The organism is Rhodococcus sp. 05-2254-6, assembly GCF_002258565.1.
GTDB lineage: Bacteria > Actinomycetota > Actinomycetes > Mycobacteriales > Mycobacteriaceae > Rhodococcoides.
In genome coordinates this window covers 1-57,302 of record NZ_NOZF01000094.1, presented here as the reverse complement: position 1 = coordinate 57,302, position 57,302 = coordinate 1, and the positions used below count along the sequence as shown (strand labels likewise).

Sequence of the window (57,302 nt, the reverse complement as noted above, 5' to 3'; positions counted from 1 at the left end):
CGTCCACCAACGACGTTGGAGGCATTGCACTCGATGAGTAGCACGACGGAAGTCGCTCCGGTCAAGGAGCGCAAGCGGTCTCTGTACCGCGGGGACCCGGGCATGTGGTCCTGGGTTCTGCACCGCATCACAGGCGTTCTGGTCTTTTTCTTTCTGTTCGTCCACGTTCTCGACACGGCGATGGTTCGGGTCAACCCCGAGACGTACGACGCCATCATCGAGACCTACAAGACCCCGCTCGTCGGCCTGATGGAAATCGGCCTCGTCGCGGCAGTGCTGTACCACGCGTTGAACGGCATCCGCGTGATGCTGATCGACTTCTGGTCCAAGGGACCGCAGTACCAGAAGCCGATGCTGTGGGCGATCGCAGTCATCTGGCTCGTCGTCATGATCCCCGGCGCGGGACGAATCTTCTACAACATGTTCACGGCGGGTGGTCACTGATGTCGACGCAGGGTCCCGAGGCCAAGGTCCTCGGCACGAACTACGACCGTCCGGCCAGCTTGGCCAACCCGCGTTCGCCGCGGCGGCAGAGCAAGGGCAACTTCGAGCTCTACGCATGGCTGTTCATGCGCTTCTCCGGCCTGGCACTCGTCGTACTCGTCTTGGGCCACATGTTCATCATGCTGATGCTCGACGACGGTGTGCACCGCATCAACTTCGCTTTCGTCGCCGGTCGTTGGGCCAGCCCGTTCTGGCAGTTCTGGGACCTGACGATGCTGTGGCTGGCGCAGCTGCACGGCGGCAACGGCCTGCGCACGATCATCGCGGACTACTCCCGCAAGGATTCGACGCGATTCTGGCTGACCACGCTGCTGGTGCTGTCGATGATCCTCATCATGGGCGTCGGCACGTACGTCATCTTCACGTTCGATCCCAACATCACGGCGAGCTAAGGACACTGACGCTTACATGCAGGAACATCGTTACGACGTACTGATCGTCGGCGCAGGCGGTGCCGGTATGCGTGCTGCGATCGAGGCCGGACCCCGTGCTCGCACAGCCGTACTGACCAAGCTCTACCCCACGCGCTCGCACACCGGCGCAGCCCAGGGTGGCATGTGTGCCGCCCTGGCCAATGTCGAGGAAGACAACTGGGAGTGGCACACGTTCGACACCGTCAAGGGCGGCGACTACCTCGCCGACCAGGACGCGGTGGAGATCATGGCCAAGGAAGCCATCGACGCGGTTCTCGACCTCGAGAAGATGGGCCTTCCTTTCAACCGGACACCCGAGGGCAAGATCGATCAGCGGCGCTTCGGTGGCCACACCCGCGATCACGGCAAAGCTCCCGTGCGTCGTGCGTGCTACGCGGCCGACCGCACCGGCCACATGATCCTGCAGACGCTCTACCAGAACTGCGTCAAGCACGACGTCGAGTTCTACAACGAGTTCTACGCACTGGATCTGTGTCTGACCGAGACCGACGACGGTCCCGTCGCGACCGGAATCATCGCCTACGAGCTGTCCACCGGTGAGCTGCATATCTTCCATGCGAAGTCGATCATCTTCGCCACCGGAGGCTCGGGCCGGATCTACAAGACCACCTCCAATGCCCACACCCTCACCGGTGACGGCATGAGCATCGTCTTCCGCAAGGGCCTTCCCTTGGAGGACATGGAATTCCACCAGTTCCACCCGACAGGTCTCGCAGGCCTGGGCATCCTCATCTCCGAGGCCGTGCGCGGTGAGGGCGGAATCCTGCGCAACGAGTCGGGTGAACGCTTCATGGAGCGCTACGCACCGACCATCAAGGACCTCGCGCCCCGCGACATCGTCGCGCGCTCGATGGTGCTCGAGGTGCTCGAAGGACGCGGTGGCGGCCCGAACAAGGACTACGTCTACATCGACGTCACGCACATCCCCGAGGAAGTTCTGGACGAGAAGCTCCCGGACATCATGGAGTTCTCTCGCACGTACCTCGGTGTCGACCCCGTCAAGGAGCCGGTGCCCGTCTACCCGACGTGCCACTACGTCATGGGCGGCATCCCCACGAAGATCCGCGGCGAGGTTCTGCGCAACAACGAGGACATCGTCCCCGGCCTCTACGCGGCCGGCGAATGTGCCTGCGTCTCCGTGCACGGAGCCAACCGTCTCGGCACCAACTCGCTGCTCGACATCAACGTCTTCGGACGTCGTGCCGGCATCGCGGCGGCCGAGTACGCGAACTCGGTCGACTTCACCCCGCTCCCCGAGGAGCCGGCGAAGATGGTGCAGGACTGGCTGGAGCTGATCCTCTCCGACCACGGACACGAGCGCGCAGCCGACATCCGTACCGAGATGCAGCAGTCGATGGACAACAACGCCTCGGTGTTCCGTACCGAGGAGCGCCTCGAGACGGCACTCAAGGACGTCCGCGCCCTAAAAGAGCGATACAACAAGATCACCGTCGAGGACAAGGGCAAGCGCTACAACAGCGACCTGCTCGAGGCCATCGAACTCGGCTTCCTGCTCGAAATGGCGGAGGTCACGGTCGTCGGTGCACTCAACCGGAAGGAATCGCGCGGCGGACACGCTCGCGAGGACTACCCCGAGCGCAACGACGCCGAGTACATGAAGCACACCATGGCCTACAAAGAGGGCGAAGGTCTGCTCACCGAGATCCGCTTGGATTACAAGCCGGTAATCCAAACCCGCTACGAGCCGATGGAGCGGAAGTACTGACATGAGCGCACCCACCCTGGACAAGAAGTCCAACGAGTCCGATCTGCCACCCGTCCCCGAGGGCGCGGTGATGGTCAACCTCAAGATCGCGCGCTTCAATCCCGAGAGCGGTGACGGTCAGCGCTGGGACACCTTCCAGGTCCCCACACTGGCCACGGACCGTCTGCTCAACCTGCTGCTGTACGTGAAGGGCTACCTGGACGGCACCCTGACGTTCCGTCGTTCGTGCGCACACGGTGTCTGCGGCAGCGACGCGATGCGGATCAACGGTGTCAACCGTCTCGCCTGCAAGGTGCTCATGCGCGACATGCTCCCCAAGGACTCGTCGAAGACGCTGAACATCACCATCGAGCCCATCAAGGGTCTGCCGGTGGAGAAGGACCTCATCGTCGACATGGAACCCTTCTTCGACGCGTTCCGCGCCGTGAAGCCGTTCTTGATGACGACCGGCAACGAGCCGACCCGAGAGCGGATCCAGTCCGCTGCGGACCGCGCCCGATTCGACGACACCACCAAGTGCATCCTGTGCGCGTGCTGCACCACCTCGTGCCCCGTGTTCTGGAGCGACGGCAGCTACTTCGGTCCGGCCGCCATCGTCAACGCACACCGGTTCATCTTCGACAGCCGTGACGAGGGTGCAACCGAGCGTCTGGATATCCTCAACGACGTCGAGGGTGTGTGGCGTTGCCGCACCACCTTCAACTGCACCGACGCATGCCCTCGCGGCATCCAGGTGACCAAGGCGATCCAGGAAGTCAAGCGAGCGTTGCTCTTCGCACGCTGACAACTCCCCCCGCAGTCGAAAGGCCCCTTCGCACACGCGAAGGGGCCTTTCGACGTTCTACGTCAGACGAACGCGCCGAAGCCGGTCACTCCGCGGCCAACGATCAGATTGTTGATCTGCGCGGTTCCCTCGTAGGAGTACAGGGCCTCGGCATCGGCGAAGAATCTGATGACGTCGTGCTCGATCAGAATTCCGTTGCCGCCCAGGATCTCTCGGGCCCAACCCACCGTCTCGCGCAGCCGCGTCGTACAGAACGTCTTCGCGAGCGCCGCATGCTCGTCTTGGTGGACGCCGTTGTCCTGCAACTGAGCGACACGAATCGCCATCCCGAGCGCGGCGGTGATGTTCGCCGTCATGCGGGCGATCAGGTCGGAGATCAGCTGGAACGAGGCGATCGGAGATCCGAACTGTTCGCGTTCGCGCGCATACGCCACGGCCCGCTCGTACGCGCCCATCATCACGCCCACGGCTTGAAACGCCACTCCCCCGCGCGTCAGCCGAAGCACCTTCGCAGTGTCGGCGAACGAGTTGGCCTCGGCAAGCTTGTTGCCGACCGGGACTCGGCAGTTCTCCAGATGGATGTCGGCGTTCTCCACCGCGCGGAGCGAGTACTTGCCCTCGATCTTCTCGGCCCGGAACCCCTCGAATCCTTGCTCCACGACGAAGCCCTTGACCTCGCCGTCGGCCTCGTCCTTGGCGAACACGATGGTTAGATCGGCGAAGGTGGCGTTGCCGATCCACCGCTTGCTGCCGTTGAGGATCCAGTGATCACCGTCGAGGCGGGCAGTGGTCTCCAGCCCGCCTGCGACATCGGAGCCACCGTGCGGTTCGGACAGGCCGAACGCGCCGATCTTCTCCATTCGACGCATGGCAGGCAACCACCGTTCGCGCTGCTCCTCGGAGCCGAGAATCGAGATACTGCTCATCGCCAGCGAACTGTGCACGCTGAACATCGTTCCCGTCGACGGATCGACCCGCGCGAACTCCATTTCGAGCCAGCCGGTGAGCAGTTTGCGTGAGGCCTTGCGGTCCTCGAATGCGTAACCGAGACCGGCGATTTCGAGTTCGGCGATCTTCGGCATCAGGTGCACCGGAGAGGTGGCCTTCTCCCAGAATTCGTTCGCCCTCGGCGCGACCTCGTCCTGCAGGAACCGACGGGTACGCAGGACCACCTCGATCTCGGCGTCGTCGAGCATGCTCTGATATCCGAAGAAATCGGATTCGAGATAGTCCGGCGACAGTGGTCCGAGGGGCTCGTGCTCGCTCATGTTCGGCTCCTTCGTCTGGCACCTCCATCGGGCACCGCTATCGATCTTCTACCCGCCACGCGCGATTCTCACGCATGGGCCCGCGGTCGCCGACCGGTCAGCGACGCAGTTCGTCGGAGAGGGTCTCCAGTTCGTCGCCGCCCGCCATTTCCTTGGTGAGATCGTCGAGGGAGATGTCGTCGTGCGCGCAGTCCAGCGTCTGACGTCCGCGATCGAGGAGGACGAAGTGGTCTCCGACCATGTACGCGTGGTGAGGATTGTGGGTGATGAACACGACGCCGAAGCCCTTCTCCCTGGCCGCGGAGATGTATCGGAGAACCATGCCGGATTGCTTGACGCCGAGAGCGGCGGTCGGCTCATCGAGAATGAGCACTCGCGCACCGAAGAAGATGGCGCGAGCGATGGCCACGCACTGACGTTGACCGCCGGACAGTGAGCCGATGGGGGCATCGACGTCGGGCAGATCGATACCCATCTTGCGCAGTTCGTCGATGGTTCTCGCGCGCATGGCGTGGGTGTCCAGGGTCTTGAAAATCTTGCCCCTGCGCAGCTCCTGGCCGAGAAAGAAGTTGCGCCACACCGGCATCAAGGAAACGACCGCGAGGTCCTGATAGACCGTCGATATGCCCTGTTCCACGGCCTGCTTCGGCGAGCCGAACGTTGTCGCCTTGCCGTCGACGAGCAGTTCCCCCTCCGACTGGCCATGCAGACCGGACATGATCTTGATCAGAGTGGACTTGCCTGCGCCGTTGTCACCGAGCACGCAGGTGACCTCACCGGCACCGACACGCAGGTCTATCCCGTGCAGCGCGATGATGTTGCCGTAGCTCTTACCGACGCCTTTGAGCTCGATCAGGGGCGTGTTCGCGGAAGACGTCATGGTCACCTTTTCGCCGCGTAGTTGCGGAAGGAGCTGTTCGCGATCACTGCGAACAGCAGCATCGCGCCGAGGAAGAACTTGAACCAGTCCGGGTTCCAGCCTGCGTACACGATGCCCTGATTGGTCATGCCGAAGATGAACGCACCGATGAACGCACCGACAGCCGTACCGTATCCACCGGTGAGCAGGCAGCCGCCGATGACGGCGGCGATGATGTAGAGGAATTCGTTGCCCACGCCTTGGCCGGACTGCACGGTGTCGAAGGCGAACAGCAGGTGCATGCCGACGAACCAGGCGCAGAAGCCGACGAACATGAACAGGCCGATCTTGACCCTCGTGACCGGGACGCCGACGGCACGCGCCGATTCCTGGTTGCCGCCGACGGCGAAGATCCAGTTGCCGACCCGGGTCTTCATCAGCACCCAGGTTGCGGCGAGCGTGAACACGATCCACCACACGACGGTGATGCGGACCGAGACCCCCAGCAGCGAGAACGAGGACGAGAAGAAGGCCTTGGCCGAGTCGAATCCCTCCATGTCCGAGATGGACGGAGTGGCGACCTGGCCGGTGACGAGTTTGGTGACGGCGAGATTGACGCCGGTGAGCATCAGAAACGACGCCAACGTGATCAGAAACGACGGAATCTTGGTCGTCATCACCAGGTATCCGTTGAGGAAACCGACCGCCAGTGCCAGTACCAGCGCCAGCGCCGAGCCTGTCCACACGTTGAGGTGCAGGTTGTAGGCCAGCATGGAGGCCATGATCGACGAGAACGTCACCGCGACTCCGGTGGAGAGGTCGAATTCTCCGCCGATCATCAACAGCGAGACCCCGATCGCCATGATGCCGATGGTCGAGGATGCGTACAGCACGGTCGCGAGAGCCTCGGGTGATCGAAACGGTGGTGCCACGATGCAGAAGAAGACGAAGATGGCGACCGCACCGAACAGGGCACCGATCTCCGGGCGAATCAGCAACCGCTGCAACGGTTTCTGCTTCTTGATCCGCTCATCGGTGATCACGGTGTGTTCGGACAGAGCCGGATCGGCCTGTGTGGACATGCTCTTCCTTCCGCGCCGAAGCGACGCACTCAGCGTGTGCCGTTGCGGGCGTACTCGGCGACCGCGTCGATGTTGGTCGAGTCGATGAACGCGGGCCCGGTCAGCACCGGGGTTCCGCCGCCGATCGTGTTGCCGTTGTTGAGGTAGAGCCACAGCGAGTCGACGGCCAGGTAACCCTGCAGGTAGGGCTGCTGATCGATGGCCCACGCCACGTCGCCCGACTCGATCGCGTCGACGAGTGCGGCGTTGGTGTCGAACGTGACGATCGTGGCGTCGCTGCCCGCGTTGTTCTTCGACTGCACCGCAGTCAGCGCGATCGGAGCGGCGAGGGCAATGACGTGGTCGATGGTCGGATCCTGCTGCAGCTTGGCGGTGATGGTCGACTCGACGGACGGCATGTCCTTGCTGTTGACGTTCAGGATCTCGGTGGTACCTCCGAAGCCCTGCGTCACGCCGGCACAGCGAGCCTCGAGGGCAACCGCCCCCTGCTCCTGGATGATGCACAGAGTCTTGCGGGCACCGTCATCGGTGAGCCGCGCACCCGCGGCCTCGCCGGCGATGGTCTCGTCCTGGCCGAAGTACTGCTGGACTCCCATGTCCTTCCAGGACTCGTAACCGGAATTGAACGCGACGACCGGTATGCCCGCGGCGGTCGCTACCTCGACGGCGGGGGCCATCGCGTCGGGTTTGGCCAACGTGACCGCGATACCGTCGACCTTCGAGTCGATCGCACTCTGGACGAGGTTGGCCTGGTTGGGCGCTTCGGGATCTGCGGAGTAGCGCAGTTCGATGTTGTCCTTGGCCGCGGCGGCCTCGGCACCCTTTCGAACCAGATCCCAGAAGGTGTCGCCGGGAACCTCGTGCGTGATCATCGCGATCGTCGCCGACGGAGTGTTTGCCACTCCCGCGTTGCTTCCGTCGTCGGACGATCGAGGAGCACCACCGGTGCTCGAACAGGCAGCGACCGTCAGTGCTGCGACCGCACAGATCGCGCCGACCGCGATCGGTCCGCGCCTTTGCCGAACCCTCATTGCATTTCCTCTCGAACAGCCGACAAGTATTCGGAGCAGCACGGGACCTCGGACGACATGAGAGAACTCTCATCTCCGATTCACGTAGCCACAATCCGCCGTCGTCAGACTCGACCGTGTGCGAACCATCATCGTCTCGGCCCTGGGTCTGCTCACGCTCGGCGTGCTCGTCGTGGCATTGCTGACGACTCGATCGACGGGCGAGCAGACCCCGTTGCCCGCACCCATAGTCGCACCCGCCGCACCCGTGCAATCCGCCCCGGGTACTCCGCAACCCGTTCCCGGTGCACCACAGCCGGGCGAGCCCGCGCCCAGCACCGCGCCGACCGCCGCGCCACAGCCGGTGGCACCGGACGGATTCGTGCCCCCGCCGCCGCTGCCGCCTGCCGACTGGGACGATGACTTCGACGACGACTGGGATGACGATGACGACGACTGATCCTGCTGCAAGACCGACCACGTGATGCGGACGCGACTGCTTGCCCTACGCCCGACGAGCGCCAGGAGCCGCATCTTCTCGTGGGTCCTGTTGCTGGTGTTGGCGTCTCTGGCGGCCGTCACCGTCACCACCTGGCTGCTCATGATCCGCGCCACCGACAACCGCATGCGCGAATCGCTGCGCACCGAGATCGCCGAGTTCACCACCCTCACCGACGCAGGCGTCGATCCCGGAACCGGCGCACCGTTCGACGACATCAACGACGTGCTCCGCGTGGTGATCACCTACAACCTCGCCCGCCCCAACGAGAAGTTCCTGGGCTACGTGGACGGCGTGTTCGCCGTGCAGAGCAGGCAGCAGGCACCGGTGCGACTGTCCGACGACAACGGCTTCACCGCCGAAGTCGGGACCGTCACCGCGCCCGTTGAGGGTTCGTACTCGAGCGCCGCAGGTGAAGTGGTGTACCTCGCGGTGCCGGTCTCGCTGGCGGGCGACCCGGTGACCGGGGTCGTGGTCGCCGCGTACTTCGCAGATCAGGAACGCGCCTCCGCCGACGAGACCGCGACCTTGATGCTCGTCGTCGGCGGCGTCACCTCGGTGCTGGCGGCAGTGGGGGCGTGGTTGGTCGCGGGCCGCATCATGTCGCCGATCAGACACATCACCGCAACCGCCAGAACGATCACCGAGACCGACCTGTCCGGCCGAATCACCGACGCCAGAACAACGGGTCGAGGCGACGACATCGGAGCCCTGATCGACACACTGAACTCGATGCTCGATCGGATCGAGTCCGGCGCGGCCAGTCAACGCCGATTTCTCGACGACGCGGGCCACGAACTCCGCACTCCCATCACCATCGTCCGCGGCCATCTCGACGTGCTCGACCACGACGACCCCGTCGACGTGCGCGATACCGTCGCGCTCGTCGACGACGAACTCGATCGGATGAACCGGCTCGTCGCGGACCTGTTGCTGCTCACCCGAGCCGACCAGACGAGCTTCGTCAACCCCGTCGTCACCGATGTCGACGCGCTCACCCGAAGCGTGTTCGACAAGGTGACCTCCCTCGCCGACCGGGAATGGGTGCTCGAGGCCAGCGCGACCGTCCACGCGCCGCTCGACGCACAACGGCTGACCCAGGCGCTGCTGGCGTTGGCGGACAACGCAACCCACCACACGATGCCCGGCAGTCGTGTCGGCATCGGATCCCAACTGTCCGACGGTGACATCCGGTTCTGGGTCACCGACTCGGGCCCGGGAATCGCGCGCGACGAGCAGGAACGAATCTTCGAGCGCTTCGCCCGCGGTCGCAACGGAACCAGACGCACCGAGGGCGCGGGGCTCGGGTTGTCCATCGTCACCGCCATCGCACAGGCCCACCGCGGACGGGTGAGTGTCGGCAGCGCACCGGGGCACGGTGCCACGTTCACCATCACGATCCCACTGACCGATTCCGTTCCCTCGCAGAAAGATCGACCATGGCCCGCATCCTGATCGCCGAAGACGAACCCCGCATCGCCTCGTTCGTCCAGAAGGGGCTCCGAGCGAGCGGCTTCAGCACGACCACCGTCTCCGACGGTAGATCCGCTTACGAACACGCCCGCAGCGGTGACTTCGATCTGGTGGTACTCGACATCGGTCTGCCGAACATGGACGGCTTCGAGGTACTGCAGCGACTGCGCGGAGAGCAATGCGAGATACCGGTGATCGTGTTGACTGCCCGCGACAGCGTCCACGACGTGGTGTCCGGTCTCGAGACCGGCGCCGACGACTACATGGCCAAACCGTTCCGGTTCGAGGAACTGCTGGCGCGCATCCGAGTTCGCCTGGGCACCAAGAGAACCGTCGACACCACTCAGCTCACCGTCGCCGACCTCACCCTGGACCTGCGTACTCGACGAGCTGTGGCGGGAGACCGCACTGTCGACCTGTCGGCCCGTGAGTTCGCCCTCGCCGAGACCTTCATGCGCCACCCGGGCCAGGTCCTCTCGCGAGAGCAACTCCTGTCGCAGGTGTGGGGCTACGACTTCGACCCGGGCTCCAACGTCGTCGACGTCTACGTCCGCTACCTCCGGGCGAAATTCGGTGCCACACGAATCGAGACCGTCCGCGGAATGGGGTACCGACTGTCCGAGACATGAATGGCGTCGGCCGGTGCCGACGCCACTGCTCGAGTCTCAGTCGTCCCGGTCGTTGTCGTCGTCCTGATCGTCGTCGTTGTCGTCGTTGCGATCGTCCAGATCGTCCCGGTCATCGTCGCGGTCGTCCCAGTCGTCGTTGCGATCGTCCAGGTCATCGTTGCGATCGTCCCAGTCGTCGTTATAACGGTCGTCCAGGTCGTCGTTGCGATCGTCCCAGTCGTCCCAGTCGTCGTCGTAACGGTCGTCCGAGATTCGGGTCGTTGCGGGCTGCTGGGGCGCTGCCGGCGGGTTCGAGGCCGAATCTGCCTCCGACAGAGGCTGTTCCACCGAGATCGACGACGGCCGCTGCTGGGCGGGGCCGTCGTCGGCGATCGCGAGTGCGCCGACGCTTCCGAGGGTGACGACAACGGCTGCTGCACCGACGATCATGAACTTTGCCGGCATTCTCATGACTGCTCCTTCGATTCGAGTTCTGTGGGCCACCGTTTCGGTGATGACCTAACGATCGCTGTCGAACGTGAGAACCGAAGGAAGACAACATGAGCGAGTTCTCATTCTGGTGGCGGGTGCGGGCCGCTGCGCGAGGGCCTGCATTCGGTCGTCGCCGCTGGCGATGTCGGGACGAGGATCGGAGTGGTCGTTCGGGCGACGCGCGCCGGTGGGTCGCCACGTCGACCGACCCCCGAGCGCCTATGGTGATTCGCGATGAAAAGGATTCGAGTGTGGTTGGCCGCGTCGGCAGTGTCGATGATTCTCGTCGGCTTCGGCTGTGGACCGGCTCTGGCACAACCTGCCGCCGAGCCACCGGTGGTGACGACGACACCGCCGTTCACGACGCCCGACACCGACAGCTGCCCCTTCGCCGCATCACCGCCCCCTGCGATCGACCTGTCCGAGGTACCGGCCCCTGGAAGCACTGCCCCGCAACCACTCCCGATTCCCGCCGAGGCCGTCGGCGGGGATCGGCTCGCCGAGTGTGGAGCGGTACTGCCGGACGGGGCTCCCCCGTTGCCCGCGGACATCTCGGCCACCGGGTTCGTGGTGGCCGACATGGACTCGGGCTCCGTTCTGGTCGCCAAGGATCCGCACGGGCGGCATCGGCCGGCGAGCACGATCAAGGTGCTGCTCGCACTCGTTGCCCTCGACGAGCTGAACCTGGATACCCAGATCACCGCGACCGCGGAGGACGCCGATGCAGAGGGCAGTGCCGTCGGCATCGGCGAGAACGGTGTGTACACCAATCTCCAATTGATGCAGGGACTGGTGATGGCATCGGGAAACGATGCGGCGCATGCGTTGTCCAGGCAGCTGGGCGGTGACTCCGCCACCGTGGACAAGATGAATGCCAAGGCCGCAGAACTGGGTGCGCTCGATACGCGCACCGCCACGCCGTCGGGTCTCGACGGTCCCGGCATGGCGAGCTCTGCCTACGATCTGGCGTTGATCTACCGCGCGGCCATGCGTGATCCGACTTTTGCGCAACTGATTTCGACCGAGACGGTTCAGTTCCCCGGCTACCCGAAGGATCCCACGATCCCGGACGACCAGGACCGGCCCGGGTTCACCCTCTCCAACGACAATCAGTTGCTCTACAACTACGAGGGCGCACTCGGCGGCAAGACCGGGTACACCGACGATGCGCGCCAGACGTTCGTCGCAGGAGCAGAGCGGGGCGGTCGACGCCTCGTCGTGACGATCATGAAGGGAGACGTGCTGCCGATCCGGCCGTGGGAGCAAGCGGCCCGCCTGTTGGACTACGGGTTCGCTCTCGATTCGAGCCGCGGCGTCGGCGAGCTCGTGGAGCCGCAGTCGACGTCCGCGGTGACGAGCACCCGAGCGCCCGAGGCAACGCCGACTCTCGCCCAGCCACCGGCATCGGGGTCGAGCTCCCGCCAGTCCGAGATGCAGGCTCAGGGCGACACCGTCGTTCGCATCGCGATCGGTGTCCTCGGGTCGATCGTGGTGATCGGGCTGTTGTGGGGCGCTCGGCGTCTGTCGCGCAACCGCTGATCAGCGACGCCGGTTGCGCAGTCCCGCGAAACCGAGAGCTGCGAGGGCACCGGCACCCACCAGAGCCAGACCGCCCGTGACGCCCGGCCCCTCACTGACCTCGACCCTCGTGTTGATCACCGCCGGCTCCGGGGCCGGAACGTGGGCTTCGGCCAAGCTTTCTCGAGTCGTCGCGGCGAACGACGTGGAGAACAACACGAGACGCGACGTCGTGAACACGAACACCAGCAGACCGATGATCGGTCCGAAGACCACGCCCGCAGGACCGCTCGTCACCGAAGCCAGGTAAAGGGCACCGAGCTGCTTGAAGATCTCGAATCCGACGGCAGCGAGCAGCGCACCTTTGGCTGCGCTGCGCCACGACACCGGCTCGCGCGGCAGCCTCGAGATCACCCAGGTGAACAACGCCCAGGTACCCGCCAGCGCAAGTAGAACGGAGAACACGCGCAGTGCGACGCCCACTCCCGGAACGGAATCGAGATTGGCCCACTCGAGAATGCTGCGCATCAGGCCACCTCCGGCGAGTGCCGACAACGCCAACGACAGCACCAGTGCGGTCCCCAGCCCGAGCAGCGCGGCGAAATCCTTGGCCTTGGTGGCCAGAAAGCCACCCTGCTCGTGCTGGCTCTCCCACATGGCGGTCAGTGCTTCACGCAGGTTGGCGATCCAACCGAGACCCGCATACAACGCACCGAGCAGACCGATGATGCCGACGCTCGTCCGAGACTCGATGGCCGTCTGGATCAGCGAGTTGATCGTCTCGCCGAAGCTGCCCGGCACGTTCTCGGCAATCTGCGACTGTATCTCGGCAAGCCACTCGGGCTGATTCACCAGCACGAACCCGGCGATCGCGAATGCGACCATCAGCAGCGGGAACAGGGCCAGCACACTGAAGTACGTCATGCCGGCCGCGTAGTAGTCGCCCTTCTGACCCTGGTACCGCTGCGCAGCGACAACAGTGTGATCGAGCCACGGCCACCGGTTGCGCCGGTCGTCGAGGATCGCCTTGAAATCTGGCATGGCACTCGCCTTCTCGCTGTTGTCGGCTGCTGTCGGATGGTGTCGCCGCATCGCAGCACAGCGAAACCCGGTGTGTCGAAAATGCTATGCGCCAGGCGGCAAGAAACCCACCCGGTCGTACACCTGAGCAAGCGTTCGACTCGCCACTTCCCTGGCTCGATGCGCACCGGACGCGAGGATGCGGTCGAGTTCGGCCACATCGGCCATGAACCCGTCCATCCGCTCCCGCAGCGGAACGACGAACTCGGTCAGAACGTCGGCGGTGTCGGATTTGAGGTCGCCGTAGCCCTTGCCCGCGTACCCGGCAACGAGATCGTCGATACTCACGCCCGACAGCGCGGACTGAATCACCAATAGATTGCTGACGCCCGCTTTGTTCTCCGGATCGAACACGATGTCGCGTTCGTTGTCCGTCACTGCCGACCGAATCTTCTTGGCCGACACCTTCGGATCGTCGAGAATGTTGACGATGCCCGCCGGATTCGACGAGGACTTGCTCATCTTCGCGGTGGGATCCTGTAGATCGAAGATCTTCGCGGTGCCCTTGATGATGTGCGCATCGGGCACGACGAACGTCTTCTTGAATCGCGTGTTGAAACGCTGCGCCAGATCGCGCGTCAGCTCCAGGTGTTGCCGCTGATCCTCGCCCACGGGCACCAGATTCGGCCGATAGAGAAGAATGTCCGCGGCCTGCAGAATCGGGTAGGTGAACAGCCCGACGCTGGTGTGATCGCGACCCTGCTTGGCGGACTTGTCCTTGAACTGCGTCATCCTCGCTGCTTCGCCGAATCCGGTGATGCAGTTCAGAACCCACGCCAGCTGCGCATGCTCGGGCACCTGACTCTGCACGAACAGCGTCGACTTCTCCGGATCGATCCCTACCGCGAGCAACTGCGCCGCGGCCACCCGGGTGCGGCGGCGAAGCTCCTTGGGATCCTGCGGAACGGTGATCGCATGTAGGTCCGGAATGAAATAGAACGCGTCGAACTCGTCCTGCAACTCCACCCAGTTCCGCACCGCACCCAGGTAGTTACCGAGATGGAACGAATCCGCAGTCGGTTGGATGCCGGAGAGCACCCTCCGACGCGGACCTTGCGGAGTGTCGATGGAGTCGGAGGAAGACATACGGCAATCTTTTCACGACCCCATCGACGCCAACTCCCTGCCTAGCCAACACGGGTCACTCCGCAGGCTCCGCTCCGGAACACAAATCACTCCGCAGGCTCCGCTCTAGCGGTAGCGCACTGTCACCGGAGCATGATCGGACCATCGCTGGTCGTACGCCTCGGCCCGCTCGGTGATCGCTTCCTTGGCGCGCTCGGCCAGATCGCTCGTGGCCAACTGATAGTCGATCCGCCACCCTGCGTCGTTGTCGAAGGCCTTGCCGCGGTAGGACCACCAGCTGTACGGACCTTCGACGCCCGGGTGCAGAGCCCGTACGACGTCGGTCCACGGTGCCTTCTCGGCGAGCAACCGCGCCAACCACTCGCGTTCCTCGGGCAGGAAGCCGGAGTTCTTGCGGTTGGTCTTCCATGCCTTGAGATCGGCCTCGGTGTGGGCGATGTTCCAATCGCCGCACACCACCACGTCCCGATCGTCGGACTTCGCGGCCTTGGCCGTCTTGGCCAGATACTTCGCGAACGCCGCCATGAAGCGTTCCTTCTCGTCCTGGCGTTCGGTACCCACCTCGCCCGACGGCAGATACAGGCTCGCCACGGTGACATCGCCGAAGTCGCCTTCGATGTAGCGACCCACATCGGCGAATTCGGCGGAACCGATGCCGGTGCGAATCGCATCGGGAGCCGCCTTCGACAGCAGGGCTACCCCGTTGCGTCCCTTCGCGGACGGCTCGGCCGAGGCCAGGTGCCAGCCCGCATCGAGGGCCGGGGCCAACGCCTTGGTCAGTTCCCCGTCGTTGGCGCGGGTTTCCTGCAGGCAGATGACGTCGGCATCGGTGGCCTCGAGCCATGGCAGCATGCCCTTGCGAACAGCTGCGCGAATTCCGTTGACGTTGACAGTGGAAACAGTGATCGGCACGCCGACGACGGTAGCCGAGCCCACCGACAGTCGGCTGCTCGCCTTCCGTCGGCGGCACCTCCGGCGAGGTTGCTAAGGATGCCTCGGCTTGGCCCCGGGCTTGGGGGCGGTGACCGCCGATGTCACCTCCGGCGAGGTAGTCGGTTCTCGATCGATGCGTCGGTAGACGAGGTGCTGCTGGGCGTAGGTCCAGATGTTGTTGCTCACCCAGTACAGCAACACCGCAACCGGAAGTACCGGCCCACCGACGAGCACGCCTGCCGGGAACACCCAGAGCACGAGCTTGTTCATGATCGCGGTCTGCGGGTTTGCCAGCGCCGCTGCGTCCTGCCGAGCGACGGACGCCCGCGAGTTCAGATGCGTGGCCACCGCAGCGACGATCATCAACGGGACCGCGACGAGCGCGATGCTCAACACCGACGGCACTCCCCCGAACGGGCCGAATGCCTCCAGAACCACGCGCGAGCTGTTCATAGCAGCAGAGATCGGCGCACCGAACAGCCGCGCGTCGAGAAAGGACTGCACATCGGCGGCGCTGAAGACGTAGTTCGCGGTGTTCGCATTTTCCTGCGCCGTCATACCGAGATGACCGAATCCGGTGCCGGTACGGTTGAACGAGCGAAGCACGTGCAGCAGGCCGATGAACACCGGGCCCTGCGCCAGCAGGGGCAGGCACCCCATCAAGGGGTTGAAACCGTGTTCCTGCTGCAACTTCCGCATTTCGGTTGCCTGTCGAGCACGGTCCCCGGAGTACTTCTTCTGCACGGCCTTGATCTGTGGTTGGAGCCTCTTCATCGCGAGCTGGGAACGAATCTGACTGACGAACGGCTTGATCAACACCGCACGAAGCGTGAAGACCAGAAATATCACGGCCAACGCCCAGGCGAAGCCGTTGTCGGGGCCGAGCACGGACCCGAAGACTCTGTGCCAGAACCACAGCACCGCGGAGACGGGATAGTAGACGACATCGAGCATGGTGGAGCACCTCACTGTGAGAGAAGTCGGTCGGTTGGCGTCTCGACCGGATCTCGCAGTGGCTCAGGAGAACTGGAGCCACCGGTCCGGTCCGTGGACCGAACCGGGTGCTCTGGGCATGGGGCGACCGGGCGCATCGGGTTGCTGTTGCCTGCGGAACGATCCCCGAAGCCGCCGCCCGTCCGCGCCTGCGGCGCACAACGACAGCGGTGCGATCACGGCGAGGTCGCACCGCGCACCGAGGACGACCAGGGACGCCGCGACCAGCGCACCGAACATCGCTATCTGTGCGGCGGGTTGTGCGTCGACGACGGCGAAGACGACTAGCAGGACGGCGAGGACGCCGACCAGCGTCCCGGCGTAGCGTCGAATCGCCAGGTGAAGGGTTCGAGAATCGAGCATCTTGAGTTCCTTGGGACAGCCTCGCGGACAACGGATTGCGAAGGCGTGGGGGAACTGTCGAGCTACAGCGCCCCCACCAGTGCACCGGGTGCTCGTGGCTGTGGGCGGCCCGGAGCATCCGGGCGATGTTGACGCCGGAAAGAGCCTCGCAGATGGCGTTCTTCTGCGGCGGGGCCGACGTTCGGCAGCAGGCGCAGCAGTGCCGGAACATCGACACGGTGCGCGAGCAGCATCAGCGTTGCCAGCGCCGCGACGAGAATCAGGGCCACGTCTGCGGTTGCGGTCGGCATCGTCAGGTACAGCGTCACGAGGAGCAGCGAGGTGACGACCATGCGCTGGTATCTCATCCCGCACCTCCCTGGTGTGCCACCGAACCCGAGTCGTTGCTCAGGGTACAGATACCGAAGGGTCCGTGCACAGGTGCCAGGTATCCCCGACGAACACCGGACCTCGGGCTTGCACGCAGGGACGAACGTAGTCGGGCAGTCGCTCGAGCTCCGCGTCGGCGTCGGACGACAACCCACCGACGTAGGACGTATCGATGCGTCCGGTCTGCTCGAAGCGATCGACGTTGTGCCGTGCGATGTACGCATCCGGATTCAGAGCCGCCAGCGTGAGCACGGTCAGAACCGCACCGACGCCCACGGCTCTCGGTAGCCAGCGCCCCGACATCCGCGCGCCCGAGATCAGAAGCAGTACGAACACCGATCCCAGCCACCACTCGACGGCCGTGACGAACAATCTGAGCGTCGTGTAGCCGTACTGCTGCTCGTACAACGACATTCGATGCAGGGCCGACGCAACGATCACCAACGACAGCAGGCACAGCGCTCCGAGCAACGCCCGCAATGCGATTCGATCTCCTCTGCGGTTTCGCGGAGCCTTGGCGACCGTCACCGCAATGACGAACAGTGTCAGTACCGTCACTGCCAGCAACTGCCAGAAGCCCTGCCGGGCGTACTCGGCATTGGTCAGCCCCTCCGTGGTCGCCACATGCCCCTGCCCGCCGAACAGCGTCGGAACCTGGAACCCGACGAACACGACGAACAACGCCACCACCGCCCCGAGCGGAATCATCCACTCCCACAACTGCACCGATCGACGCGGCGACGGAGCGAGGCGATCGAATCGAGGCGGATGCAGCGCGACGTAGCAGACCGCGAGCGCACCTGCTGCAGTGAGCACGAAGACGAGAATGCGTCCGAAGATGGACGCGGCATCGAACTCGGGCGTCACCGCGCCCAGTGCATCCGAGAAGCGCTTGTCGGCCGCACCGAACAACGCTGCGAACACGGCGACGAGTGCGATCGTGACAACGGCGACCATGCCGGCCCGCACCGGCCGCGGCCCCTCCAGGTCGATCGAACCGGCTCCGCGTCGGATCCACCGAGCAACCCGCACCGGCAGCAACACCGGCAGGAGACCGCCGAGTGCAATTCCCGTCCACGTCCAGGCACGGGAGAGCACCACCACTGCGACCACGATGGCCAGCGTCGTCGACATCGTCACGATCCACTCGGCCGCGCGCAGTGCCGACACGCTCGCCAAGGCCAGCGCTCCTGCCACGCCGACCCATTCCCACCGCGAGAGCCTGCCGCGGCGGACCGCGAGCACGACTACGACGAAGGCCACGGCAGTGACCAGTACACCGAACGTGTTGTCCACCAACGTCGCTGCTCCGACCAGTCCGGCGAGAGCCGACCCGAGGAGTGCCGCGCGCGGGGGCTGCGAATACCGCAGCACCGGCCAGGTGCGCGGCCCCCAGACGGAGCGCACGTGCTTCGATCTCGGCTGAATCGGAATGTCGATCGTGCTCATAACACTTCCTTGTTGTGTGTTTCGGGCATGGAAGGTCGGCGGCTGCAGTCCGGAGACGAGCAGTCGCGGTTCGGGTGGATCGGGAAAGTCAGTGCTCGGGGATGGCCACTCTGATGTGGCAGCCGAATTCGGTGTCGAGAACTTCGATGGTTCCGCCGTGCAGCTCGGTGGCCCAGCGGGCGATGCCGAGGCCGAGACCTGTTCCGCCGTCGGTGGATCCGCCGCGGGTGAATCGGTCGAACACCGCATGGCGATCGGCGAGGGCGATGCCCGGCCCCTGGTCTACGACGTCGAATGCATAGGCTCCGCCGATTCGGTGAGCCCGCAGCGTCACAGTGCTCGAATGGGGGGAATGCCGCACAGCGTTGTCGACGAGGTTGGTGATCACCTGTGTCATGCGAGATCGGTCGGCCACGACCGTCGAATCTCCGGGCGAGACGACGATCGACACTCGTCCTCGGTGAACGGAGGTCGCGTCCTCGAGGAATTGCTGCACCGCAAACTCCTCCGGGGCAATGGTGAGCACACCGCCCTCCACCCGAGACAGGTCGAGCAGTTCGCTGACCAGATCTCCGAGTCGTTCGGTTTGACGCAGCGCCACCGACAGCGTTGCGGGATTCGCGTCGGTCACCCCGTCGACCATGTTCTCGAGCACGGCACGCAGCGCAGCGATAGGCGTCTTCAACTCGTGCGAGACGTTGCCGATCAGTTCGCGGCGGTACTTCTCGGCAGCTTCCAGGTCACTCGCCATGGTGTTGAACGCCGTGGCGAGCTCACCCACCTCGTCCCTCGACGTGGCTCGCACTCGTGTCGAATAGTCCCCTCGCGCCATCGCTTTGGCGGCCGAGGTCATCTCGCGCAGCGGCGACGTCATCCCGTGGGCGACGAACTGTGTCACGGCCAAGGACACGACGAGAGCTGCGAGCAGGGTGTAGCGAAATTGCCAGCCCGCCCCGATCCAGAAGACGACGCTCGCGAGCACCAGCACGATACCGACGACGAGCGAAACCTTGAGCTTGAACGACCGCAACGGATCCAACGGACGCGGCAGCATGCGCGTCATCGCGGCGACTCCACGGCATAGCCGACGCCGTGCACGGTGCGGATGAGATCGCCACCGAGCTTGCGCCGCAACGCTTTCACGTGAGAATCGACCGTCCTGCTGCTGGCCGAATCGTCCCAGCCCCAGAGTTCGGACAACAGGGTCTCCCGCGAGACCGCAGTGCGCGGCCGAGCAGCCAGATAGGCGAGGATGTCGAATTCCGTTCTGGTCAAGTGGATGTCACCGGAGGAAGTGGTCACCCGCCGTTCCCGGTGATCGATCTGCACGTCACCGACTCGAACCGCCTGCGGTTCGGCGGCCACCGCTCGCTCGGCACGCCGAACCAGGGCGTGCACGCGAGCGACCAACTCGCGCATACTGAACGGCTTCCCGAGGTAGTCGTCCGCGCCGACGCCCAGGCCGACGAGCATGTCCGTCTCGTCGGACTTGGCCGTCAACATCAACACCGGGACCGGGCGGGACGCCTGGATACGGCGGCACACCTCGAGCCCGTCGAACCCGGGCAGCATCAGATCGAGCACCACCACGTCGGGATCGATCCTGGCGCACGCGTCGACGGCAGCCGGGCCGTCGGCGGCAGTGACGACCTCGTACCCTTCGCCGCGCAGCCGAGCGGCAACGGCGTCGGAGATCGTGGGCTCGTCGTCGACGACGAGAACTGTGCGGCTCATGAGAACTGACCCTAGAGGGCGCACGTGGAGGAGCCCGTCGGGAAATGTGGAGGTTCGGTGAAGGTTGGAGCCAGGCGTTTCACGTCGCGTCTCCAGACGAACCTGCCGAGAATTTCATTAGGGTGGGCTACCCTTCCTGCGGTTAGCCAACCCTTCCGAAAGGCGTATCGATGCACATCCGACCACTTCATCGGACCTGGGCGGTGTGCGCAGTTGCACTGACCACCGCGGGACTGCTGACAGCATGCTCGAACTCCTCCGCCGACGAGGCGTCGCCGACGGCCGGTGCGTCCTCCGATTCGGCGGCCTTCCCGGTCACGATCGAGCACGCGTTCGGTGAGACCGTCGTGCCCGAAGAACCCACTCGCATAGTGGTGGCCGGCTACACCGAACAGGACACAGTGTTGGCTCTCGGCGTGATACCCGTCGGCGTGACGGAGTGGTACGGCGATCAGCCCTTCGCCACCTGGCCCTGGGCACAGGCCGCGTTGGGCGACGCGGAGCCCGAGGTGCTCTCGAACGACGACGGATTCGAGACCGAAAAGATCGCCGCACTCGAGCCCGATCTGATCATCGCCACCAATGCGGGACTGACAGCGGACACGTACGACACGCTCAGTGACATTGCGCCGACGCTCGCCCAATCGGACGCCGCCACCGCCTACTTCGAGCCCTGGGACATTCAGGCCGACAAGATCGGACGTGCACTCGGTAAGAAGACCGAGGTCGACGCCTTGATCGACGGCGTGAACCAGAAGTTCGCCGACGCCGCGGCCGCGCACCCCGAATTCGCCGGCAAGAAGGCGATCTTCCTACAGAACGCGTTCTACGAGGGCAAGGCGATCGCGTACCAGGACGGGTTGAGCACGGACTTCCTCACCGAATTGGGCTTCGTCATTCCCGACGACATCGACGCCTACGTTCCGGCCGACGGCAGCGCGCAGGCGAGCATCCCGCTCGAGAATCTGTCGGTCCTGAACGCCGCCGACGTGTTGATCTGGGGAACCGAGGAGCCCGGGGACCGCACGGAACTGGAGAAGGAGGCGGTGTACGGCGCACTCGAGCCGGTGCAGGACGGCACCCTCGTGTTCACCGACGGCGTGACGGCGGGCGCGATCTACTTCACCAGCGTGCTCAGCCTGCCGTACGTGATCGACAGGCTGACTCCGGCGCTGGACGAGGCCCTCGGTGGAACGCCTGCAACGATCACCGGCTGATCCTGGGCGTTCCTACGCGGCGGAACGCTTGTCCATCCACATGGCGGTGGCCAGTACACCGAGACCGGCCACCGCCAGGCCCGAGCCGACGGCGGCGGGTGCCGTGTACCCGAATCCTGCGGCGATCACGGCACCACCGACTGCCGCTCCGATGGCGTTGGCCAGGTTGAACGCGGCATGGTTGAGCGATGCGGCGAGCGTCTGAGCGTCCTCGGCCACGTCCATCAACCTCGTCTGCAGACCGGGGACCACAGAAGAGCCGGACGCGCCGATGAGGAACACCAGCAGGAGTGCGGTGATCGGATTGTGTGCGGCCACGACGAACACCGCAAGAGTTACCGCAGTAGCGGCCAAACCGACGAAGGTGCCCTTGAGCTGGTACCTGTCGGCGAGCCAGCCGCCGGCGTAGTTTCCGACGACCATTCCGAGTCCGTAGATCATCAGGGCGACCGGAACGAGTGCGCGGGCGAGACCGGCAACGTCGGTCAGCGTCGACGCGATGTAGGTGTAGACCGCGAACATGCCGCCGAATCCGACGATGCCCACGAACAGGGTCATCCATACCTGGCTGCGGCGCAGTGCGCCCAGCTCGGTGATGGGGCTGGTGGTCGGCATCGCGTCGAGTCGTGGCATCCAGAGGACGAGCGCGGCGACCGTGAGGGCACCGATGACAGCAACGAGCGTGAATGCACTGCGCCATCCCAACGCCTGCCCGATCCAGGTCGCCACCGGGACGCCGACGACGTTCGCGACGGAGAGTCCCATCATCACCATCGCGACGGCCTTGGCTCGCTTGCCCGGTTCGGCGAGGTGAGCAGCCACCAGGGCCGCGACACCGAAGTACGCACCGTGCGGTAGGCCGGCGACGAAGCGCGAGGCGACGAGTTCGTTGAAGCTGGGCGCGAACACCGTGCCGAGGTTGCCGAGCGTGAAGGCCACCATCAGCACCAGCAGCAACATCCGCCGGGGAACGCGAGCAGCCAGGGCTGCGATGGTCGGCGCACCGACCACGACGCCGAGCGCATACGCGGAGATCATGTGGCCGGCCGAGGGCTCGGAGATCCCCATCGTCGTGGCGATGTCCGGCAACAGCCCCATCGACGCGAACTCCGTGGTGCCGATCCCGAAGCCGCCGATGGACAGTGCCAGCATCGCGAGCTTGCGGCGGGTGGAGTGCGGTCGGTGACTGACACTCAGGCCACTCGACACCTTGCCGCGCACAGCGCTGACTCGGGCAAGAGCGGAATCGGTGACAGTCACAGCAGTACAACCTTCGTGTGCAAATCGGGGGCAGAGGAAGCGGCCGGAATTCGAGCCTGCGGTCGGGGACCCACCGGGTCCGACCCAGAAGGCAACGTAGCTCCCGTCAATTGTCTTCCCGAGGGCAGATTGTTTCGCGCAGATGCACGGTGATTGTCCTCACCCGAACATCTGCTCGAGCTCGACCCGATCGGACGCCATGCCCTCGTTCCGGTGGGGTGGCCGTTACCCGCTACGATGTTCGCCAGGTCATGAGTGCCAGCATCGAGCCCCGGCTTGCTGGCCGGCAACCCTCCAACCGCGGTGGGGTGCCCCGGGTGAACGACCAGGCCGATACGGCACGCGAGTGCCGTTTCGACAAGCGCGGGTCCGCAGGAAGCGGACCCACTGAACCTTCGGTCCCCAGGGGCCGAAGCCTGTCAGGAGGTTCTTCCATGTGTTGCTGTACCGATACGCCCCGTAGCGCTCGACTTCTCGAGCTCGATTCGACATTCGATTCGTCTCAGACACACTCGTCTCAATAAAACGGAGTATCACCAGCCATGACCGATTCCACCCCCGACGTCGTCGACGCCACCGGAGTACCCACCGAGGATCCGTTCACCGATCCCGCAGCCGACTGGAGCTTCGAGACCAAGCAGATCCATTCGGGTCAGACACCGGACGGCACCACCAGGGCTCGTGCGTTGCCCATCTACCAGACCACCTCGTACACGTTCGACAACACCGATCACGCCGCCGCCTTGTTCGGTCTGGCCGAACCCGGCAACATCTACACCCGGATCATCAACCCGACACAGGATGTCGTCGAGCAGCGCATCGCGGCCCTCGAAGGTGGCGTCGCGGCATTGCTGCTCGCGTCGGGGCAGGCCGCCGAGACGTTCGCGATTCTCAACCTCGCCGAGGCGGGCGACCACATCGTGTCGAGTCCGCGGCTCTACGGCGGCACGTACAACCTGTTCCACTACACGCTCCCCAAGCTGGGTATCACCGTCTCGTTCGTCGACGATCCCGACGACCTCGAGCAGTGGCGTGCCGCGATCACTCCGTCGACCAAGGCGTTCTACGGCGAGTCGATCTCGAACCCCAAGAACGACATCCTCGATATCCCGGGGATCTCGGCAGTGGCCCACGAGAACGGCATCCCGCTGATCGTGGACAACACAGTGGCGACGCCGTACCTGCTGCAGCCGTTGAAGCACGGTGCCGACATCGTGGTGCACTCGGCGACGAAGTACCTCGGCGGACACGGAACAGCCATCGCGGGCGTCATCGTCGACGGTGGCACCTTCGATTGGACGCAGGGCCGTCATCCCAACTTCACCACCGCGGATCCGAGCTACCACGGCGTCGTGTTCGCCGATCTGGGCGCGCCCGCGTTCGCATTGAAGGCACGCGTCCAACTGCTGCGTGACATCGGTGCTGCAGTCTCGCCGTTCAACGCCTTCCTCATCAGTCAGGGTCTGGAGACGTTGAGCCTTCGGATCGAGCGGCATGTGGCGAATGCGCAGAAGGTCGCTGCCTTCCTCGCCGGTCGCGACGACGTCGTCTCGATCAACTACGCCGGACTCGAATCGTCGCCGTGGTACCAGCGTGGGCAGGAATTGTTGCCGAAGGGGCAGGGCGCGATCATCGCGTTCGAGCTGAAGGGCGGTGTGGACGCGGGCAAGAAGTTCGTCAACGCTCTCACTCTGCAAAGCCACGTCGCTAACATCGGAGACGTGCGCTCACTCGTCATCCACCCGGCATCCACCACGCATTCCCAGCTGACTCCAGAGGAGCAGCTGGCATCGGGCGTCACTCCCGGCCTGGTCCGTCTCGCCGTGGGCATCGAGGGGATCGACGACATCATCGCCGATCTCGAGGTCGGATTCAGCGCGGCGGCATCTTGAGCAACAGCTGCGACACAGGCGTTCGTCCGGAGGCGGTTCTTCCGTCTCCGGACGGGCGGTTGGGCACCATCGACATCGGTGGTCTCGATCTCGAGAACGGCGAGCGAATCCCCCAGGTGACCGTCGCGGTGCAGCGGTGGGGTGAACTCGCCACCGACCGCAGCAACGTCGTGCTCGTCGAACACGCCCTCACCGGGGACTCGCACGTGTCCGGTCCGCCGGACGCAGATCACGCCCTGCCCGGGTGGTGGAACGGAATGGTCGGTCCCGGCTGCCCCATCGACACCGACGAGTGGTGCGTCGTGGCGACGAACGTGCTCGGCGGGTGCGGCGGGACCACGGGCCCGAGCAGCGTCTCGCCCGACGGCACGCCCTACGGGTCTCGCTTCCCGGACATCTCCATCCGCGATCAGGTCGCTGCCGAGGCGGCCGTGGCCGACGTCCTCGGAATCGAGCGGTTCGCAGCCGTCGTCGGCGGCTCGATGGGCGGGATGCGCACCCTCGAGTGGATCGTGAGCCATCCCGACCGAGTGGCGGCGGCGTTGGTCCTCGCGGTCGGTGCCAGGGCGACTGCCGACCAGATCGGCACCCAGACAACACAGATCGCCGCGATCAAGGCCGATCCAGGATGGCTCGGCGGCAACTATCACGACACCGGCACCTCACCGTCGGCTGGACTCGGCATCGCGCGGCGCATCGCGCACCTGACGTACCGGACCGAGAGCGAACTCGACATCAGGTTCGGAAACTCACCGCAGAACGACGAAGACCCGTGGGCCGGTGGCAGGTACTCCGCGCAGAGCTACCTCGAGCATCAGGCTGCCAAGCTCGTCAACCGGTTCGACGCGGCGACGTACGTCCTGCTCAGCGAAGCGATGAACCGACACGACGTAGGCCGTGGCCGTGGCGGAGTGGCCGACGCACTTGCGTCCACATCTGTCCCGACCATCGTCGGCGGAGTCGACTCCGACCGCTTGTATCCGCTTCGACTGCAGAAGGAGATCGCTCGCGAACTCCCCCAGTGCCGCGGACTCGAAGTGATCCAGTCGCGTGACGGACACGACGGCTTCCTCACCGAGGCCGATTCGGTGGCCAAGCTGCTCGCCGAGACGATGGAGCTGGCCCGCCTCGGTCGGCGCTGACACCGCACTCGTTCACCGGGTGCTTGCGCCGAGGTCAGTCGGTTCCCAGCGGATCGATCGACAGCGACAGAAAGACAATGGCTCCGCCGACGCCACCCAGCGCCAGCACATCGAACACGCGACTGCGCACTTGCAGTGTGCCGACACGTGTTTCGGGCAGACACAGCCGCAGGACGGCCGCCAGCAGCGCTGCGCATCCGAAGATGAACGCGCCGCGCCGCCAGCGATCGGCCAGCACCAGGATCAGCGCGGCGAGAACGACGACCGAGACTGCGACGATCGGTAGGTTGCGCGCGACTGCCGCACGAAATCCCGGATCGGGCTCGCTTCGCTCGTCCTCTGCATCGTTCACGTCGGGTCCGCTCAGCTCTCGGCGGCGACGCGTTCGGCGCGCTCGACGACATTGGTGAGCAGAAAGGCCCGCGTCAGCGGTCCGACACCGCCGGGGTTGGGCGAAATGAACCCTGCCACCTCCGCGACACCGTCGGCGACATCGCCGCGCAATCCGTCCTCGGTGCGGGTCACTCCGACATCGAGCACAGCAGCACCAGGCTTGACCATGTCCGCAGTGATCAATCCGGGCACTCCGGCAGCGGCGATGACGATGTCCGCACGTGAGACCTCGGCGGCCAGATCACGAGTTCCGGTGTGGCACAAAGTAACTGTCGAGTTCTCCGAACGCCTCGTGAGCAGCAGGCCGATGGGTCGCCCGACCGTCACGCCGCGGCCGATGACCACCGCGTGCGCGCCGTCGAGAGCAACGTCGTAGCGGCGCAGCAGGTGCACGATCCCGCGAGGTGTACACGGCAGTGCGGCGTCCTTGCCCAGCACCAGACGGCCGAGGTTGATCGGGTGCAGACCGTCGGCGTCCTTGTCCGGATCGATTCGCTCGAGCGCAGCGTTCTCGTCGAGATGCTTCGGCAACGGCAATTGGACGATGTAGCCGGTGCATTCGGGGTTGGCATTGAGTTCGTCGATCACGGCCTCGAGATCTGCCTGGGTGATGTCCGCGGGTAGGTCGCGACGAATCGACGTGATGCCTACCTTGGCGCAGTCGTTGTGCTTGCCCCGGACGTACGCAGCCGAACCCGGATCGTCGCCCACCAACACGGTCGCCAGACCTGGGGTGATGCCCTTCTCACGCAGCGTTGCCACTCGGGCGGTGAGATCGACGAATATCTCGTCACGGGTCGCTTTGCCATCGAGAATCGTTGCAGTCACCCGGTCATTGTTCCAGGTTCTGCGTCAGCAGCGGCGCACCGGTCCGATCACCGCCGTCAGCCCTCGACTATCAGCCCGTGCGCTCCTGCATATGCGACAGCCTGCATCAGCTCGATCTTCGTGTTGCGCACGCTCGCGCTGACCCACAGAGATGCGTCGGCGACGGCTCCGCGCAGATCTGCCTCGTCGAACTTCGCGTCGACGGTGCGGGCACCGGTGAAATCGACCGATCGCACCGTGGCCTTGCGGAAGTCTGCGGATACCAGGTTGGCCTCCCGCATTCGGCACCCCGTCAGATCGAGACCGCGAAGGTCGGCCCTGCCCAATGACGCGAGGGTGAAGTCGACCTCGTCGTACGTCGCGGGACGCATGCGACTGTCGACGAACATCGATCCCATCAGAGTCGCATGGCGAAAAGTGCTGTGCTGCAGATTGGTACGAGTGAAAGTGCACGATCGAAATGCGGAGTTCGCGTGAATCGATTCGGTGAGGTCCGTGCCGGTGAAGTCGCATTCGGTGAACACCACCGAGTCGGTTCGGACGCCGCTCATGTCCGCATCGCGAAAGGTGCACCGAACGAACTGCCTACCGGTCCACTCCTGCCCGTCCAGTCGCGTGTCGGAAAAGTCCTCACCGATCGTCTGTTCGTCGTCCACCTGCCCCATACTTCCCGGGCTCGAGATGGCAGAGTGAACCGGGTGTTTCGACTCATGTTCTTCGAGCCCCGCATCCCACAGAACACCGGCAACGCGATTCGCCTGGTCGCCGGCACCGGCTGCGAACTGCACCTGGTGGGTCCGCTCGGCTTCGACATGTCCGAGGCGAAGCTCAAGCGGGCAGGCTTGGACTACCACGACCTGGCGTCGGTGACGGTGCACGATGACCTGCCCACGGCGTGGGCCGCGCTGGCACCGACTCGCGTGTTCGCCTACACCGCACACGCGGCCCGGTCCTACGCCGACGTCGCATACGAACCCGGTGACGTCCTCCTGTTCGGACCGGAACCCACCGGATTGCCCGACGACGTTCTGGACGACCCGCACGTGACCGATCGACTGCGAATCCCGATGATTCCCGGCCGCCGATCGTTGAACCTGGCGAACGCGGCAGCAGTGACGATGTACGAGGCATGGCGCCAGCACGGATACGAAGGCAGCGTCTGACGGGTTAGCGTTCGAGCGCGTTCGAAGCCCTGACTGTCGGGGCGCGCACTGACCGAAGGTGCGTTGGCAGCGGGCGAAACTCTTGTCGCGTCGGATCGTGAGGTCAGGTCTTCGACCATCGACGCAGACGGCCAGCATCTTCGGCCGCGGAGGTGAAACTGATTGTGAGCGTCGACAAATCGATCCGGTACGCGAGGTAGTTCTTCTGTGACACCGAACTGTCACGCTCGCCCTGTCGGCTCGACTGCGCCGATTCCACCTCGATGAGTTCGGCAGTATTCGACGCGGCCGCGGTCGGATCGTCGGCAACCAACGAGAGCCGTCCGGTAACGATTTCCTTGCCTTCGATCGGTGCCGGGGCCCGCTGCCGCGCGGAGCCGCCTGCCACCTCGTACGCGAGCGCCGGCCCTGCCAGAGAAGCCGAACAGTCAAGTGGTGGAGGCATATTCGATGGATCGGAAGCGGAGCACAACAGCGACACGAACGCGCATACGGGTACCACGACCGCTGCAGTCAGGGTGCGGAGAACCGGACTTCTACGACGATTCATCCCCGGACGCGAGCGGCACCGTTACACAAACCTCACCAGCTTGCTGCCATGGACTCGCGGGGCGGGGTACCGTGTGCCGCACCGGCCCGTTTCGCTCGTGAAGGAGCTTTCTTTTGTTCTCTGTTTCCCTCCCCCGTCTCTCGTCCTCCAACTCCTCCTCCGCGCGCACGTCCAGTCGGTTCGGTAGTCGAATTGCCCGCACCGCAGCAATATTCGCCATGGGCTCGGGATTGACGGTTGCAGCCCTGTCGGGCACGGCCACTGCGTCGGCGGCCCCCGTCAACTGTGTGTCTCCGCCCTCGGCCAACGACATCCAGGTCGACGACACCGCGAGCTGCGGAGCAACCTCGAACGGAACCGGACGGGCCGCCGCAGGTGCTGCCGACAGCGGCACCGCAGTCAGCGTCAACGACGGCCCGGGCTCGACGACCACCTACGCCAACGGATACGGCGTTGCCCTCGGAGCGAGCAAGAATGCAGGGACGGCGTACGCACTGGCACTCGGCGGCGGAATCGCTCACTCGTGGGCAGACGCCGGACAGACAACACTCGCAGTCGCCGGATGGGGATCCGGCGCTACCTCCGAGGCTCAGGGCGTCGATTGCGTCGGCCCCCTGTCACTGGCACTGAACCTCACCAGCGGCCAGTTCTGCGTCCTCGGTAGCTGATCGCCCGGTTGCAGGCACAAATCCGGTCTACGGAGCCGATTACCCCGACACGAACTCGTCGAGGTAATCGGCTCCTCCTACATACACGGTGTGACCGGACCTCCTGAACCGCTCCGCACATCCCTCTGGGAGCGGCGGAGCGGTCCAATCGGATTGCTCGAGGAACGCCGACTGCATGATCACCGCCTCTGACCAGCAAGCCAGCTGTCCCGAACCGCCTTTCCGTTCTTGTCGGTGGGTCGCGATAGTCTTCTTTCAGTTCGAACGCACGTTCTGAAATGTTGCTCACCGGGGGGTGAAAAAATGGGGGCTGTACCGACCGTGTCACTGGAGGCGTTGACCGCTGCCGCGCGTGAGGAGAATCGACAGGCGGCCCGCAAGATCACCGCCTGCTACCGCGTGCACTGCGACTGGATCACCCGCGACACAAAACACAAGCACTACAGCCGGTACGGGCGCACCGAAATGGCAGTGGCGTTGGGCTGCTCGGCGACCGTCGCCGAATCGTATGTCTCGGTCGGTGTTGCCCTGCACACCCGGATGCCGCTGCTACGGGCAGCGTTCAAGGCCGGTGAGATCGACCTTCCCCGCGTGCGGACGGTATGCCGGATCCTCGACAACCTCTCCGACGACATCGTCAGGTCGGTCGAAGCCGAGGTGGTCGAGGCGGCGCGGAGGTCGTCCCCGGGCCCGCTCGAACAGGCGATCTGGGACATCCTGCTGCGCGTCGCACCCGAGGAAGCCGCGGCGTTGCGGGAGTTCGCGAAGAAATTCCGGACCGTCACCTACAGTCCCGCCGGAGAGCTGGCGCGCATTCGAGCCGAGTTGACAGCACCCGAGGCCGCCGCCGCGTGGCAGCTCCTCGAGGAGATGGCCGATATCCTCTGCCCGAAAGATCCGCGCGGTAAGAAAGAACGCCTGTGCGATGCATTCATGGCCCGGATGCACGGCGAACCCCGACTGGCATGCCTGTGCCAACGCACCGATTGCCCGAAGAAAGACACAGCGTTGCCGGATCGACGGGTGCCGTTGACGATGATCACCGTCGACATCGCCACCCTCATCGGACTACTCGCCAACCCCGCCTATCTGGCCGGGCACGGTTCCATCGACCCCGACCTCGCGCGAGAGTTGGCACGCAGCAGTCAGTGGCAGATCCTGCTCACCGAAGCAGTGACCCCCGCCGAGAAACTCGGACTCGCTGTGCAGAACCCAGAGACCGGGGAATGGGAACGAACCCCGAAAAACCCCACGCCGAAAACAGAAGAAGATACGGATCCGCCGACGAACACCGACCCGGCAGCATCAACGGCAGCGGCATCGGCATCAGCAGCGAGCACCGGCTCGGCAGCACGCAGGACCGAGACTCGCACAGACACAGCATCGGCAACGGACTCCGAGACCGAATGCGGCACTTCCACCGATACCGATGCGACCACTGCACCGGAAACGGAACCGGCGAACAAATCCGCTGCAAGCACTGCCCCCGACACCGAATCAACCACCGCACCATCACCCACCCCAGCTTCTTCGCCGACCAGCGCGACGGCAACGACCACCTCGCCCTCGCCGACAAGCGTGACGGCAACGGCCACTGCGCCAGCACCGGCGACAGCAGCGGACTCGGGAACAAATCCCGGCCGTGGCGCCGATGCAGCGCAAGCACCTGCACCGATTGCGGAGCCAGCACCCAGCGTAGCGTCCGATACACGTTCAGCTGCAACACAACACGAACGGTCCGATACCGCAACGGCGGCACCGACGGATGAAACTTCACCAGCAATGGAGGACGGACCATCGAGTCCGAGCGCTGACACATCCCCACCCACAGCTGACAGCCGCGACAACCAGCGACGCCCGCAATCGCTGACCTCCGCTGCAGCCCTGTTCTGCACCCACACACCCCTCGGCCGGGGCACACGGCACAGCTCTGCCCTCGACCTGGACGACATCAGACATCCCGCCCGCAACATCACAGCACTCGACCTACGCTCGGCGATCCGGATGGACAACCGAACCATCAACACACCCTCAGGCATCTACCTCGGCAACGCCACCCTTGCCGCCGCACTCGAAGCCGCCATCGCCGCCGACCCCACCCTCGGCACATCCGTCCCCCGCGACCCGCTCACCGACCGCGCCCTGATCTACCGACCCGACGCCCTCACCACCGCAGCGGTCCGCCTGCGCGACAAACACTGCCGATTCCCCGGCTGCCACCGACCCGCCGCACGCTGCCAACTCGACCACATCGTGGCCTTCGACCACGCCAACCCACGCGGCGGCGGCTGGACCACCGTCAACAACCTCCAATGCCTCTGCGACTATCACCACACCGTCAAAACCGCCGGCTACTGGACAGCCGTCATGCTCCCCGGCGGAGCGATCCTGTGGACATCGACATCCAAGACCGCCCGAATCACCCTGCCCACCAACGCAACAGCCGTAGCCATCCTCGGCAACGACCTCAGACCACACATCCCCACCACACCGAAACGATCCGGCCACATCGCCTACCCCAAACCACCCGACAACCACGACCCCGAAACAGAACCCACAGCCGAAGACACCGACACCCCACCCTTCTGAAGATCGGAGTTTCACGGAAGTACGGCGAACCCATGCCGCGCGTGCACCAGGGTCGGGAAGCCGAACCCCGCTGCACGAACCCGCTCGGACCCGACCGTCGCCGAACGTCGACGTCGGCCCACGCGGCCTGCAAAGTGGCGCTCGCTCACCGACCGGCATACTCGAGAAATGAGCAATCCACGTGCAACCGCTCGCCCCAGAGCACTGACGTTGCACGGCCGCATCCGAGTGTTGACGATGAGCGTGGCAGCCCTGGCAGTCGCAGTCAGCGCTCTTGCGATCTATCTCGTCGCAGAGCAGGCCCTTCGCTCACAGATCATCGACCGCGTGGAACGCAACAGCGACGCCATTATTGCCAGCGCGGCAACGGGGGTTCCGGCCAATCTGCTCGGCTTCGCCATCGGAGACACCGAGGGCACCGCGGTGAAGGTCGCCTTCGCGACGACTGACGGCGCATTGGTGACGTCGACGAACGGCTCCGAGCCGTTCACCAATTCCGACGGCGTTCTGGACGCCGCGGAAAGATCGGTCATCGACGGCGACACCGATCAGTCCCTGCGCGAGGCGCGGGGCTACTACATTTCGGCCAAGCGCACCGACACAGGCGAAACGATCCTGGTGGCCGAATCGCTCAGCGCGGCGTCACCGCTGCTCGGCAAACTCACGCTCGCCCTGGTCCTCGTCGGTGCGTTTCTCGTCGCACTGGCAGGTGTCGCGGGTGCGGCCGTGGCACGCACCGGACTCCGCCCGGTCAGGCGACTGCGGGCCGGTACCGAACGTGTTGCCCGCACGGGAGCTTTCGAGCCCATCGACGTCAACGGGGACGACGAACTGGCATCACTTGCCAACAGCTTCAACGAGATGTTGGCTTCCCTGTCTCGTTCACGAGCGCGGCAGGGTCAGCTGATCATCGATGCCGGTGCGGAACTGATGGAGCCGCTGACGGCGTTACGCACCAACATCGATCTACTGATGTCACTCGACCGGCCGGATACTCCGGATATGCCGGAGGACCAGCAGGACCGATTGCGCGTCGAAGTCATCACTCAGATGGACGTCATCAACGGGCTGGTGCACGACTTGGTCGACCATGCCCGGGAGCCATCGCCGACCCCGCAGTGACGGCCGAGAACTTTCAGGACGAGAGCCGCACGCCGGTCAGGTGTTCCGAGGCGTCCCAGAGGCGACGCGCATCGTCCATCCTGCGCATCGGCTTCCACATGCCGACCTCGGTCGGTGGCCCGCCGATGACTCGCTTGGGGCCGAAGAACTGATCCCCACCTGCGTCGCTACCAGCGGCCGCAACCAATCCCGGCTGAGCTGCGCTGTCCACAGTGCCGGCAATGCCGAGGCGGGCAAGAACGCCGATCAATCGTCGGCCGGCAGAATCCTTCGGTCGCCCCAATCCCGGTTGTGCCGCAAGCAGATTGGTCGGCGAAATACCCGGGTGAGCGATATTGCTGGTGATTCCCCAGCCGCCTGCCCTACTACGAGCCTCGAGTTCACGTGCGAACAGGGCCACCGCGAGCTTGGATTGGCTGTAGGCCTTCATGACGTCGTAGGAACGCTCCCAATTGAGGTCGTCCCAATTGACGGTCGCCGATCGCGCCGCGATGCTCGTCTGATGGGTGACCCGCGCACTACCCTTCCGCAGCAGCGGCAACAGACCGAGGGTGAGCGCGAAATGGCCGAGGTGATTGGTACCGAACTGCAGCTCGAACCCATCCCGGGTGACCTGACGCTCGGGCGGCTGCATGACGCCTGCGTTGTTGACGAGAATGTCGATCGACCGGCCTTCCGAGACGAGTTCGCTCGTAAACGCTGCCACCGAGTTCAGTGACGACAGATCCAACGTGCGGGTGCTGATCTGTGCGCCGGGTACTGCAGTCCGGATCGACTCCGCAGCACGCTCACCCTTGGCGGCCGAGCGGACCGGCATGACGACCTCGGCTCCGGAGCGGGCGAGTTGCGTGGCGATGACCGTTCCGATCCCGTCGCTTGCGCCCGTGACGACGGCAACCTTCCCCGTCAGATCGGGAAGTGAGGTGTGTGTTTCGCGGCCCATGACAAGCTCCTGTGCTGGTGTCGATCTGCGGATTCGATCTGCAGAACCCATGTTCGACGATTACCCCGAGCTCATCCAGGACTTCCCGATCCACTGATACGGCCGAGCCCATGGATCACGTCAGGACAGAACCTGGGTTCCCACCACCGCGAGCAGCTCCAACTTGGCGTAGCTTTCGCTGCCGGGGACTGCCGTGTACACCAGCAGCCGATGCGCTTGCTCGGGTTCCAGAAGGGTCTGACAGTTCAGCTCCAGCAGACCGACCGTCGGGTGCAGAAATCGTTTGGAATCGGGCGGGCGAACCCCCACTTCGCGTTTCGCCCACAGGGTTCGAAATTCCTCGCTGACCTCGAGTAGCTCTGTGGACAGCTGCGCAGCTGTCGATTCGGGTCCGCGAAGAGTGACGATTTCGCGCAGACCCGACGCGTACACCCGAGACAGCGCGGCACGCTCTTCGGGCGGATACGACTGCCGGGCCTCGGGGTCGGTGAACCAGCGATACCCCAGACTTCGCTCGGGGCCGGTGCGCTGCGAGGCATCGCCGGTCAGTGCCGCACCCAGCGGCGTCTGACGGAGCGTCTCTCCGAGTTCGGACACGATCTCGGCGGGCGTGTCGTTCAGTCGATCCAGAATGCGCAGTAGTCCTGGGCTGATGTGGTCGCTCGACGACCCGCGCACGGGAGGATTGTGCCCGGCGAGCCGGAACACGTGATCACGCTCGCCGAGCGACAGATGCAATCCCTGCGCGATGGAGGCGATCATCTGAGTAGACGGGGCAGGTCCGCTGGCCCGTTCGAGTCGTGCGTAGTAGTCGGTCGACATGTGGCACAGTTCTGCGACCTCCTCGCGACGGAGGCCTTGCGTGCGTCTGCGCTGCCCCCGTGGCAGACCGACGTCCTCCGGCTGCAACGACTGCCGTCGCTGCCGGAGAAACGCCGCCAATTCCGGTCGATCGATCACGTCGGTTCCTTCTTTCCCGTGCGTGCGCATCGCGTCTCCAGTGCATTGTGCCTGCTGCGCGATGGTTATTGTCGAGAGATGAATGCTCCCTTGACCGTCGTCACCGGCGGTAGTCGCGGAATCGGCGCGGCGGTGTCCAGGCGGTTGGTGGCCGACGGGCACGATGTGGTGATCGGCTATCGCTCCGACGCCACTGCCGCGGAAGCGTTGGCCGCCGAATTGTCGACCGACGGCCGAACGGTGATTGCCGTGCAAGCCGATACAACCGACGAGCAGGCGGTGATCGATCTGTTCACCGCAGCCGCTGAGATCGGCACCGTCACCGGTCTGGTGAACAACGCCGGTTCGGCGCGCGCCGTGGGGGTGTTGGTGGACAACGACATCGAGACCATCAGAGCGGATCTCGATGTGAACCTGGTCGGGGTGATCACCTGCTGCAAGTACGCGATTGCGGCGATGGCCGAATCAGGTGGCTCTATCGTCAACATCTCCTCCGCCGCCGCGACCCTGGGCAGTCCGGGCATGTACGTCCACTACGCGGCAGCCAAGGCCGCCGTTGATACACTGACGGTCGGACTGTCGAAAGAAGTTGCTGCGCAGAACATCCGCGTCAATGCCGTGGCACCCGGGATCATCGAGACCGACTTCCACCGAGATCGTGAGCGGCCACGGAAGATGGCGTCGAGCATTCCCCTCGGTCGCCCCGGTGTGCCGGACGAGATCGGCGGTGCGGTGTCGTGGTTGTTGTCCGAGGATGCGCGATACGCGACCGGAACCGTCATCAGGGTGGCCGGCGGAATGTGAGTACGTCGACTCCTCTATCGAGGGGCGATACGGTGCAGCTCCACATCCGTCAGCGCACCACCTTCGGCTGTGGCCGTCATGTACGTACAGAACGGTTGCCGACGCCGATCCGTCGGCGATCCCGGGTTGAGCAGCCGTAGACCGTTGTCTGCGAACGTGTCCCACGGTATGTGACTGTGACCGAACACGAGCACGTCCGTTTCCGGGTACGCCTCCGCCATTCGTCGTTCCCGCCCCGTCGCGGCACCGGTCTCGTGGATCACGGTGAACCGCACCCCGCCGAGTAGGACGTCGGCGCGTTCGGGCATCAGAGCTCGCAGTTCCTCGCCGTCGTTGTTGCCCCAGCACGCGACCAGTCGACGAGAGCGCTGCGAGAGTGCCTCGAACGCAGCCAGGTCCACCCAGTCGCCTGCGTGGATCACCACGTCGGCGTCGTCCACAGCCGACCACACCTCGGCGGGGAGATCACGGGCGCGCTTCGGGAGATGAGTGTCGGCAATCAGCAGCAACTTCACCACTCGATTGTGCACGTCGCCGATCCACTACCGCACATAGACGGCAGTGCGATGCCCCTCGACGACGTGGACGCGAACCGGGGTATCGAACACCTCGGTCAGCACGTCGTCCTGCATCATCTCCTCGGCGGTGCCCGTGTTCACGATGCCGCCGTCGCGCATGGCGACGATACTGTCGGAGTAGGCAGCTGCGAAGTTGATGTCGTGCACGACAAGCACGATCGTCTTGCCCAGTTCGTCTGCAGCACGACGCAATTGCTTCATCATCAACACCGAATGCTTGAGATCGAGATTGTTCAGGGGCTCGTCGAGGAGAAAATATTCGGTGTCCTGAGCCAGCACCATCGCCACGAACGCTCGTTGCCGCTGCCCGCCGGAGAGCTGATCCAGAAATCGCCCTTCGAGCGCCTTCAGATTCAGGAAATCCAAGGCGTCGTCGACGTGCGCCTCGTCCTCGGGACCGAGTTTGCCCTTCGAGTGCGGGAACCGGCCGAACCCGACCAGCTCACGGACCGTCAACCGCGCGGTGATGTGGTTCTCTTGACGCAGGATCGACAGGTGCTTGGCGAGTTCCCGAGACTTGGTGACGCGAACATCCATCCCGCCCACGGTGATCGTGCCCGAGGTCGGATCGAGCAATCGCCCGATGATCGTCAGCAAGGTGGATTTTCCTGCACCGTTCGGCCCGACGAGCGAGGTGATCCCGCCTTCGGCAATGGCACCGGTGACAGGACCGAGGACGACCACGTCCTGATAGGACTTGGTCACATCACGAAAGTCGATCACAGCGTGCCCCTACGAAGAATCATGATCAAGAACAGGATGCCACCGGCGAATTCGATGATGACAGTGAGGAATCCGCCGGCGTAGAAGATGTGCTGCATGACGAACTGCCCGAGCAACAACGTCAGGAAGCCCAGCAGGAACGCCATCGGGAGGACGTAGATGTGCTTGTAGCTGCCGGTGACCTGGTAGGCCAGCGTCGCCACGATGAAACCGAAGAACGTCATCGGTCCCACGAGCGCCGTCGAGAACGCCACCAGTAGAGCGATCAGCATCAGCATCGACGTCAGTTCGCGCTTGTACGACACCCCGATCCCCATGGCTGCCTCCCGCCCGAGAAGCAGTGCGTCCAGGTGGTGTCGTCGCTTCCACAGCACGATTCCGGCGAACAGGCACACCCCGAACGCCAACGGCAGGTAGTCCCCCTTCACTGCGCTCAGTCGGCCGAACAGCTCGACCGAGAGCATGTCGTATTCGGTGGGTGAGAGCAGGCGTTGCAGAAACGTCGAGATACTGTCGAACGCCAACCCGAGCACGACGCCGACCAGCAGCATCAGGAACAGGCTGCCGAGCTTTCCGGAGAACAGCCAGCCGTAAAGCACGGTGGCCAGTGCCACCATCAATGCCGTCTGTGCCAACAGCTTCGGGATCCCTTCGGTGTTCGCGATGACGGTGCCGCCGAAGACGAACACCATCAGTGTCTGCATCAGCGTGTAGAGCGAATCGAACCCGATGATGGACGGTGTCAGAATGCGGTTGTCGGTGACGGTATGAAAGACCACCGTGCCGAGGCCGTGCGTGAACGCCGCAACGGCCATGGCTCCCACCATGTTCAGCCGCCGAGGGAACGCGAATGCGAACGATCCGCGCACGAACAGGAACAGAAAGCACACGATGGCGATCGCCACGATCACCGAGAGCACCGCCAACCGCATCCTCGGAGTGAAGCGCGAGGCCTTGGGTCCGTCCAGAACCGGACCGGCGATGCGCGGGGCCACTCGGGATCTAAGCACTGACATACCGGCGCTGCCTCACGATCAGAACGACGAACACGACTGCCCCCAGAACTCCGAGAACGACCGATGCGGGAATTTCCATGGGTGCCACAACTGTTCGACCGACGAGATCGCATGCGAGCAGCAGACCGGCGCCGACGAGCGCCACCCAGGGGAGGTTCTTGCGAACGTCGTCGCCGAGCATCATCGACACCAGGTTGGGCACGATGAGTCCGAGAAACGGAATGAACCCGACGACGACCGTGGTGACGCCGGTCGCCACGGCGACCATGGCGACTCCGACCAGAACGATCTGCTCGTACCTCATACCGACGTTGGTCGCGAGCTCCTTACCGAGCCCGGCAACTGTGAAGCGATGCGCCAGCAGGTACGCCAGCACCGCAATGACGATCACCGCCCACATCGGTTCGTAGAACCCGCGCACGATGCCACTGAACCCGCCGGACCGCCAGGCCGACATCGCCTGCAGCAGATCGAAAGTCCCGGCGAGGAACGTGGTGACGGCCCCGACGACGGCCCCGAGCATGATGCCGACGAGCGGGACCACCAACGTCGTCCGGACCGACAGCCGCCGGAGCACGCCGACGAACAGCAGCGTGCCGACCAGAGCGAACACCGTGGCGATGAGCATCTTGGTCATCGGCGGTGCGTCGGGCAACACGATCAATGTGGCCAGAACGCCGAGGCCGGCCCACTGCGCCGTACCGGCGGTGGTGGGCTCGACGAACTTGTTCTGGGTGATCATCTGCATGATCACCCCGGAGATGCTCATGGCCATGGCTGCGAAGATCAACGCCAGCGTGCGCGGAACCCGCGAGATCAGGAACATGTTTCTGGCCGCGGGATCGTCGACCATCGAGGCGACGGTGATGTCGTATCCACCGACGAGTAGCGACGCGACGGTCAACAGCGTCACGACCACCACGATCGCGGCAAGCAGGAGTCTCTTGTTCGTCATGTCGGCAATGCGTCGAACGGTGTTCGCCGGGGCCTACGCGGCGTTCTCGAACGCGTCCGAAATCGATTGGAATGCTTCGGTGTACGCCTGGATTCCCTCGCGGGTGTAGAAGAACGGATCGAGGTAGATGATCTGGTCCTCGGTGGTGAAGGTGGTGTCGGCGAAGGCTTCCTGTGCATCGAAGACGGCCTTGGCGGGGGACGAACCGGGCTCACCCGCTGCGGCGTCGCGGTCCAGAACGATCACCCAATCGGGGTTGGCCTGAGCGATGGTCTCCGGTGCCAGACCCGAGTCACCATGGACATCGCCCGCCTGCCCTGCGAATACGTCGGTCAGTGTGAGGGGTTCGAGGAGACGACCGATGCGCGCGGCACCGTTGTCGATCTTGCCGCCGTTGACGTTGGCAAGAAACACCGTCTGCCCGGTGGTCTGCGCTGCGGCGGAAGCCTCCGCGGCGTCGAGGGCCGCGATGATCTCGGCCGCCCGGTCCTCCTTGTCGAAGATGACGCCGAGTGTCTCGGTCTGGGTCTTCAGAGTGTCGACGAAGTTCTCGTCGTCGGGCGAGATGTCGATGGTCGGCGCGATCTGGCCGAGCTCGTCGGTGTACTCCTGAAATCGGTAGCCGCCGATGATCAGATCGGGTTCTGCTTCGCTGACCACTTCGAGGTTCGGTTCGCGATGTGTTCCGACGTCGAGAATGGCATCGTTGTCGATCCACTCCTCGAAGCCCGTCGACGGCATGATGGGTTTGGGCAGAGCGACCGGCTCGATACCGAACGCCCGAAGCGTCTCGAACGAGGTGTTGTCCAGTGCTGCCACGCGCACCGGATTCGCGGGAACCTCCATGCTGCCGTTGTTCGTCTCGATGGTGACGGTTGCGGCGTCGGTCGACTCACCTGTGGCCGAGTCGGTGCTGCACGCACCGAGCACGAGCAGCGAGGTCGCGGCGGCTGCGACAAGCAGGCGGGGGGCGCGGAACGTTCTCACTTCGGTGTACTCCATTGCTCGATCTTTACTGGAACTTTGGTTGAGCAGTAAAGTAGCACTTAGGCAAGGCTATGCAAATTTTAGCTCGAGAGTCAGCGAAAGTCCCTGGATCTGGATGCGACTCGAAGATCCATCAGTTGCAGATGATCGGCCACCACGGTCACCGCGCCCTCGGCGTTCTGCACCTTTCCCCGAATCAGCAACGCCGGAGCCGTGATCGCCAGCTTGCGGTACTTGGCCCACAACCCGACCGAGCACACCACGTTGACCATCCCGGTCTCGTCCTCGAGGTTGATGAACGTGACGCCTCCGGCAGTTGCCGGCCGCTGGCGATGCGTCACCGCTCCGCCGACCAGCACTCGGTCTCCGTCCGGAATCTGCAGCAGCCGGTTCGCGGGAGTCACGCCGAGCGAATCGAGCCGATCTCGAAAGAACTGCGTGGGATAGGAATTCGGCGACACACCGGTTGCCCAGACATCGGCCGAGGCCAGGTCGAGATCCGACATTCCCGGTAGCGCAGGCGCTTTCGTCGACGCTCCGATGCCGGGGAGCAGTCCAGGACGCTCCCCCGCCGCTGCACCCGCAGCCCACAGTGCCTCTCGGCGAGTGATGCCGAAGCACCCGAGTGCGCCTGCCGTTGCCAGCGACTCCGCCTGCGCCACCGACAGTTCGACGCGTCCCGTCAAGTCCAGGAACGAGGTGTAGGGCCCGTGTGCGTCTCGCGCGTCGACGATCTTCTGGGCCAATGCGGTCCCGATGAACTTCACATCGGCCAACCCCATGCGAATCTCGAGGCCGTCCGCCTCGAGATTCGCATGGCCGAGACTGGCGTTCACGTCTGCACCGTGGACGAGCACACCGTGCCGCCTGGCGTCGGCGACCAGGGATTGCGGTGAGTAGAAACCCATCGGTTGAGCGCGCAGCAGGCCGGCACAGAATGCCGCCGGGTGGTGCAGCTTGAACCACGAGGAGTAGAACACCAGTGAGGCGAAACTCTGCGAATGGCTTTCGGGGAAACCGAAATTGGCGAATGCGGACAGCTTTTCGTAGATTCGGTCTGCCGCCGTGCCGGTGATGCCGTGAAGATCGCGCATCCCGTCGTAGAACCGCCCACGCAGCAGTTCCATCTTCTCCGGTGATCGCTTCGACCCCATCGCACGGCGCAGTTGATCGGCGTCGGCGGCACTGAAGCCGGCGACGTCGATGGCCATCTGCATCAGCTGTTCCTGGAACAGCGGCACTCCGAGTGTTCGATCGAGTGCCTTCTTCAGCGACGGATGCTCGAAGATCACCGGCTCGAGTCCGTTGCGGCGCTTGATGTACGGGTGCACCGAACCACCCTGGATCGGACCGGGACGGATCAGCGCGACCTCGACCACCAGATCGTAGAAGTTGCGCGGCTTGAGCCGCGGCAGAGTGGCCATCTGCGCGCGAGACTCGACCTGGAACACCCCGACCGAATCGGCTCGCTGGAGCATCTCGTACACCGCAGGCTCGGACAGGTCGATCGAGGCGAGTTCGATATCGATGCCCTTGTGCTCGGCGATCAGGTCCATCATGTAGTGCAACGCCGAGAGCATGCCGAGGCCTAGCATGTCGAACTTCACCAAACCCACTGCGGCACAGTCGTCCTTGTCCCACTGCAGCACACTGCGATTCTCCATCGTCGCCCATTCCACCGGGCAGACGTCCGCGATCGGCCGATCGCAGATCACCATGCCACCGGAGTGGATGCCGAGGTGCCGCGGGAAGCCCTCGATCTGCCGCGCGAGTTCGAGAACCGATTCGGGAATACCGTCGCCCTCCTGATCACCGATTCCGGACCAGCGGGTGATCTGCTTGCTCCATGCGTCCTGCTGCCCCTGTGAGAAGCCCAGCGCACGGGCCATGTCTCGCACGGACGACTTGCCGCGGTAGGTGATGACGTTGGCCACCTGAGCGGCATGAGTGCGGCCGTACTTGGCGTAGACGTGTTGGATCGCCTCTTCTCGACGATCGGATTCGATGTCGATGTCGATGTCCGGCGGCCCGTCGCGCTCGGGTGCGAGGAACCGCTCGAACAGCAGCTTGTTCGCCACCGGGTCGACGTTGGTGATGCCGATCGCGAAGCAGACAGCCGAGTTGGCCGCCGAACCTCTTCCCTGACAGAGGATGTCGTGTGTCTTGCAGAAGTGGACGATGTCGTGGACCACCAGGAAATAGCCGGGGAATTCGAGCCTCTCGATGATGTCGAGCTCGTACTCGAGCTGCGAGTACGCCGCCGCGTTCGCCGACTGCGAGCCGTACCGACGGGCGGCCCCCTCGAACGTGAGTCGACGCAGATAGCTGATCTCGGTGTACCCGTCGGGCACCTCGAAGGGCGGGAGGCGTGGCGCGATCAGCTTCAGATCGAACGAGCACTCACGACCGAGCTCGACGGCACCGCGCACCGCGCCGGGATAGTGCTCGAACAGTTCCGCCATCTCCGATCCGGACCGTAGATGTCCGCCGCCGGTCGGTGCCAACCAACCGGCAGCCTCGTCCAAACTGCTCCGAGCGCGCACAGCGGCCATCGCCATGGCCAATCTCCTGCTGCGCGGACTGGCGTAGTGCGCGGCCGTGGTTGCGATCGTCGGAAGACCGTACTTGCGAGCCAGTGCCGCGAGCGCGTCGTTGCGCTCGTCGTCGTCGGCAATTCCGTGCCGGGTGAGTTCGACGGTGACGCGATCGGCCCCGAAGCGGTCGACGAGAGTGCGCAGCGCGGACTCGGCCGCCTCCGGACCACCGCGCGAGAGTGCCTGCCGAACATGGCCCTTCCGACAACCGGTGAGAATCTGCCAGTGCCCGCCCGCTGATTCGGTGAGTTCGTCGATGTCGTACTGCGGCTTGCCTTTGACCCCGCCGGCCAGGTGTGCGGCCGCGATCCGACGCGAGAGCCGGCGATACCCCTCCTGGCCGCGAGCGAGCACCAGTAGATGAGTGCCGTCGGGATCGGTCTCCCCGGCTCGGGATCGATGTGTGTCCAGTGAGAGTTCGGCACCGAACACGGTTCCGATGCCGAGAGCTCTGGCTGCCTCGGCGAAGCGCACGACCCCGTAGAAACCGTCGTGATCGGTGATGGCGATGGACTCGAGGCCCAGGCGTACCGCCTCCTCGACCATCTCCTCGGGCTGCGAGGCACCGTCGAGAAAGCTGAACGCCGAGTGCGCATGCAATTCTGCATACGGCGTCGTGGGCAGCGCGGGCTTGTCGATGGTGCGGTCGTAGACGTCCCTCTTTCGCGACCAAGCCGGGCTGTCGCCGCCGTCGCCCTCGGCCGCCGGCTTGGGACGTCCGGACAGGACGCGCTCCATCTCCGACCACGTGGGTGGTCCGTCGTTCCATCCCATCGAGCCCTCCCCTCACCGCATCGCCGTTGCATCGAACACTTGTTCTAATGAGAGCACGAGGGTCCGACACGATCAACTACAGTCGAGTCGCCACTGACCCCTTCCACAGAGCCGGAGCACCGTCGTGACCCGTTGGGCCTCGTTCGTCGTATCGCACAAACGATGGGTGCTGGCTGTCGTCGTCGCCGTCGTCACGGTCGGCGGGGTGTTGGGACTGAGCGTCTTCTCGAAACTGAGCGAGGGCGGCTACGCAGACGCAGGCAGCGAATCGTCCGAGGTGGCACGGCTCGTACAGGGCATCGGCCAACCGACTCCCGACATCGTGGCGATCTACACCGCACCCGAGGGCGAGACGATCGACGACATCGGCCCCCGAGTGCAAGCGACGATCGACGAGTTCACGGGTCGATACACCCTCGGCAACGTCAACTCGTACTGGACCGCAGACCCGGTCAGCAGAGAATTTCTGATCTCGAAAGACCGAACCAAGGCCTTGGCGACGGTGTCCCTCGGGGCGAACTCGGGCGTCACGTTCAACACCTTCGGCGACCTGCCGCCCCAGCTCGAAGTACCCGGCGTCGAATCGCAGTTCGCCGGCGCATCGGTGGTCGGGGTATCGCTCAGCGAGACCCTCGAACGCGACCTCGTCCGCTCCGAGATCATCGCTGTTCCCATCACGTTGCTGCTGCTGATATTCATCTTCGGCGGGGTCGTCGCCGCAGCGGTCCCGGTGTTCGTCGGCATCCTCAGCGTGCTCAGTTCCCTGGCCATCCTGCGGGTGCTCACCGAGTTCACCGAAGTCAGCTCGTTCTCCATCAATGTCGCGTCGCTACTGGGGCTCGGCCTTGCCATCGACTACGGACTGTTCATCGTCAGCAGATTCCGCGAGGAACTACGCGGCGGGTCGACGCCGTTCGACGCGACCGTCCGCACGGTGTCCACCGCAGGCAAGACCGTCGTCTTCTCCGGACTGCTGCTGATTTGCGCATTCGCGGGCATGCTCGTCTTCCCGCAGGCGGTGATCCGATCCCTCGGGTTCGGGGCCATGGCGGCGGTGGCGAGCGCGGCCGTTCTGTCCCTGACCGTGATTCCGGCGCTGCTCGCGATTCTCGGCCCCCGCATCAACTCCTGGACGTGGTCGCGTACCGCGTCCGATCGCAGCGATGCACGGGCACACAAGTTCTGGGGCGGCGTCGTCACCCGCGTGATGAAGCATCCGGGAATCGTCGCGGCCGTCATCGTCGCCGGGTTGCTGATCATCGCCACCCCGATTCTCAAGGTCTCGCTCGGCGAGGTCGATTACACGGCGCTGCCGAAGGACAATCCTGCGCGCATGGCGTTCGAGACGCTCGGCACCGACTTCGAATCCACCGGCGAGGGTGCCACCGTGGTTCTTCGCGGCCTGGACGGCGTCAAGCCTCAGGGCGCACCCATCGCAGCCCTCACCTCGGCTGTGGAATCCACACCGGGTATCGCTCGCGCCGAATTCCTGGGCTCCAAAGACGATTTCGTGACACTTCAGGCGTCCTACAGCGAGCCGACCGGCGGCCTGACCGAGGCCGAATCTCAATCCGAGGCAGTGTCTGCACTGCGCTCGATCGCCCCGCCCGACGGCACCGAGATCCTCGTCGGCGGCGGACGAGCCAACGTCGACGACGGCAATGCTGCCATCGCGAAGTGGCTACCGGTGATGATCGCCATCATGGTCGTCTCGACGCTGGTGTTGCTGTTCCTCGCGTTCGGCTCGATCGTGCTGCCCGTCAAGGCCGTACTGATGGCCGGACTGAGCCTGGGCGCAACCTTCGGCGCACTCACGTGGGTGTTCCAAGAGGGCCACGGAGCATCCCTGCTCGGCGTCACCCCAGGACCGCTCGAGTCGACGTTCGTCGTTCTCATCCTCGCGGTCATCTTCGGCTTGTCGACCGACTACGAGGTGTTCCTGATGTCGCGCATGGTCGAGGCCCGCGCGGCGGGAGCGACTACCGAGGAAGCGGTGATCTTCGGAGCCCAACGCACCGGACGCATCGTCACTGCGGCGGCGTTGATTCTGATCGTCGTCACCGGTGCCTTCACCATCTCGGGTCTGTCGATCATGAAGTTCCTCGGCGTCGGAGTCATTCTGGCCCTGATCATCGACGCGACGATCATCCGGATGTTGCTGGTTCCGTCCTTGGTCAAACTCATGGGCGAGGCCAATTGGTGGGCACCCGCCTGGATGAAGAAAGTGCACGAAAAAGCCGGTATCGGGCACTAGCACCGGAACTTACTTCGGAGTAGGGTCGGCTCGCATGGCGAACTTCATCGTAACCGGCGGTACCGGGTTTCTCGGGAAGAACGTGCTGCCCCGATTGCTCGAACGCGATGCACTCGCGGCAATCCACGTGCTGGTGCGTCCGAGTTCGGTGGCACGACTCGAGCGACTGGCACAGCACCTCGACGGCGGCGACCGAATTCACCCGCTGGTCGGCGACCTCACCGAGCCGGAGCTCGGACTCCGAGACGTGCCTTCCGACATCGACCACATCCTCCACCTCGGAGCCGTCTACGATCTGACCGCGGGCGACGAGCAGACCCCGACCAACGTCGCCGGAACGGCCTCGGTGATTCGTCTCGCCGAGAAGACGGGGGCTCGCCTGCACCACATCTCGTCGATCGCCGTCGCGGGCGATCACCGAGGAACGTTCTCGGAGAACGACTTCGACCTCGGTCAAGCCTTTCCGACGGCATATCACCGCACCAAATTCGAGTCCGAGAAGCTGGTGCGAGAGAGCGCTGCGGACTGGCGGGTCTACCGGCCCGCGGCGATCATCGGCCACTCGGAGACCGGTGCGATCGACAAAGTGGACGGCCCGTACTACTTCTTCCCGTTCTTCGCCGAACTTGCCAAGCTGCCTTCGGCCATACCGATCACGGTGCCGAAGATGGGTTCCACCAACCTCGTTCCGGTCGATTACGTCGCCGACGCCATCGTCGAGCTCGTACATCGAGACACTTCTTCCGGCAGCGTGTTCCATCTGGTGAACACGAGTCCGCAATCCATGGCCGAGGTGTATTCCGCATTCTCGTCGGCAGCCGGATCGCGAGCGAAGATCGTCGACGTACCGGGTGCACTGGTCGCTCCGGTCGTCTCCCCCAAATACCGAGCCGTACGCAAGCAACGCGACGCCGCCCTCCGTGATCTCGGCGTACCTCCGGTGATGCTCGATCACTTGACCCTGCCCACGGTGTTCGAGTCGGCAGCGACGCAGAAAGCATTGCAGGGCAGCTCGATTGCACCGCCTCCACTGCGCACGTACGCCGATCGCGTGTGGACCTACTGGCGGGAGAACTTCGATCCCAAGCGCAATCGCCGAAACGATCCGCGCGGATCACTGTTCGGTCGTCACATCATCATCACCGGCGGCTCCTCCGGCATCGGCCGGGCCAGCGCCGAGGCGGCCGCACGCAAGGGCGCAGTGGTCATTCTTCTCGCACGCGGGCAGGATCAACTCGACGACGTGGTCGAAAGAATTCGCGAATCAGGTGGCACCGCATACGGTTACCCGTGCGACGTAACCGACAGCGAGTCGGTCGAGCACACCGTGAAAACCGTTCTGAGCGAACACGGTCATGTCGACATGCTGGTCAACAACGCCGGGCGATCCATCCGCCGCTCGCTTTACCGTTCCACCGATCGGTTGCACGATTACGAGCGCACCATGGCCGTCAACTACTTCGGGGCAATTCGGTTGGTGCTGGCGCTGCTGCCACACATGCGCGAACGTCAGTTCGGGCACGTGGTCAACATCTCCAGCGCTGCCGTCCTGGGACACCCCCCTCGGTTCTCGGCCTATGTGGCCAGCAAGGCAGCGCTCGACGGGTTCACCGATGTTGCTGCGGCAGAAACACTCTCGGACGGAATTACGTACACCACGATCCACATGCCGCTGGTGGACACTCCGATGATCACCCCGACGGGCGACAAGAACGTCGGCCCGGTGTTCTCACCGGAGAAGGCCGCGGCCATGGTGATCCGCGCATTGAGCGACAAGCCCAAACGCATCGATACGCCGCTGGGAACGCTCGGACAGTTCGGAGCCATCTTCGCCCCCAAGGGCAAGGACCGCACGATGCACCAGCACTACCGCACGTTCGCCGAGTCCGCGGCTGCCAAAGGAGAAGCGCAGGTACCTCTCGAGGACGGAATGGTGCCCTACCGAGTCCGGCCCTACGATCCGAAAGCTCCGAGCGCACGCATCGGCAAAGTGATCCGTCGCGCCGGCAGATTGGTTCCCGGCACCAGTTGGTGACCGGCGGGGTCAGCGCAGCAGTGCCTTTCCCCAGACACGCAGGAATCCCTGACTCAGGTATGTCAGAGTGCCGATGGCCAGTACCCATTTGACGGTGCTGACCACGGTGGTGGCGCGGACGACGGTGTCGGTGATCTGTTCGCGGTTGTCGACCAGAATCAGTCCGACGATGTTCTCGATGTAGTCGCCGGCAGCAGAGGCCACGGGTGCGACGGCCAATGCAGTCGTCACTGCAGGGCTCAGCGGGGTCTTGTCCGCCAGGCTCCTCGCGCCGGCACGCAATGCAACGGCGTAGATCGCCGGATGGACGAAATCGGGTAGATAGTGGCTGCGGAACCGGGCGATCTCGGTCTCGTCCATGCTCGCCAGGATCTGCCGATAGCGCTCGGCTGACCACGTCGTCTGCACGGCAAGCACTTTCGAAGCTGCGGGGCCGAGCAGTCGGGCGATGTTGGCCTGGGATACGACGAACAGTGCCGACCAGCCCAGCATCCTGCGATCGAGCGCACCGATAGTCATGTCCGAGACCCTAATGCGTCAGGAACGGGAGGACGGTGGCCTCGAACGCCGAGTAGCCGTCGCGATGAACGCTGTGTCCGGTGCGAAACGCCTCGACGCGGCAGTTCGAGATCTCGGAGACCATCGCGTCCAGTCGTTCCTGATCGACCATGCCGCCGGGACCGCCGCGAAGCACCAACGTCGGAGCAGCGATGTCGGCCAACGACTCCCACCACTGCGGATTCGGCCGACGGAACTGCTCGAGAGCAGTGGCGGTCATCGAGCGATCGAAGGCAAGTACCGCGCGGGGATGCAGAACGACGCTGCTCGCTGCGTGCCAGAGCTCGGTGATCGACGGCATCTTGCCGGTCAGCGTCGGCGGAGCGTCCCCCGGCCTGATCGGTATCGGGAGCTCTTCGAGTACCAGACGGCGAACGAGCTCCGGGCGACGTTGCGCGACGAGCGAGACCGCGTATCCGCCGAGGGAATGGCCGACGAGATCGACTTCGTTCAGCCCGAGGTGGTCGATCAGGGCCAGCAGGTCCGCCCCGAAGGAATCGAACTCGTACGTGGACGTGTGCGCGCTCTTGCCGTGTCCGCGCAGATCGACGGTGATCACCCGGCTGCCCTGCGCGGTGAGTGCACGGGTGAACCGATCCCAGGTTGTGCTGTCACCGCCCATGCCGTGCACCAGCATCACCGGTGCCGCATTCGAGTTCGCGTGCCCCAGCGGGGTGAACGAGCGATACGCGATATCGACGCCATCGAGGTCGACCGTCTCCGACATCATCTGCATTCCCTCGACGGTAGCGGTGCCGCTATTCGTAGATTCCTTCCACCCGCCACCGACCCTCGTCGAACACCAGCAGCAGGGCCCTCTCGTCGTCGAGCACCACCTGGGCTCGCGCCGTCGGACCCGTCGCCGCGTGGCCACTGTCCCACCACCGCTCGTCCACCGGCCACGGTCCCGCCAGACCCGTCAACTCCCATTCCTTGGTGCCCCAGCGCAACCGCGACGGGGGCGCATCGAACACCCCACGATCGGTGACGCCGATTCCGGTTCCTGCTCGATTCATCAACGTCACTGTCGGACGTGTCTCGATCACTGCCGCCGGAGCAGGCTCGGGTAGCCGTCCCGGCCAAGGAGCCGAAGGATCGGATATCGGCACCAATTCGTCGCCGAGCGGACGCAACGTGATCCGCTCGGCCGGCCCACGACCACCACTGAGCACACCACCGAGCACCGATTCGCCACCGAGCAGACCCTGCACGCGCACCAACGCCCGACGCGCCCTCTCGTCCTCGTCGCCGACACTGCCCCACAAACCCAGTTGCAGCTCACCTGCGGCCACCACTTCGATCGGTTCGAGCCGCAGCACGGTGATCGCGGACGTCGGCTTGTTCTCGCTGCGCCCGGTGATCCAGCCGTCCAGTTGCCACCGCACACGATCGGCTGTTCCTTCCGGCGTCAACGGCTCCGCGCAGCGCCAGATCCGCGACAGGTTCTCACCGTTACCGGTACTGGCATGCACCAGCAGCCGAGTGCACGCAACGGCAGCGGCGGCAAGCTTGGTGTGCAGCTGCTCGGCCAGGCCGCGCCCGGCGAAGGCAGCGGCGTCGACCCGATCGATCGGCGGGTCGCACAGGTACTCCACATCCAGGTCGGGTGGAAGAGCCCTGGCCGACGGCGGACGCTCGGGCTCGCCTCGTGCACTGCGATGCGCCAACACCGCGTCGGTACCGAACCGGGACGCCACATCCCCCGGAGACAGTGCAGCGAAGTCGCCGATGGTTCGTAGACCCAAGCGCCGCAACAGATCCACCAGCTGACCGCGATCGGCAGCAGACATGCTCGGTTCCGCCGAGAGTTCCGCCACCGGCAACGGCGCGAGAAAGCCTGCACCCCCGCCGCGCGGCACCACCTGCGCATACCGCGTGGCGACGACCGCGGTGGACAGCTCGTCGGCGATACCGATCTGACATTCGACACCGGCAGCCGACGCTTCGTCGATCAGCCGTTCCGCGGCCCGATGCTCGGTACCGAAATACCGTCCGACGCCGCGGGCAGAAAGAACAAGCAGGCCCGGTCGCAGCACTTCCACTCCCGGTGCGATGGCGGCGATCGCCGAGACCACGGGCTCGAACAGTCGCGCATCACGATCGGTATCGGCCAGAGCGACATGCACTTCCGGGCACCGTGCCTGCGCTTCCCGACGGCGCAGGCCACGCTTGATGCCTGATGCGCGTGCCGTCGCCGAGCACGCGACGACCCGATTGGCCGAGGTGACGACCACAGGATGCGTCGCAGAGAGATCGGCCTGGGCAGCTGCTGCAACGGCAGGCCAATCGGGGCACCACAGTGCCAGAACACGGTTGGCATGAACACGGCTGGAGCGGTCGATGCTCATGTCGAGACCGCGATCGACAACGGATTCTGTTCGCGCCCCTCGGCATGCCACTCGATGCGGCCGTTCTCCGAACGCAGGTCGAGTCGAACGGTGCGGGGCCGCATCGCCTTGCCGCGAGCGCACACCGACAAACGGACGCCGCGCAGTCTGCCGCGACCCAGCTCCCGGCCCGTACCGAGGCCGTCGTATCCGTGGACCGATGCGTCCAGTCGTAACTCTGCCCCGTCCCAGTGCCCATCGGTCACCAGCAGCGTCGAGCCCTTGCTACGCGCTCTGGCCACCACGGCCCTGGCCCGAGTGGGCGATACCGACAGACCCCCGAGACCGAGCACGACGAGGTCGACACCGTCGAGCAGAATTGCCGCCACTTCCACCGGATCGGGACCGGGATCGGGAATCAGGGCAAGCTTGCTCAACTGTGCACCCATCTCGACCGCGGCCAGAATCCCGAAACGGGGCTGCCCGATGACGGCGACATGCCCACCGGCACCGGTCACCGCAGCCACCAACCCGATCAGGAGCGAGCCGGCACCGGATACCGAGGCCACCGTTCCACGCACCAGGCCGCCGTGCGGTAGTACCTCGATCAGCGCGGACGGCACCGGCAGAACGGGCCGCTGACGGGTTGGACGCTGCGTCGACGGTTCCTGAATCACGGGCTCGACAGGGTCCGAATTCTCGATGCGCACCGACGCCGTTTCGCCCCGAGAAGGCACGGCAGCCATCCGGCTACGCAGCAACGCCACGCGCTCCGGCAGCGACAACCCGTCGAGCACATCCGGCGTGACAGAAGCTCCCGATACAGTCATGTCACTCCCCTTCGCGGCGTAGAAAATCGAGCCGAAACTTCGGTGTTCGACGGACGCGGGAAGTGGCGCATTCGAACACAATTTCGATCTGCACTCAGTAAAGCCGCTCGGACGGCAACTCGTCAAGGTGATGCCGAAGCCCCTGGTAGATGCCTCCGTTCCGTGGCTGCAGGCACGTCCCGCCATCCTCAACTAACCTGTGGACGTGACGGATCAGCAGCGTGTTCGACGGGGCGTCGGGCCCGACTACCTCCTGGCAGGCAGATACCGCCTGGCCGGCAAACTCGGCGGTGGAGGCATGGGCGCGGTATGGCTCGCCACCGACACACTTCTGCACCGTCAGGTGGCCGTCAAGCAGGTCACGTCCACCACTCGACTGACCCCTCAGCAGGCCGAGGAAGTACGCAACCGGGCCATGCGCGAGGGTCGCATCGCTGCCCGACTCTCCAGCCCGCACGCCATCGCGATGCACGACGTCGCTCTCGTCGACGGTGAGCCGTGGTTGGTCATGGAATACCTGTCCTCGCGCAGTCTCGCGCAGGCCCTCGGCACCACCGATTCGCTACCACCGTTCGAGGTCGCACAGATCGGCGCACAGATCGCCGATGCACTGACCGAGGCACACGAGGCCGGAATCGTGCACCGCGACATCAAGCCGGGCAACATTCTGATCGCCGATCGCGGCAAGGATCTGGGCATCGTCAAGATCAGCGACTTCGGTATCTCCCGCGCCAAGGGAGACGTCGAAGAAGCCGACGACAGCGTGATCACCGGTACCCCGGCTTATTTCGCACCCGAGGTCGCGCGCGGACAGGACCCCACCGCGGCCAGCGACGTGTTCTCCCTCGGTGCAACGCTGTACACGGCCATGGAAGGCAAACCGCCGTTCGACATCGATCACGATTCGATCGCACTGCTGCACCGAGTTGCCAAGGGGCAGATCATCGCTCCCACCCGCAGTGGCGATCTCACGGGACCGTTGCTGCACATGCTCGAGCCCGATCCTGCCCGACGCCCCACCATGGCGCAGGCCCGCGACGAGATCATCGTCGCCGCGATCAGCAAGCGCGGCACCATAGCTCAACTGCGCGGGGCGCCGCTGACATCTGCGGACGGTGTGGTCCCGGCATGGGCCAGGCGCTCGACACCGGTCTCCGAATCTCGCCGTCCGTCGCGGGAATTCGGAAGAACCATCGCGGGCCTACCGGCCGTGCAACCCGGTGAGAGCCAAGCCAATCCGGTCCCGTCCACGTATTCGCCACCACCGTTCGACCTGCCGAAAAAGAAGAAGAACCCGATCGACGACGTTCTGATGCGCATCGAGGACGTCATCGGTGACCGAACGTCGATTCCGTCGACCGCGATCCTCGCAGGACTCGTGCTCGCCGTCGTGATCGTTCTCGTTCTGGTGATCATGCTTGTGATCTGACCATCGGCACCGATCTCCGCATCGGATTTCCCCGCCCCGACAGCACCCGCAACCACGCGTCGACGATGAGGATCGGCAAGTACCCGCCATCGAAAGTCGATGTAGCCCAGAACTTTGGGGCACGACGCCCATCGATCAGCCGAGAACCGGCATCACCAGTGTCGTCAGAGCGCCGTCGACTGCCGACCGCACCAGCATCGGCTGATCCGGCGCGGCGATATCGAGCATCAGGTCCGGTCCGACGGCCGATGCGACGGCAGCCTGCAGGACGGCCGCATCGAAGAACACCGTCATCTCGGAACCGGTGACCCGTGCGGGGACGACAACACCCTCGACCGTCAGGCCGTCCGGGCCTGCGTCGATCCGCAGCGTGCCGCTGTCGAGGGGAACGAAATCTCGTTGCACCACAACCCGCGTCGCAGTCGGAGCCAGACCGTCGACGATCGTCCGCCAGTCGGGGAAGTCGCCGTCGACGAGATCCACGGTGTGCTGGACGCCTTCGGACTCGAGCATCATCGCGTCGTCGGTTGCCGTCAACGCACAGTTCCCCGACGCGGGTAGAGAACCGAGGGAGCCGACCGCTGCGATACGCGACCAGGATGCCCCGGGCGAGCTCTGTGCGACGAGGCTTCGGGTGGAGAGTCGATACCGATCCGTCGCGGTGAGCGTGACAGTGCCCCCGTCCACCTCGACCAACACGCCCCGCAGCACCGGACACTCCTCGCTCGTTCCGGCCGCCGACGCGACCTGTTCCACCGCCGATGCGAAGTCGGCAGCAGATATCGTTGCCGTGCAGTACTTTTCGTCGAACAACCGGCGAATGGACACCGCAGCCTCGGCCGCTGCCCGGGCGCGTGCGGCAAGCTCGTCGACGTGCCGATCCACCAGCTCCACCGCTGCAGCTCCGTCGCCGTCGAGGGCGGAGGCCACCTTATCGAGTGGCATCCCGATCTCGCGGAGTTGGCGGATGATGTTAGCTCGCTTCGCTTGTGCTCGGGTGTAGTAGCGATAACCGGACCTGGCGTCGATGGATGCCGGCACGAGCAACCCACAGTCGTCGTAGAAGCGAAGGGCACTGGGGGTCAGCCCGCTCGCGCGAGCGAACACACCGATGGTCAGGAATTCTCGGTCCGAATCAGTCATGGGGAAATCCTGAGGCTTCGGATAGGTCGAAGGTCAAGCGAGATCGGTCACCTAGTCGATTCGACGCTTGTGCGCCCATCTGGTGAGCGCATTCCTGTTGGACTGCTGAGTCTTTCGGAGAACATTCGAGGCATGCGTCTCGACGGTCTTGACCGAGATGAACAGATCCTCGGCGATCTCACGATAGGTGTACCCGCGCGCCAACAACCGCAGCACCTCCAGTTCACGGGGCGTCAGCGAATCCAGTTCCGGATCCAGCGGGGGCTCCGGGGCGGCGCTGCGACCGGTGAACGAGTCGAGTACGAACCCGGCGAGGCGGGGGCTGAACACGGCATCTCCCCCGGCGACGCGTCGAACACCGTCGGCGAGCTCCGAGCCGGAGATCGTCTTGGTGACGTATCCCCTCGCCCCGGCACGGATGACGGCGATGACGTCCTCGGCGGCGTCGGACACACTCAGGGCGAGGCACACCGGCCCCTCGGAGATGCGGTTCAACACGGCCACGCCGCCGCCGTCGGGCATGTGCACGTCGAGCAACACCACGTCCGGCTTGGTCGATTCGATTCCCGAGACCGCCTCGGCGACGCCTCCCGCTTCCCCGACTACCTCGATGTCCGCCTCGCGGCCGAGTTCGGCTCGCACACCGGAACGGAACACCGCATGGTCGTCGACCAGGAAAACGCGGAAAGGTTCGGTCACGTCGGCTGCTCCTGCTGAGTGGATTCGGATGATTCGGTGGTCACGGAGGCACCGTTGCGGGGCATGAAGATGCGCACTTCGGTTCCCTTGCCGACGGTCGACCGTACCTGCACCGTGCCGCCGCGGCGCTCGATGCGTCCCCGAATGGACTTCGCCAGGCCCTGTCGATCCTCGGGTACCGCGGACTCGTCGAATCCGATGCCGCGGTCGCGAACGAAAACACTGACCTGGTCCGGTTCGGTTTCGGCGTACAGGTCGATATTGGTCTCACCGGAGTGCTTGGCCGCGTTGACCAGTGCTTCTCGGGTTGCACCCAGCAGAGCGGTGAAGCTTTCCCTTGACAGGCCGGATTCGACGTCGTCGGGCAGTAGTTGCACGTCACCGACCGTGATCGGTCTGACGGTGACACCGTGCTGATCCTCGACCTCACCGGAGATGGTCTCGAGCGCATCGGACAAGTTCGAGTTGTCGGTGTCGCCGCCGTCGAACAGCCACTTGCGTAGTTCACGCTCCTGGCCGCGCGCCAACCGCATCACCTCCTGTGGATGATCGGACTGCTTCTGGATCAGGGCCAGTGTCTGCAGCACCGAATCATGCAGGTGCGACGCGATTTCCTCGCGTTCGTCGTTGCGGATGCGCGCAGACCGCTCGGCACCGAGCGCACGCCAGGTGCGCAGCCAGATGGGAACCGTCAACAGGCCGACGCCGACGAGAGTGACCACCACCGCCAGCAAGGACGAGCGCAGCGCCGCCAGGTCGACGCGGGCGAGCACCACCACGGCCAGACCGAGCACGATCAACGTGGCTCCGCCGACGACCCTCGCCCAACTCAACACGGTCGGATGCTTGGGGAGCCCCAGAGCCGTTCGCGGCCCCTCCGAGTCGAACTCGCGCCATACCAGGGCAGCACCGATCACCACGACGATGACCGGCACGATGACCGAAGCAGCTGTGCCGCTGAGCAGCCAGGCGAGCCCGACGGCGAGGCCGAGACCGATGGCAGCCAACCCGAGCGCACGCTGACGTTCGGCGGCACTCGGGTGCGCAGTGTCCTCGCCCGCGGGCGTGAACATCCAGATCAGTCCGTAGGCGGCAATTCCGGCACCGGCGGACGCCGCGAGCAGTGCGAATGCGACCCGAACCTTGAACACGTCGACGCCGAGATGATCGGCGAGACCACCTGCGACGCCGCCGACGATGCGTCCGCCGCCGCGTCGTTGATAGGGGGCAGGAGCGGAGCCTGCAGGAGTGACAGGAAAAAGAGGAACGGCATGGGTGACCGGCACGTCGCCGGCTTCGGAAGATGTGGTGCGGGCGGCGTCAACGGGTGGATTGTCGACAGGGTGCACGCCTCGATCCTGGCACGGACCGGGTATCTGTCGCATCAGGGTTCGCCCTGATGTTTCGCGGGTCCGTCGAGGCGGGCCCGATCTCGGGGACGAAGATCAGGGGTATCCCTGATGTGTTTCTCGACCGGCACCGCCACGATGATTGGCATGAGCAACGTGACCGTCTCGGATCAACTTCAGCAGATGTGGCGCACCCGTCCGCACCGCTTGCCGCAACGCGGGCATGTGGCGGGTGTTGCGGCCGGTATCGGCTACCGCTACGACGTCGACCCCGTTCTGATTCGGATCGCGTTCGTCGTCTCCACCTTGTTCGGCGGTACCGGCATCGTGCTGTATCTGGCGGGGTGGCTGGTGCTCAACCGCGCCGGTGACACGGCGTCGGGTGCGGAATCGCTGGTCGGGCGTGGGAACAGCTCCGATTCGACGACCAAGATGGTGGTCGTGGCAGTGGCCTTGGTCATCGCGGTGTCGACCATCGGCCCGGTCGGTGTCGGACTCGGCGGTTCGGGGCTGATCTCTCTGGTGGCGATGCTCGGTGGACTGTGGCTGCTGCACCAACGGTGCCCGGAGCCGCCGCCGTACATGCGGACGGCGGAGTTCTCCCGTAATCGCTATGCTCCGATGCCTTTCGGCTCACCCAGCACGTCGGCCGAGCAGTGGACGGCCGCGCAGTATCGTCCGCCACAGTTCCAGCACGAGCGCTACACCCCGTACACGACCCTGCCGAAAAGCTACGTTCCGACGCCGAAGCCCCTCGAGCACACCGGCATCGACGCCGACGCGCACACCGTGAACCTGAGCAAGTCGACCGCATCCGCCGAGAAGCCGGCCAATGGTGCTGCGACCACCAGCAGTCCGTAGCCCTTGCGTAGGAACGCGCCCAATACGAGTCCCACGGAGATGATTGCCAGAGCGACGGCACCGACACGGCCCGGTGATGCCCAGTCTCCGCCGGTAGCCGAACCGACTGCCGCGGTGACTGCGGCAGCGAGCAGAGCCAGGCCGAGAAAGCTTGCCGTCCAACGTGATCGGCGCTTGCGTTCGATCGCCGCAGGCGGAAAGGTGCCTGTCGGTTCGGGAAGATCCCAGGCGAACGGGGCCACACCGAGCGGATCCCACGACGGGGGAGTCACGGTCGGCATGTCGGTGTGCAGGTCGGCCGGCTTCTCGGCGGATGCGGTCGACTTGCTCAGGTTCACGGTGTGCGCGTCGGCGTCGATGCCGGTGTGCTCGAGGGGCTTCGGCGTCGGAACGTA

Annotated in this window: 53 protein-coding genes, 2 pseudogenes and 1 riboswitch; of the genes and pseudogenes, 20 read left to right on the top strand and 35 right to left on the bottom strand. The window is 64.8% G+C overall.

Annotated features, from left to right (window positions below):
* The first annotated feature begins 33 nt into the window (after positions 1–33).
* Genes sdhC through CH256_RS11565 form a run of 4 tightly spaced genes read left to right on the top strand, consistent with a single transcriptional unit; the run spans position 34 to position 3,448 of the window.
* Positions 34–444 (top strand): succinate dehydrogenase, cytochrome b556 subunit, encoded by a 411-nt coding sequence (gene sdhC / locus CH256_RS11580; RefSeq protein ID WP_082898767.1) that lies wholly within the window; start codon positions 34–36, stop codon positions 442–444.
* Positions 444–896 carry a succinate dehydrogenase hydrophobic membrane anchor subunit gene (locus CH256_RS11575; protein WP_032397462.1) on the top strand — a complete coding sequence of 151 codons (453 nt, stop codon included), beginning with the start codon at positions 444–446 and terminating at the stop codon, positions 894–896. The genes sdhC and CH256_RS11575 overlap by 1 nt, the downstream gene beginning before the upstream one ends.
* Positions 897–912: 16 nt before the next feature.
* Complete coding sequence (gene sdhA, locus CH256_RS11570) at positions 913–2,664, top strand: succinate dehydrogenase flavoprotein subunit (protein ID WP_032397463.1); 1,752 nt, start codon at positions 913–915, stop codon at positions 2,662–2,664.
* 1 nt (position 2,665) lies between these two features.
* Positions 2,666–3,448: a succinate dehydrogenase iron-sulfur subunit gene (locus CH256_RS11565; RefSeq protein WP_008718029.1), complete on the top strand. Its 783-nt coding sequence runs from the start codon at positions 2,666–2,668 to the stop codon at positions 3,446–3,448.
* A 62-nt stretch (positions 3,449–3,510) separates the two neighbouring features.
* On the opposite strand, the gene CH256_RS11560 is transcribed toward CH256_RS11565, so the two are convergent.
* The 4 genes from CH256_RS11560 to CH256_RS11545 all read right to left on the bottom strand — a co-directional run bounded on the left by CH256_RS11560 (position 3,511) and on the right by CH256_RS11545 (position 7,688).
* Positions 3,511–4,716 (bottom strand): acyl-CoA dehydrogenase family protein, encoded by a 1,206-nt coding sequence (locus tag CH256_RS11560; RefSeq protein ID WP_068051685.1) that lies wholly within the window; start codon positions 4,714–4,716, stop codon positions 3,511–3,513.
* A gap of 97 nt (positions 4,717–4,813) precedes the next feature.
* Positions 4,814–5,596: an ATP-binding cassette domain-containing protein gene (locus CH256_RS11555; RefSeq protein WP_068051706.1), complete on the bottom strand. Its 783-nt coding sequence runs from the start codon at positions 5,594–5,596 to the stop codon at positions 4,814–4,816.
* Between the two features lie 2 nt (positions 5,597–5,598).
* Positions 5,599–6,657 (bottom strand): ABC transporter permease, encoded by a 1,059-nt coding sequence (locus CH256_RS11550; protein ID WP_094669656.1) that lies wholly within the window; start codon positions 6,655–6,657, stop codon positions 5,599–5,601.
* Between the two features lie 29 nt (positions 6,658–6,686).
* On the bottom strand, positions 6,687–7,688 hold the full coding sequence (locus tag CH256_RS11545) for a substrate-binding domain-containing protein (RefSeq protein ID WP_094669655.1): 1,002 nt from the start codon (positions 7,686–7,688) through the stop codon (positions 6,687–6,689).
* 118 nt (positions 7,689–7,806) lie between these two features.
* Between CH256_RS11545 and CH256_RS11540 the strand changes: the two genes are divergently transcribed.
* From CH256_RS11540 to CH256_RS11530, 3 genes are read left to right on the top strand one after another with little or no spacing between them, the layout of a single operon-like run.
* Positions 7,807–8,127: a hypothetical protein gene (locus tag CH256_RS11540; RefSeq protein ID WP_068051693.1), complete on the top strand. Its 321-nt coding sequence runs from the start codon at positions 7,807–7,809 to the stop codon at positions 8,125–8,127.
* A 24-nt stretch (positions 8,128–8,151) separates the two neighbouring features.
* A complete protein-coding gene (locus tag CH256_RS11535; protein ID WP_094639020.1) occupies positions 8,152–9,621 on the top strand; it encodes a sensor histidine kinase in 1,470 nt (489 codons plus the stop codon).
* Positions 9,606–10,268: a response regulator transcription factor gene (locus tag CH256_RS11530; protein ID WP_068051697.1), complete on the top strand. Its 663-nt coding sequence runs from the start codon at positions 9,606–9,608 to the stop codon at positions 10,266–10,268. The genes CH256_RS11535 and CH256_RS11530 overlap by 16 nt, the downstream gene beginning before the upstream one ends.
* 36 nt (positions 10,269–10,304) lie before the next feature.
* On the opposite strand, the gene CH256_RS28065 is transcribed toward CH256_RS11530, so the two are convergent.
* Positions 10,305–10,718 (bottom strand): hypothetical protein, encoded by a 414-nt coding sequence (locus CH256_RS28065; protein ID WP_179272076.1) that lies wholly within the window; start codon positions 10,716–10,718, stop codon positions 10,305–10,307.
* Between the two features lie 297 nt (positions 10,719–11,015).
* Here CH256_RS28065 and CH256_RS11520 point away from each other — a divergent pair, with 297 nt between their 5' ends.
* Positions 11,016–12,278 (top strand): D-alanyl-D-alanine carboxypeptidase family protein, encoded by a 1,263-nt coding sequence (locus CH256_RS11520; RefSeq protein ID WP_256989423.1) that lies wholly within the window; start codon positions 11,016–11,018, stop codon positions 12,276–12,278.
* Here CH256_RS11520 and yhjD read toward each other — a convergent pair whose 3' ends face one another.
* From yhjD to CH256_RS11475, 9 genes are all read right to left on the bottom strand, one after another.
* Entirely contained in the window at positions 12,279–13,298 is a 1,020-nt protein-coding gene (yhjD, locus tag CH256_RS11515) for an inner membrane protein YhjD (protein ID WP_068051712.1), read from the bottom strand.
* 84 nt (positions 13,299–13,382) lie between these two features.
* Positions 13,383–14,423, bottom strand: a complete 1,041-nt coding sequence (gene trpS / locus CH256_RS11510; protein ID WP_094639022.1) for a tryptophan--tRNA ligase — start codon at positions 14,421–14,423, stop codon at positions 13,383–13,385.
* 105 nt (positions 14,424–14,528) lie between these two features.
* Positions 14,529–15,275, bottom strand: coding sequence for an exodeoxyribonuclease III (locus CH256_RS11505; RefSeq protein ID WP_373454809.1), 747 nt, complete (start codon positions 15,273–15,275; stop codon positions 14,529–14,531).
* A 132-nt stretch (positions 15,276–15,407) separates the two neighbouring features.
* Positions 15,408–16,310 (bottom strand): membrane protein insertase YidC, encoded by a 903-nt coding sequence (gene yidC / locus CH256_RS11500; protein WP_094669653.1) that lies wholly within the window; start codon positions 16,308–16,310, stop codon positions 15,408–15,410.
* A gap of 63 nt (positions 16,311–16,373) precedes the next feature.
* Positions 16,374–16,712 (bottom strand): DUF6412 domain-containing protein, encoded by a 339-nt coding sequence (locus CH256_RS11495; protein ID WP_068051718.1) that lies wholly within the window; start codon positions 16,710–16,712, stop codon positions 16,374–16,376.
* 62 nt (positions 16,713–16,774) lie between these two features.
* The gene (locus tag CH256_RS11490) at positions 16,775–17,059 is read right to left on the bottom strand and encodes a DUF6412 domain-containing protein (protein WP_068051721.1); all 285 of its coding nucleotides are present in this window, start codon (positions 17,057–17,059) and stop codon (positions 16,775–16,777) included.
* A gap of 40 nt (positions 17,060–17,099) precedes the next feature.
* Entirely contained in the window at positions 17,100–18,530 is a 1,431-nt protein-coding gene (locus tag CH256_RS11485) for a DUF4153 domain-containing protein (RefSeq protein WP_094669652.1), read from the bottom strand.
* A gap of 88 nt (positions 18,531–18,618) precedes the next feature.
* A complete protein-coding gene (locus CH256_RS11480) occupies positions 18,619–19,593 on the bottom strand; it encodes a HAMP domain-containing sensor histidine kinase (protein ID WP_068051732.1) in 975 nt (324 codons plus the stop codon).
* Positions 19,590–20,264 (bottom strand): response regulator transcription factor, encoded by a 675-nt coding sequence (locus tag CH256_RS11475; RefSeq protein WP_068051735.1) that lies wholly within the window; start codon positions 20,262–20,264, stop codon positions 19,590–19,592. Before CH256_RS11475 ends, CH256_RS11480 begins: the two co-directional genes overlap by 4 nt.
* A gap of 170 nt (positions 20,265–20,434) precedes the next feature.
* On the opposite strand from CH256_RS11475, the gene CH256_RS11470 reads away from it, so the two are divergent.
* On the top strand, positions 20,435–21,481 hold the full coding sequence (locus CH256_RS11470) for an ABC transporter substrate-binding protein (RefSeq protein WP_068051738.1): 1,047 nt from the start codon (positions 20,435–20,437) through the stop codon (positions 21,479–21,481).
* Positions 21,482–21,493: 12 nt separating this feature from the next.
* Here CH256_RS11470 and CH256_RS11465 read toward each other — a convergent pair whose 3' ends face one another.
* On the bottom strand, positions 21,494–22,633 hold the full coding sequence (locus tag CH256_RS11465; RefSeq protein ID WP_094669663.1) for an MFS transporter: 1,140 nt from the start codon (positions 22,631–22,633) through the stop codon (positions 21,494–21,496).
* A 355-nt stretch (positions 22,634–22,988) separates the two neighbouring features.
* A riboswitch (SAM riboswitch) is annotated at positions 22,989–23,111 on the top strand.
* A gap of 172 nt (positions 23,112–23,283) precedes the next feature.
* On the opposite strand from CH256_RS11465, the gene CH256_RS11460 reads away from it, so the two are divergent.
* Positions 23,284–24,633: a bifunctional o-acetylhomoserine/o-acetylserine sulfhydrylase gene (locus CH256_RS11460; protein ID WP_094669651.1), complete on the top strand. Its 1,350-nt coding sequence runs from the start codon at positions 23,284–23,286 to the stop codon at positions 24,631–24,633.
* The gene (metX, locus tag CH256_RS11455; protein ID WP_373454808.1) at positions 24,627–25,775 is read left to right on the top strand and encodes a homoserine O-acetyltransferase MetX; all 1,149 of its coding nucleotides are present in this window, start codon (positions 24,627–24,629) and stop codon (positions 25,773–25,775) included. The genes CH256_RS11460 and metX overlap by 7 nt, the downstream gene beginning before the upstream one ends.
* Positions 25,776–25,809: 34 nt before the next feature.
* Here metX and CH256_RS11450 read toward each other — a convergent pair whose 3' ends face one another.
* The 3 genes from CH256_RS11450 to CH256_RS11440 are packed head-to-tail and all read right to left on the bottom strand — an operon-like array spanning position 25,810 to position 27,661.
* Positions 25,810–26,127, bottom strand: coding sequence for a DUF3017 domain-containing protein (locus CH256_RS11450; protein WP_068051743.1), 318 nt, complete (start codon positions 26,125–26,127; stop codon positions 25,810–25,812).
* Between the two features lie 11 nt (positions 26,128–26,138).
* Positions 26,139–26,996, bottom strand: coding sequence for a bifunctional methylenetetrahydrofolate dehydrogenase/methenyltetrahydrofolate cyclohydrolase (locus CH256_RS11445; RefSeq protein WP_094669649.1), 858 nt, complete (start codon positions 26,994–26,996; stop codon positions 26,139–26,141).
* Positions 26,997–27,052: 56 nt separating this feature from the next.
* Positions 27,053–27,661, bottom strand: coding sequence for a pentapeptide repeat-containing protein (locus CH256_RS11440; RefSeq protein ID WP_094669648.1), 609 nt, complete (start codon positions 27,659–27,661; stop codon positions 27,053–27,055).
* Positions 27,662–27,694: 33 nt separating this feature from the next.
* Between CH256_RS11440 and CH256_RS11435 the strand changes: the two genes are divergently transcribed.
* Entirely contained in the window at positions 27,695–28,159 is a 465-nt protein-coding gene (locus CH256_RS11435; protein ID WP_176460460.1) for a tRNA (cytidine(34)-2'-O)-methyltransferase, read from the top strand.
* A 103-nt stretch (positions 28,160–28,262) separates the two neighbouring features.
* Here the strand turns inward: CH256_RS11435 and CH256_RS11430 are convergent, their stop codons facing one another.
* Positions 28,263–28,604, bottom strand: a complete 342-nt coding sequence (locus CH256_RS11430; RefSeq protein WP_143536560.1) for a DUF4349 domain-containing protein — start codon at positions 28,602–28,604, stop codon at positions 28,263–28,265.
* Between the two features lie 218 nt (positions 28,605–28,822).
* Between CH256_RS11430 and CH256_RS11425 the strand changes: the two genes are divergently transcribed.
* The 3 genes from CH256_RS11425 (at position 28,823) to CH256_RS11415 (ending at position 33,088) form a co-directional block, all read left to right on the top strand.
* A complete protein-coding gene (locus CH256_RS11425; RefSeq protein WP_179272075.1) occupies positions 28,823–29,377 on the top strand; it encodes a DUF6764 family protein in 555 nt (184 codons plus the stop codon).
* A gap of 303 nt (positions 29,378–29,680) precedes the next feature.
* A complete protein-coding gene (locus CH256_RS11420) occupies positions 29,681–31,966 on the top strand; it encodes an HNH endonuclease signature motif containing protein (protein ID WP_094669647.1) in 2,286 nt (761 codons plus the stop codon).
* A 168-nt stretch (positions 31,967–32,134) separates the two neighbouring features.
* The gene (locus CH256_RS11415; RefSeq protein WP_094669646.1) at positions 32,135–33,088 is read left to right on the top strand and encodes a methyl-accepting chemotaxis protein; all 954 of its coding nucleotides are present in this window, start codon (positions 32,135–32,137) and stop codon (positions 33,086–33,088) included.
* Positions 33,089–33,101: 13 nt separating this feature from the next.
* Here the strand turns inward: CH256_RS11415 and CH256_RS11410 are convergent, their stop codons facing one another.
* Both CH256_RS11410 and CH256_RS11405 read right to left on the bottom strand, forming a co-directional pair.
* Positions 33,102–34,031, bottom strand: coding sequence for an SDR family oxidoreductase (locus tag CH256_RS11410; RefSeq protein ID WP_094669645.1), 930 nt, complete (start codon positions 34,029–34,031; stop codon positions 33,102–33,104).
* Between the two features lie 120 nt (positions 34,032–34,151).
* Complete coding sequence (locus CH256_RS11405; protein WP_094669661.1) at positions 34,152–34,991, bottom strand: helix-turn-helix transcriptional regulator; 840 nt, start codon at positions 34,989–34,991, stop codon at positions 34,152–34,154.
* A 78-nt stretch (positions 34,992–35,069) separates the two neighbouring features.
* Between CH256_RS11405 and CH256_RS11400 the strand changes: the two genes are divergently transcribed.
* Positions 35,070–35,795, top strand: coding sequence for an SDR family NAD(P)-dependent oxidoreductase (locus CH256_RS11400; RefSeq protein WP_094639200.1), 726 nt, complete (start codon positions 35,070–35,072; stop codon positions 35,793–35,795).
* 14 nt (positions 35,796–35,809) lie between these two features.
* On the opposite strand, the gene CH256_RS11395 is transcribed toward CH256_RS11400, so the two are convergent.
* The 6 genes from CH256_RS11395 to CH256_RS11370 all read right to left on the bottom strand — a co-directional run bounded on the left by CH256_RS11395 (position 35,810) and on the right by CH256_RS11370 (position 43,422).
* A complete protein-coding gene (locus tag CH256_RS11395; RefSeq protein WP_094669644.1) occupies positions 35,810–36,310 on the bottom strand; it encodes a metallophosphoesterase family protein in 501 nt (166 codons plus the stop codon).
* A 27-nt stretch (positions 36,311–36,337) separates the two neighbouring features.
* The gene (locus CH256_RS11390; protein ID WP_094669643.1) at positions 36,338–37,096 is read right to left on the bottom strand and encodes an iron ABC transporter ATP-binding protein; all 759 of its coding nucleotides are present in this window, start codon (positions 37,094–37,096) and stop codon (positions 36,338–36,340) included.
* Complete coding sequence (locus tag CH256_RS11385) at positions 37,093–38,112, bottom strand: iron chelate uptake ABC transporter family permease subunit (RefSeq protein ID WP_256980677.1); 1,020 nt, start codon at positions 38,110–38,112, stop codon at positions 37,093–37,095. Before CH256_RS11385 ends, CH256_RS11390 begins: the two co-directional genes overlap by 4 nt.
* Positions 38,099–39,067, bottom strand: coding sequence for an ABC transporter permease (locus CH256_RS11380; protein WP_068051775.1), 969 nt, complete (start codon positions 39,065–39,067; stop codon positions 38,099–38,101). The genes CH256_RS11385 and CH256_RS11380 overlap by 14 nt, the downstream gene beginning before the upstream one ends.
* A 33-nt stretch (positions 39,068–39,100) precedes the next feature.
* Positions 39,101–40,069 carry a siderophore ABC transporter substrate-binding protein gene (locus CH256_RS11375; RefSeq protein WP_094639165.1) on the bottom strand — a complete coding sequence of 323 codons (969 nt, stop codon included), beginning with the start codon at positions 40,067–40,069 and terminating at the stop codon, positions 39,101–39,103.
* 77 nt (positions 40,070–40,146) lie between these two features.
* Positions 40,147–43,422 (bottom strand): error-prone DNA polymerase, encoded by a 3,276-nt coding sequence (locus CH256_RS11370; protein ID WP_094669642.1) that lies wholly within the window; start codon positions 43,420–43,422, stop codon positions 40,147–40,149.
* Positions 43,423–43,546: 124 nt separating this feature from the next.
* On the opposite strand from CH256_RS11370, the gene CH256_RS11365 reads away from it, so the two are divergent.
* The gene (locus CH256_RS11365) at positions 43,547–45,676 is read left to right on the top strand and encodes an MMPL family transporter (RefSeq protein ID WP_094669641.1); all 2,130 of its coding nucleotides are present in this window, start codon (positions 43,547–43,549) and stop codon (positions 45,674–45,676) included.
* A gap of 34 nt (positions 45,677–45,710) precedes the next feature.
* A complete protein-coding gene (locus CH256_RS11360) occupies positions 45,711–47,711 on the top strand; it encodes an SDR family oxidoreductase (RefSeq protein WP_094639162.1) in 2,001 nt (666 codons plus the stop codon).
* Between the two features lie 9 nt (positions 47,712–47,720).
* On the opposite strand, the gene CH256_RS11355 is transcribed toward CH256_RS11360, so the two are convergent.
* From CH256_RS11355 to CH256_RS11340, 4 genes are read right to left on the bottom strand one after another with little or no spacing between them, the layout of a single operon-like run.
* Complete coding sequence (locus tag CH256_RS11355; protein ID WP_094639161.1) at positions 47,721–48,230, bottom strand: hypothetical protein; 510 nt, start codon at positions 48,228–48,230, stop codon at positions 47,721–47,723.
* Positions 48,231–48,240: 10 nt separating this feature from the next.
* Positions 48,241–49,005, bottom strand: coding sequence for an alpha/beta fold hydrolase (locus CH256_RS11350; RefSeq protein ID WP_373454806.1), 765 nt, complete (start codon positions 49,003–49,005; stop codon positions 48,241–48,243).
* Between the two features lie 22 nt (positions 49,006–49,027).
* Positions 49,028–50,617 (bottom strand): DNA polymerase Y family protein, encoded by a 1,590-nt coding sequence (locus tag CH256_RS11345; RefSeq protein WP_094669640.1) that lies wholly within the window; start codon positions 50,615–50,617, stop codon positions 49,028–49,030.
* Positions 50,614–51,426, bottom strand: a complete 813-nt coding sequence (locus tag CH256_RS11340) for a hypothetical protein (RefSeq protein WP_179272074.1) — start codon at positions 51,424–51,426, stop codon at positions 50,614–50,616. Before CH256_RS11340 ends, CH256_RS11345 begins: the two co-directional genes overlap by 4 nt.
* A 205-nt stretch (positions 51,427–51,631) precedes the next feature.
* On the opposite strand from CH256_RS11340, the gene CH256_RS11335 reads away from it, so the two are divergent.
* Complete coding sequence (locus CH256_RS11335) at positions 51,632–52,855, top strand: serine/threonine-protein kinase (protein ID WP_255183100.1); 1,224 nt, start codon at positions 51,632–51,634, stop codon at positions 52,853–52,855.
* Positions 52,856–52,990: 135 nt separating this feature from the next.
* Here the strand turns inward: CH256_RS11335 and CH256_RS11330 are convergent, their stop codons facing one another.
* Genes CH256_RS11330 through CH256_RS11320 form a run of 3 tightly spaced genes read right to left on the bottom strand, consistent with a single transcriptional unit; the run spans position 52,991 to position 56,046 of the window.
* On the bottom strand, positions 52,991–53,998 hold the full coding sequence (locus CH256_RS11330; protein WP_094669639.1) for a MerR family transcriptional regulator: 1,008 nt from the start codon (positions 53,996–53,998) through the stop codon (positions 52,991–52,993).
* A 51-nt stretch (positions 53,999–54,049) separates the two neighbouring features.
* Positions 54,050–54,697, bottom strand: a complete 648-nt coding sequence (locus CH256_RS11325; RefSeq protein WP_068051262.1) for a response regulator — start codon at positions 54,695–54,697, stop codon at positions 54,050–54,052.
* On the bottom strand, positions 54,694–56,046 hold the full coding sequence (locus CH256_RS11320; RefSeq protein ID WP_256989422.1) for a sensor histidine kinase: 1,353 nt from the start codon (positions 56,044–56,046) through the stop codon (positions 54,694–54,696). Before CH256_RS11320 ends, CH256_RS11325 begins: the two co-directional genes overlap by 4 nt.
* A gap of 138 nt (positions 56,047–56,184) precedes the next feature.
* On the opposite strand from CH256_RS11320, the pseudogene CH256_RS29075 reads away from it, so the two are divergent.
* Positions 56,185–56,799 (top strand): annotated as a pseudogene (locus CH256_RS29075) (PspC domain-containing protein); the annotation flags it as partial.
* On the opposite strand, the pseudogene CH256_RS11310 reads toward CH256_RS29075, so the two are convergent.
* Positions 56,778–57,302, bottom strand: a pseudogene (locus tag CH256_RS11310) (PspC domain-containing protein); the annotation flags it as partial. The pseudogenes CH256_RS29075 and CH256_RS11310 overlap by 22 nt on opposite strands.

Excerpts from the sequence above, each read along its gene's own strand:
- sdhC (WP_082898767.1), top strand. The coding sequence starts at position 34 with ATGAGTAGCACGACGGAAGTCGCTCCGGTCAAGGAGCGCAAGCGGTCT.
- CH256_RS11575 (WP_032397462.1), top strand. The coding sequence starts at position 444 with ATGTCGACGCAGGGTCCCGAGGCCAAGGTCCTCGGCACGAACTACGAC.
- sdhA (WP_032397463.1), top strand. The coding sequence starts at position 913 with ATGCAGGAACATCGTTACGACGTACTGATCGTCGGCGCAGGCGGTGCC.
- CH256_RS11565 (WP_008718029.1), top strand. The coding sequence starts at position 2,666 with ATGAGCGCACCCACCCTGGACAAGAAGTCCAACGAGTCCGATCTGCCA.
- CH256_RS11560 (WP_068051685.1), bottom strand. The coding sequence starts at position 4,716 with ATGAGCGAGCACGAGCCCCTCGGACCACTGTCGCCGGACTATCTCGAA.
- CH256_RS11555 (WP_068051706.1), bottom strand. The coding sequence starts at position 5,596 with ATGACGTCTTCCGCGAACACGCCCCTGATCGAGCTCAAAGGCGTCGGT.
- CH256_RS11550 (WP_094669656.1), bottom strand. The coding sequence starts at position 6,657 with ATGTCCACACAGGCCGATCCGGCTCTGTCCGAACACACCGTGATCACC.
- CH256_RS11545 (WP_094669655.1), bottom strand. The coding sequence starts at position 7,688 with ATGAGGGTTCGGCAAAGGCGCGGACCGATCGCGGTCGGCGCGATCTGT.
- CH256_RS11535 (WP_094639020.1), top strand. The coding sequence starts at position 8,152 with ATGCGGACGCGACTGCTTGCCCTACGCCCGACGAGCGCCAGGAGCCGC.
- CH256_RS11530 (WP_068051697.1), top strand. The coding sequence starts at position 9,606 with ATGGCCCGCATCCTGATCGCCGAAGACGAACCCCGCATCGCCTCGTTC.
- CH256_RS28065 (WP_179272076.1), bottom strand. The coding sequence starts at position 10,718 with ATGAGAATGCCGGCAAAGTTCATGATCGTCGGTGCAGCAGCCGTTGTC.
- CH256_RS11520 (WP_256989423.1), top strand. The coding sequence starts at position 11,016 with ATGATTCTCGTCGGCTTCGGCTGTGGACCGGCTCTGGCACAACCTGCC.
- yhjD (WP_068051712.1), bottom strand. The coding sequence starts at position 13,298 with ATGCCAGATTTCAAGGCGATCCTCGACGACCGGCGCAACCGGTGGCCG.
- trpS (WP_094639022.1), bottom strand. The coding sequence starts at position 14,423 with ATGTCTTCCTCCGACTCCATCGACACTCCGCAAGGTCCGCGTCGGAGG.
- CH256_RS11505 (WP_373454809.1), bottom strand. The coding sequence starts at position 15,275 with ATGCTGCCATGGCTCGAGGCCACCGATGCCGACGTCATCTGCCTGCAG.
- yidC (WP_094669653.1), bottom strand. The coding sequence starts at position 16,310 with ATGCTCGATGTCGTCTACTATCCCGTCTCCGCGGTGCTGTGGTTCTGG.
- CH256_RS11495 (WP_068051718.1), bottom strand. The coding sequence starts at position 16,712 with ATGCTCGATTCTCGAACCCTTCACCTGGCGATTCGACGCTACGCCGGG.
- CH256_RS11490 (WP_068051721.1), bottom strand. The coding sequence starts at position 17,059 with ATGAGATACCAGCGCATGGTCGTCACCTCGCTGCTCCTCGTGACGCTG.
- CH256_RS11485 (WP_094669652.1), bottom strand. The coding sequence starts at position 18,530 with ATGAGCACGATCGACATTCCGATTCAGCCGAGATCGAAGCACGTGCGC.
- CH256_RS11480 (WP_068051732.1), bottom strand. The coding sequence starts at position 19,593 with ATGACGCGCATGCTGCCGCGTCCGTTGGATCCGTTGCGGTCGTTCAAG.
- CH256_RS11475 (WP_068051735.1), bottom strand. The coding sequence starts at position 20,264 with ATGAGCCGCACAGTTCTCGTCGTCGACGACGAGCCCACGATCTCCGAC.
- CH256_RS11470 (WP_068051738.1), top strand. The coding sequence starts at position 20,435 with ATGCACATCCGACCACTTCATCGGACCTGGGCGGTGTGCGCAGTTGCA.
- CH256_RS11465 (WP_094669663.1), bottom strand. The coding sequence starts at position 22,633 with ATGCTGGCACTGTCCATCGGCGGCTTCGGGATCGGCACCACGGAGTTC.
- CH256_RS11460 (WP_094669651.1), top strand. The coding sequence starts at position 23,284 with ATGACCGATTCCACCCCCGACGTCGTCGACGCCACCGGAGTACCCACC.
- CH256_RS11440 (WP_094669648.1), bottom strand. The coding sequence starts at position 27,661 with ATGGGGCAGGTGGACGACGAACAGACGATCGGTGAGGACTTTTCCGAC.
- CH256_RS11430 (WP_143536560.1), bottom strand. The coding sequence starts at position 28,604 with ATGCCTCCACCACTTGACTGTTCGGCTTCTCTGGCAGGGCCGGCGCTC.
- CH256_RS11420 (WP_094669647.1), top strand. The coding sequence starts at position 29,681 with ATGGGGGCTGTACCGACCGTGTCACTGGAGGCGTTGACCGCTGCCGCG.
- CH256_RS11415 (WP_094669646.1), top strand. The coding sequence starts at position 32,135 with ATGAGCAATCCACGTGCAACCGCTCGCCCCAGAGCACTGACGTTGCAC.
- CH256_RS11410 (WP_094669645.1), bottom strand. The coding sequence starts at position 34,031 with ATGGGCCGCGAAACACACACCTCACTTCCCGATCTGACGGGGAAGGTT.
- CH256_RS11400 (WP_094639200.1), top strand. The coding sequence starts at position 35,070 with ATGAATGCTCCCTTGACCGTCGTCACCGGCGGTAGTCGCGGAATCGGC.
- CH256_RS11385 (WP_256980677.1), bottom strand. The coding sequence starts at position 38,112 with ATGTCAGTGCTTAGATCCCGAGTGGCCCCGCGCATCGCCGGTCCGGTT.
- CH256_RS11380 (WP_068051775.1), bottom strand. The coding sequence starts at position 39,067 with ATGACGAACAAGAGACTCCTGCTTGCCGCGATCGTGGTGGTCGTGACG.
- CH256_RS11375 (WP_094639165.1), bottom strand. The coding sequence starts at position 40,069 with ATGGAGTACACCGAAGTGAGAACGTTCCGCGCCCCCCGCCTGCTTGTC.
- CH256_RS11370 (WP_094669642.1), bottom strand. The coding sequence starts at position 43,422 with ATGGGATGGAACGACGGACCACCCACGTGGTCGGAGATGGAGCGCGTC.
- CH256_RS11360 (WP_094639162.1), top strand. The coding sequence starts at position 45,711 with ATGGCGAACTTCATCGTAACCGGCGGTACCGGGTTTCTCGGGAAGAAC.
- CH256_RS11355 (WP_094639161.1), bottom strand. The coding sequence starts at position 48,230 with ATGACTATCGGTGCGCTCGATCGCAGGATGCTGGGCTGGTCGGCACTG.
- CH256_RS11350 (WP_373454806.1), bottom strand. The coding sequence starts at position 49,005 with ATGCAGATGATGTCGGAGACGGTCGACCTCGATGGCGTCGATATCGCG.
- CH256_RS11345 (WP_094669640.1), bottom strand. The coding sequence starts at position 50,617 with ATGAGCATCGACCGCTCCAGCCGTGTTCATGCCAACCGTGTTCTGGCA.
- CH256_RS11340 (WP_179272074.1), bottom strand. The coding sequence starts at position 51,426 with ATGACTGTATCGGGAGCTTCTGTCACGCCGGATGTGCTCGACGGGTTG.
- CH256_RS11330 (WP_094669639.1), bottom strand. The coding sequence starts at position 53,998 with ATGACTGATTCGGACCGAGAATTCCTGACCATCGGTGTGTTCGCTCGC.